Origin of the sequence: Geobacter sp. SVR, assembly GCF_016865365.1 — a bacterium.
GTDB lineage: Bacteria > Desulfobacterota > Desulfuromonadia > Geobacterales > Pseudopelobacteraceae > Pelotalea.
Genome location: NZ_AP024469.1, coordinates 1251709 through 1309379 on the forward strand (window position 1 = coordinate 1251709; position 57671 = coordinate 1309379).

At 60.6% G+C, this 57671-nt stretch carries 44 protein-coding genes (2 of these 44 only partly in view); 17 read left to right on the plus strand and 27 right to left on the minus strand.

Annotation, left to right across the window (positions count from 1 at the left end):
* The 6 genes from GSVR_RS05750 to GSVR_RS05775 form a co-directional block, all read right to left on the minus strand.
* On the minus strand, positions 1 to 374 hold the 5' portion of the coding sequence (locus tag GSVR_RS05750; protein WP_173201346.1) for an ABC transporter substrate-binding protein. The gene continues 817 nt to the left of window position 1, outside the view; only the first 374 of its 1191 coding nucleotides appear in the window; its start codon is at positions 372 to 374; its stop codon lies beyond the left edge, outside the window.
* Between the two features lie 36 nt (positions 375 to 410).
* The gene (locus GSVR_RS05755; protein WP_173201348.1) at positions 411 to 695 is read right to left on the minus strand and encodes a hypothetical protein; all 285 of its coding nucleotides are present in this window, start codon (positions 693 to 695) and stop codon (positions 411 to 413) included.
* A 76-nt stretch (positions 696 to 771) separates the two neighbouring features.
* A complete protein-coding gene (locus GSVR_RS05760; RefSeq protein ID WP_173201350.1) occupies positions 772 to 2181 on the minus strand; it encodes a hypothetical protein in 1410 nt (469 codons plus the stop codon).
* Between the two features lie 53 nt (positions 2182 to 2234).
* Entirely contained in the window at positions 2235 to 2975 is a 741-nt protein-coding gene (locus GSVR_RS05765) for an amino acid ABC transporter ATP-binding protein (RefSeq protein WP_305040944.1), read from the minus strand.
* Positions 2965 to 3753 (minus strand): amino acid ABC transporter permease, encoded by a 789-nt coding sequence (locus GSVR_RS05770; RefSeq protein WP_173201352.1) that lies wholly within the window; start codon positions 3751 to 3753, stop codon positions 2965 to 2967. The genes GSVR_RS05765 and GSVR_RS05770 overlap by 11 nt, the downstream gene beginning before the upstream one ends.
* A gap of 199 nt (positions 3754 to 3952) precedes the next feature.
* A complete protein-coding gene (locus GSVR_RS05775) occupies positions 3953 to 4696 on the minus strand; it encodes a basic amino acid ABC transporter substrate-binding protein (protein WP_173201354.1) in 744 nt (247 codons plus the stop codon).
* A gap of 197 nt (positions 4697 to 4893) precedes the next feature.
* Between GSVR_RS05775 and GSVR_RS05780 the strand changes: the two genes are divergently transcribed.
* The 6 genes from GSVR_RS05780 to GSVR_RS05805 all read left to right on the plus strand — a co-directional run bounded on the left by GSVR_RS05780 (position 4894) and on the right by GSVR_RS05805 (position 12022).
* Entirely contained in the window at positions 4894 to 5814 is a 921-nt protein-coding gene (locus GSVR_RS05780) for a DMT family transporter (protein ID WP_173201356.1), read from the plus strand.
* A gap of 106 nt (positions 5815 to 5920) precedes the next feature.
* Positions 5921 to 7426 carry a VCBS repeat-containing protein gene (locus GSVR_RS05785; protein WP_173201358.1) on the plus strand — a complete coding sequence of 502 codons (1506 nt, stop codon included), beginning with the start codon at positions 5921 to 5923 and terminating at the stop codon, positions 7424 to 7426.
* A gap of 115 nt (positions 7427 to 7541) precedes the next feature.
* Entirely contained in the window at positions 7542 to 8342 is an 801-nt protein-coding gene (locus GSVR_RS05790; protein WP_203978807.1) for an amino acid ABC transporter substrate-binding protein, read from the plus strand.
* Between the two features lie 15 nt (positions 8343 to 8357).
* Complete coding sequence (locus GSVR_RS05795; protein ID WP_173201362.1) at positions 8358 to 9368, plus strand: amino acid ABC transporter permease; 1011 nt, start codon at positions 8358 to 8360, stop codon at positions 9366 to 9368.
* Positions 9355 to 10131, plus strand: coding sequence for an amino acid ABC transporter ATP-binding protein (locus tag GSVR_RS05800; protein WP_173201364.1), 777 nt, complete (start codon positions 9355 to 9357; stop codon positions 10129 to 10131). The genes GSVR_RS05795 and GSVR_RS05800 overlap by 14 nt, the downstream gene beginning before the upstream one ends.
* 262 nt (positions 10132 to 10393) lie before the next feature.
* A complete protein-coding gene (locus GSVR_RS05805; RefSeq protein WP_239077467.1) occupies positions 10394 to 12022 on the plus strand; it encodes a methyl-accepting chemotaxis protein in 1629 nt (542 codons plus the stop codon).
* A 201-nt stretch (positions 12023 to 12223) separates the two neighbouring features.
* Here the strand turns inward: GSVR_RS05805 and ltaE are convergent, their stop codons facing one another.
* Genes ltaE through GSVR_RS05820 form a run of 3 tightly spaced genes read right to left on the minus strand, consistent with a single transcriptional unit; the run spans position 12224 to position 15403 of the window.
* On the minus strand, positions 12224 to 13240 hold the full coding sequence (ltaE, locus tag GSVR_RS05810) for a low-specificity L-threonine aldolase (RefSeq protein WP_173201366.1): 1017 nt from the start codon (positions 13238 to 13240) through the stop codon (positions 12224 to 12226).
* Positions 13241 to 13295: 55 nt separating this feature from the next.
* On the minus strand, positions 13296 to 13904 hold the full coding sequence (locus tag GSVR_RS05815; protein WP_173201368.1) for a MarC family protein: 609 nt from the start codon (positions 13902 to 13904) through the stop codon (positions 13296 to 13298).
* 50 nt (positions 13905 to 13954) lie between these two features.
* A complete protein-coding gene (locus tag GSVR_RS05820) occupies positions 13955 to 15403 on the minus strand; it encodes a PLP-dependent aminotransferase family protein (RefSeq protein ID WP_173201370.1) in 1449 nt (482 codons plus the stop codon).
* Positions 15404 to 15579: 176 nt separating this feature from the next.
* On the opposite strand from GSVR_RS05820, the gene GSVR_RS05825 reads away from it, so the two are divergent.
* From GSVR_RS05825 to GSVR_RS05845, 5 genes are all read left to right on the plus strand, one after another.
* Positions 15580 to 15840, plus strand: coding sequence for a DUF2917 domain-containing protein (locus GSVR_RS05825; RefSeq protein ID WP_173201372.1), 261 nt, complete (start codon positions 15580 to 15582; stop codon positions 15838 to 15840).
* A gap of 146 nt (positions 15841 to 15986) precedes the next feature.
* The gene (locus GSVR_RS05830) at positions 15987 to 16787 is read left to right on the plus strand and encodes an acetoacetate decarboxylase family protein (RefSeq protein WP_173201374.1); all 801 of its coding nucleotides are present in this window, start codon (positions 15987 to 15989) and stop codon (positions 16785 to 16787) included.
* A 34-nt stretch (positions 16788 to 16821) separates the two neighbouring features.
* Positions 16822 to 17457 carry a LysE/ArgO family amino acid transporter gene (locus tag GSVR_RS05835; RefSeq protein ID WP_173201376.1) on the plus strand — a complete coding sequence of 212 codons (636 nt, stop codon included), beginning with the start codon at positions 16822 to 16824 and terminating at the stop codon, positions 17455 to 17457.
* Between the two features lie 26 nt (positions 17458 to 17483).
* On the plus strand, positions 17484 to 18059 hold the full coding sequence (locus GSVR_RS05840; RefSeq protein ID WP_173201378.1) for a hydrolase: 576 nt from the start codon (positions 17484 to 17486) through the stop codon (positions 18057 to 18059).
* Positions 18060 to 18064: 5 nt separating this feature from the next.
* Positions 18065 to 18949 (plus strand): DMT family transporter, encoded by an 885-nt coding sequence (locus GSVR_RS05845; RefSeq protein ID WP_173201380.1) that lies wholly within the window; start codon positions 18065 to 18067, stop codon positions 18947 to 18949.
* A 229-nt stretch (positions 18950 to 19178) separates the two neighbouring features.
* Here the strand turns inward: GSVR_RS05845 and GSVR_RS05850 are convergent, their stop codons facing one another.
* Both GSVR_RS05850 and GSVR_RS05855 read right to left on the minus strand, forming a co-directional pair.
* The gene (locus GSVR_RS05850) at positions 19179 to 19973 is read right to left on the minus strand and encodes an ABC transporter ATP-binding protein (protein ID WP_173201382.1); all 795 of its coding nucleotides are present in this window, start codon (positions 19971 to 19973) and stop codon (positions 19179 to 19181) included.
* Entirely contained in the window at positions 19970 to 20878 is a 909-nt protein-coding gene (locus GSVR_RS05855; protein WP_173201384.1) for an ABC transporter permease, read from the minus strand. Before GSVR_RS05855 ends, GSVR_RS05850 begins: the two co-directional genes overlap by 4 nt.
* Before the next feature lie 247 nt (positions 20879 to 21125).
* Between GSVR_RS05855 and GSVR_RS05860 the strand changes: the two genes are divergently transcribed.
* On the plus strand, positions 21126 to 21452 hold the full coding sequence (locus GSVR_RS05860) for a hypothetical protein (RefSeq protein WP_173201386.1): 327 nt from the start codon (positions 21126 to 21128) through the stop codon (positions 21450 to 21452).
* A 42-nt stretch (positions 21453 to 21494) separates the two neighbouring features.
* Here GSVR_RS05860 and GSVR_RS05865 read toward each other — a convergent pair whose 3' ends face one another.
* From GSVR_RS05865 to GSVR_RS05905, 9 genes are all read right to left on the minus strand, one after another.
* Positions 21495 to 23618, minus strand: a complete 2124-nt coding sequence (locus tag GSVR_RS05865; protein WP_173201388.1) for an efflux RND transporter periplasmic adaptor subunit — start codon at positions 23616 to 23618, stop codon at positions 21495 to 21497.
* A complete protein-coding gene (locus GSVR_RS05870; RefSeq protein ID WP_173201390.1) occupies positions 23612 to 24943 on the minus strand; it encodes an efflux RND transporter periplasmic adaptor subunit in 1332 nt (443 codons plus the stop codon). Before GSVR_RS05870 ends, GSVR_RS05865 begins: the two co-directional genes overlap by 7 nt.
* A complete protein-coding gene (locus tag GSVR_RS05875; RefSeq protein WP_203978809.1) occupies positions 24940 to 25731 on the minus strand; it encodes an efflux RND transporter periplasmic adaptor subunit in 792 nt (263 codons plus the stop codon). The genes GSVR_RS05870 and GSVR_RS05875 overlap by 4 nt, the downstream gene beginning before the upstream one ends.
* Positions 25732 to 25840: 109 nt before the next feature.
* The gene (locus GSVR_RS05880) at positions 25841 to 28048 is read right to left on the minus strand and encodes a TolC family protein (RefSeq protein WP_203978811.1); all 2208 of its coding nucleotides are present in this window, start codon (positions 28046 to 28048) and stop codon (positions 25841 to 25843) included.
* 178 nt (positions 28049 to 28226) lie between these two features.
* Positions 28227 to 39638, minus strand: coding sequence for an Ig-like domain-containing protein (locus GSVR_RS05885; protein WP_203978813.1), 11412 nt, complete (start codon positions 39636 to 39638; stop codon positions 28227 to 28229).
* A 424-nt stretch (positions 39639 to 40062) separates the two neighbouring features.
* Positions 40063 to 40779, minus strand: coding sequence for a response regulator transcription factor (locus GSVR_RS05890; RefSeq protein WP_173202223.1), 717 nt, complete (start codon positions 40777 to 40779; stop codon positions 40063 to 40065).
* A gap of 81 nt (positions 40780 to 40860) precedes the next feature.
* A complete protein-coding gene (locus GSVR_RS05895) occupies positions 40861 to 42822 on the minus strand; it encodes a CHASE2 domain-containing protein (protein ID WP_173202224.1) in 1962 nt (653 codons plus the stop codon).
* 9 nt (positions 42823 to 42831) lie between these two features.
* Entirely contained in the window at positions 42832 to 44502 is a 1671-nt protein-coding gene (locus tag GSVR_RS05900) for a FecR domain-containing protein (protein ID WP_173202225.1), read from the minus strand.
* Between the two features lie 590 nt (positions 44503 to 45092).
* Positions 45093 to 46058, minus strand: a complete 966-nt coding sequence (locus tag GSVR_RS05905; RefSeq protein WP_370552075.1) for an ABC transporter substrate-binding protein — start codon at positions 46056 to 46058, stop codon at positions 45093 to 45095.
* 488 nt (positions 46059 to 46546) lie between these two features.
* Here GSVR_RS05905 and GSVR_RS05910 point away from each other — a divergent pair, with 488 nt between their 5' ends.
* The 5 genes from GSVR_RS05910 (at position 46547) to GSVR_RS05930 (ending at position 50584) form a co-directional block, all read left to right on the plus strand.
* A complete protein-coding gene (locus tag GSVR_RS05910; RefSeq protein WP_173202227.1) occupies positions 46547 to 47050 on the plus strand; it encodes a glycine zipper domain-containing protein in 504 nt (167 codons plus the stop codon).
* 189 nt (positions 47051 to 47239) lie between these two features.
* Positions 47240 to 47659 carry a hypothetical protein gene (locus GSVR_RS05915; protein ID WP_173202228.1) on the plus strand — a complete coding sequence of 140 codons (420 nt, stop codon included), beginning with the start codon at positions 47240 to 47242 and terminating at the stop codon, positions 47657 to 47659.
* Between the two features lie 33 nt (positions 47660 to 47692).
* Positions 47693 to 48256, plus strand: a complete 564-nt coding sequence (locus tag GSVR_RS05920) for a YSC84-related protein (RefSeq protein ID WP_173202229.1) — start codon at positions 47693 to 47695, stop codon at positions 48254 to 48256.
* A gap of 113 nt (positions 48257 to 48369) precedes the next feature.
* Positions 48370 to 49524 (plus strand): DUF3300 domain-containing protein, encoded by a 1155-nt coding sequence (locus GSVR_RS05925; protein WP_173202230.1) that lies wholly within the window; start codon positions 48370 to 48372, stop codon positions 49522 to 49524.
* 73 nt (positions 49525 to 49597) lie between these two features.
* Positions 49598 to 50584 (plus strand): DUF2950 domain-containing protein, encoded by a 987-nt coding sequence (locus tag GSVR_RS05930; protein WP_173202231.1) that lies wholly within the window; start codon positions 49598 to 49600, stop codon positions 50582 to 50584.
* Positions 50585 to 50788: 204 nt separating this feature from the next.
* On the opposite strand, the gene GSVR_RS05935 is transcribed toward GSVR_RS05930, so the two are convergent.
* From GSVR_RS05935 to GSVR_RS05965, 7 genes are all read right to left on the minus strand, one after another.
* Entirely contained in the window at positions 50789 to 52129 is a 1341-nt protein-coding gene (locus GSVR_RS05935) for a TAXI family TRAP transporter solute-binding subunit (protein ID WP_173202232.1), read from the minus strand.
* 71 nt (positions 52130 to 52200) lie between these two features.
* Entirely contained in the window at positions 52201 to 53166 is a 966-nt protein-coding gene (locus GSVR_RS05940; RefSeq protein ID WP_370552076.1) for an HAD family hydrolase, read from the minus strand.
* 120 nt (positions 53167 to 53286) lie between these two features.
* Positions 53287 to 54933 carry an arylsulfatase gene (locus tag GSVR_RS05945; protein ID WP_203978816.1) on the minus strand — a complete coding sequence of 549 codons (1647 nt, stop codon included), beginning with the start codon at positions 54931 to 54933 and terminating at the stop codon, positions 53287 to 53289.
* A 180-nt stretch (positions 54934 to 55113) separates the two neighbouring features.
* Entirely contained in the window at positions 55114 to 55380 is a 267-nt protein-coding gene (locus GSVR_RS05950) for a hypothetical protein (RefSeq protein WP_173202233.1), read from the minus strand.
* A 43-nt stretch (positions 55381 to 55423) separates the two neighbouring features.
* Positions 55424 to 55840 carry a hypothetical protein gene (locus tag GSVR_RS05955; protein ID WP_173202234.1) on the minus strand — a complete coding sequence of 139 codons (417 nt, stop codon included), beginning with the start codon at positions 55838 to 55840 and terminating at the stop codon, positions 55424 to 55426.
* 29 nt (positions 55841 to 55869) lie between these two features.
* Positions 55870 to 56616: a trigger factor gene (locus GSVR_RS05960; RefSeq protein ID WP_173202235.1), complete on the minus strand. Its 747-nt coding sequence runs from the start codon at positions 56614 to 56616 to the stop codon at positions 55870 to 55872.
* A 17-nt stretch (positions 56617 to 56633) separates the two neighbouring features.
* Positions 56634 to 57671: the 3' portion of an anaerobic sulfatase maturase gene (locus GSVR_RS05965; RefSeq protein ID WP_173202236.1), read on the minus strand. Its footprint extends 282 nt past the window's final position; only the last 1038 of its 1320 coding nucleotides appear in the window; its start codon lies beyond the right edge, outside the window; it ends in the stop codon at positions 56634 to 56636.

A 57671-nucleotide genomic window follows, 5' to 3' on the forward strand; every position in this document is an offset into this window, starting at 1 on the left:
ACTTTGGTGATGCCGGTGGTCGGATCGCCGACAATGGCGATTACGTTGTCGCGGCTGATCAGCTTCTGGGTTACCGAGGCGCCTTCCTGCTTGTCGCCGCGGTCATCGGCTTCGACGATCTCGATTTTCTTGCCGAGCACGCCGCCGGCTGCGTTCAGCTCTTCGGCAGCCATTTTCATCCCTTCCAGGGTGGGCTTGCCGAACATGGCCACGTCGCCGGTGAGAGCGCCGAGGAATCCGATTTTGATGGTGTCGCCGGCAGCAGCCTTGGGAGCTTCGGCCGGTTTGCTTTCTTCCTGCTTCTTGCACCCAGCGGTCACCGACAGGGACAATGCACCAGCCAGCAACAGAGCAGCGGTCTTCTTGAAGTTCATTGTAGCCTCCTGTTCAAATGGAATAACAGATGGAATTTACCTATTGCCCGCCTTTTCAAGATCATCCAGGGTTTTATGGGCGTCGTTCAGCTTCTGTTCCAGTTTCTTCAGCTCATCAGGAGAATAAACCCTGGTGCCTTTTCTGATCTCAGCATCGATCCTCTTGATCTTCTGCTGAATGGTGTCGACTTCGTTCAGGCACCCTTTGGCAGCAAGCAGACATTCGTCCTTCGCGTTTTTCGTTGTGGCGTCCTGGGCAAGGGCCATGGTGGCAGCGGACAATGCACAGGCGGTCAGTACGGCGGTCAGAACTCTTCTCATGTTTGCCTCTCCTTTCACTTTCCAGGTTAGGAGTCTTGAACAACGGGGGCGGTGTTGCCCCCGTCGTCCTCTCTAACTAGAAAGTATACTTGAAGATGAGCTTGAAGTCATAAGGATTGTCGGGCGTACCGTTGAGAGCGACATCTTTGTAGTAGTCGCCGAGGAAGACATAGGCAGCGCGGACGCTGGTGGTCAGGTTCTCGAGCAGCACGTAGTTGGCTTCGGCGTTGATCTCGGTGCCGAGGTAGTTGCTACTATTTTTGCTGCCGGTTTTCAGATTGTTCGGCTTATTGGCATTTTCTTTGGCAACAGCGGCAAAGCCAGCGTTAAAAGCGGTGCTCAGCTTGGAGTTGATGGGCAGGTCGTAACCGATATAGCCGCCGATCTGACCCTGGGCGTTATTGCCGGCAGTGGCGATGATCGAGTTGTCGGTGGTGTAGGCGTTCTTGTCGCGGCCCAGGATGGCCATCTCGTTGTCGTAGTAACCGTGTTCGGCGGTACCGACATTGTTGAATACGGAGTAGAAGGCGTTGCTGTGGCCGCTGGTGGTGTTGTTGTCACCCGAGACATAGAGGAACTCACTGCGGGCGGTACCGGGGCCGACCTTGTACTTGGCGCCGGCATTGAGTGCCCAGGCGGTGGTGGAACGCTTGTCAACCGTACCAGCCTGCAGGACGCCAAAGCCGTTCAGGGTCAACGGACCGCTGGTGTATTCAGCATTCAGGCCGAAGGTGGACAACTTGACATCCTGGCGGGAAATAGCGTTGACAAGATTGCTGTCAGTAGTATCCGAGTTGTTCCTGAAGAAGTAGTAGGCAGCACCGACTTTCAGGTCCTTGCTGACTTCATATTTCGCATCGAGAACGAACAGGTCATTGGTCAGATGACCCAGCACCCTGTCCTGAGAGACGCCGGTGTCGTTGAAACGGAAGTAGCCGATGGTGGGGGTGAGGTTGCCGTAGCGGGTGGTGGAGATCAGGGCGCCGGCCATGTCGGCGTCAAACAGCACGCCTTTGAACGAGTCGTTGTAGGGCTGCATGCCCAGTTTCATATTGACGTTCTTGAACGGGTTGGCATCCAGGTAGATATTTTTGGTCTCGATGTTGATGGTATCGGCCCCGACGGCGCCGCCCTGATTGCGGCCAGTGGCATAGGAGCTGTTACCCCAGTAGGTATAGTCCAGCTCGAAAGCAGTGACCAGCTTCAGGTCAGCGTTGGCCTTGGCAGTATACTGCAGACGGGCGCGCTGCTCGATGAAGTTGGCCGAGTAGACTTTTTTGGGCTTGCCGTCGGGCATGTACTGTGTGTCACCGCCGTATTTTGCGCCATCGGTGAAACTGGTGGTGCTGGTGCCGTTGAAGTTCGAGTTGATGTACCGTGCGCTGAACAGGCCGTGGAACTCATTCTCCAGAGCCAGGGCCGGTGTGGTTGCGGCAGCGGTCACTCCAAGCGTGACGAGCGCGGCCAAAATATTGCCTTTCTTCATTGTTGCTTCCTCCTTGTGGTGGTATTGCATATCTCCCAAAGGGAGAATCAAAATCACAATATCTGGCTCAGGAACAACTTGGCCCGTTCATGGGTGGGGCAGGTGAAGAAATGTTCCGGCGTCCCTTCCTCCACGATCCGCCCGTGATCCATGAAGATCACCCGATCGGCGACTTCACGGGCAAAGCCCATCTCGTGGGTGACGACCACCATGGTCATGCCTTCGCGGGCCAGTGTCTTCATTACATCCAGCACCTCGCCGATCATTTCGGGATCCAGGGCAGAGGTGGGTTCGTCGAACAGGATCGCCTTGGGATTCATGGCCAGCGAGCGGGCAATGGCCACACGCTGCTGTTGCCCCCCGGAAAGCTTGGCCGGATATGCAGCAGCCTTTTCGGCGATGTTGACCTTGCGCAGCAGCTCCATGGCGATCTCTTCCGCTTCTTTCCTGTTTCTCTTGCGGACCACGATCTGGGCCAGGGTCAGGTTTTCCAGTACGGTTTTGTGCGGGAAGAGATTGAAGCTTTGAAAGACCATTCCCACTTCTTCCCGCACTTTGCTGATGTCCACGTTCGGATCGCTCAGATCCATGCCGTGCACGACGATCTTACCGCGGTCGATGGTTTCCAGGCGGTTGATGGAGCGCAGGATGGTACTCTTGCCGGAGCCGCTGGGCCCGATGATAACGACCTTTTCGCCATCCTGTACGTTGAAGGAAACGTCGTTCAGAGCCTGAAAGGCGCCATAGAACTTGGAGACCCCGCTGACTTCGATCATAGGGCGGTTATCTGCCATCACTCAAACGCTCCTCCATGATACCGATCAACTTGGAAAAGAACAGGGTCAGCACCAGGTAGATCAAAGCGATAACAGTATAGGTCTCGAAGTAGCTGAAGCTTTCCGAGGCGAATTCGCGGCCCCGGCGCAGCAGGTCGGCCACGGCGATGATCGACACCAGCGACGAGTCCTTGAGCAGCGCGATGAATTCATTGCCGATGGGGGGCAGCACCACCTTGAAGGCCTGGGGGAGAATGACCTGGCGCATGGCTTGTCCGCGGCTCATGCCAAGGGAGAGAGCGGCTTCCATCTGGCCCTTGGGAATTGACTGGATGCCAGCGCGGAAAATTTCTCCCATGTAGGCGCCATAACAGACCGCCATGGCGATGATGGCGCTGAAGATATCGGGGATCTTCACGAAACGCCCGAGTGCGTAGTAGATATAAAAGATCTGGACCAGCAGCGGAATGCCGCGGATGACCTCCACATACAGGGAGGCGGTGCCGTTGATGAAGCGGTTGGTGGAGATCCTGCCCAATCCGGTCACCAGGCCGATCACAATGGCCAGCAGAATGGCACCCACCGTGACCTTGAAGGTTACCAGAATGCCATCAGGTACAAATTTGAATATCGCCAGGTAGGGGTCGGGTTTGGTCAGGGCAAGGTAAAAACTGGTGAGGATAGCACCACAGAAGGCGATACGCCAAGCGGTGAAAAGACCGGCGTCGCTTTTGTGGGGGATGGCTGCGCCATCGCCGACATCTATCGGCTTATGTTGAGGGGTCTCTTGTGCCATAAACGGACTATCTTGAGTGGGGCTCAATTCCCCTGGTTTGAATGTGGTTGTGTGGTCAGCACCGCTGATGCCTGCGCCTGTACGAAAGGTGCCGCGTTTTTATAAAGCACCGCCCGGTACACGAGCGTGCTGCACAGGCAGCGACGCTGGTGCCCAGGCTTCAGGGTGCTTCGGCATTAAGAAGGTACGGAAACGGGTTCTACTTTACCCATTTGTTGTGAATCTGAACGTCCAGTTTCTTTTTCTTCACTGCGGCGATACCTTTGTTCAGGAGGGCGACCAAGTCTTTGTTGCCCTTCTTTACCACGATGCCATAAGCTTCTTTGGTGAAGGACTTGCCTACGATCTTGAATTTTTCCTTGTATTCGCTCTTCTGCAGTGCGAAATGGGCGGCAACAGGCTCATCACACACGACGCCGGAGATGCGGCCGGCAGCCATGTCTTCAAAGGCCAGACCAATTTCATCGTAGGTCTTCAGCTCGACTCCGGCGACCTTCTTGACTTCCATGGCGCCGGTAGTTCCGATCTGAGCGCCGATTTTCTTGCCTTTCAGGTCGGCGATCGTTTTGGAGGTTTTATCGGTCTTGGGAACAACCAGGATCTGGCCGATGCTGGTGTAGGCATCGGTGAAGTCGTACTTGGCCTTGCGCTCATCGGTGATGGTCACGGAAGAGATGATGGCGTCGTACTGCCCGGCGTCGACGCCGGCAAAGATGCCGTCCCATGCGGTATTCTTGAATTCGACCGTAATGCCGGCCTCCTTGGCAACCGCATTCATGAAGTCGATGTCGTACCCCACGATCTTCTTGTTGGCATCTACCATCTCCATCGGCGGCCAGGTGGCGTCGGTGGCTACTTTGATCGTTTTGGGGGCTGCGAGTGCGGGGAGGGTCATGGTGGCAACCATGGCGGCGATAGCCGCTGCAATACGAAGAATTCTCATGGACATCTCCTTTTCTGAGATTGAGTATACAAATGGTTAGACCGACTTGAACTTTTATGAAATAACTACCATGGTTGTCAACTAAAAATTATTAAGTTTAAAATAATGTTTGTCTTGACCAAAGATTTTGCTTGCGCTCCGGTCACCGCTTCGTCTATGTGAAATCCTCCCTCACTACTTGCAAAGAGAATTGTTCGATGACCTTCAACCGATTCAAGGCTGCCGTGCTGCTGCTGACCACCACTTTTTTCTGGGGTGTGACCTTTACCATCGTCAAGCAGGCGATTGAAAGCGTCGATGTATTCGTATTTTTGGCCCAACGTTTCATGTTGGCCTTCATGTTCATCCTGCCGGTCTGTTTCTTCAAAGGGGGACGCCTGGACGGTGCCACCATTCGGCAGGGCTGCATCATGGGGATCTTCCTGTTCGGTGCCTATGCTTTCCAGACCGTGGCGCTGCTCTATACCAGCGCCTCCAACACCGGCTTTTTGACCGGGCTCAATGTCGTGATGGTGCCGGTAATCGCCTCGTTCACGCTGCGTCACCGCATTCCCGGCACGATCAAACTGGCCGTAGTACTTTCGGTGTGCGGCCTGTTCCTGCTATGCGGCAATGGCTCCTGGCGCTTCAACGGCGGCGATATTCTGGCCGCCATCTGTGCCGTATGCGTCTCCCTGCACCTGATCTATACCGGCGAATTCACCCGCACCAGCGACTACTTCTGGCTGACCGCAGTGCAGCTCGGCATGGTGGCGCTCCTGAGCGTCGCGGTCGCATTGGGTCGCGGCAAACAGGTCTTTGTCTGGTATCCCCATCTGCTGACGACGCTTCTGGTCTGTTCCCTGATAGCCACGGTATTCGCCTTCCTGGTGCAGACATCGATGCAGCGCTTCATAAGCCACACCAATACGGCTCTGATTTTCTGCACCGAGCCGGTTTTTGCCGCAGCATATGCCTGGCTGGCCATCGATGAGCGGCTGGGCCTGTTTGGACTGCTGGGGGCACTTCTGATAATGGTCGGTATGCTGCTTTCCATACTCCCTGCCGCCCGGGAAACAGCGGCCGCGGAGGAGCCTCTGGACGTTGCCGAACTCGAGGAATACCGGATCGGCGAGTGACCCGGCCGGAACTCCCACTTCCCGTTTGCGTTTTGAAAAATATCGTATAGGATGATCGCGTTTTTGCTGCGGTCCGTACAGGCCGGCAGCCATTGGAGGAGGGATCATGAAAACATGTCTGATTGCGGCCCTATTCGTTGTGTCGGTTCTTATACCCGGTATGGCATGCAGTGCGCCGGTTGCACTTCATGCGGTGGAATTCGCTACCGACCAGGCCGCGCCGGGAGCGCCCCGGGGCGCGTCATTGCGGGATTTGCTGGTTTCCCGGCTCAACCGGGACATGGTGCATGTCGTGGAGAACCAGCAGCAGGCCAGCATGATCATGAGCGGCAGCTACAGTTCATTCGGCAGGATGTTCAGTTGGGACGTCATGCTCACCAACAGGAAAACCGGTACCGTGACAGCCGTTTTCGAGCAGGGGGAGGGGAGCGACGATATCATTCCGGCCGCTGGCAGGCTGGCGCGCAAGATCGACAAGGAGATCGCCCTGATCTCTACGGCGCCGTCTCCGGTTCCCGCCGCCCCTGTTTCGAATGCCGGCGCGGTGATGCCGGCCCCGGTCACACCGCAGACCGTACCGGTGAGCGTCATCGCTGCGAAACCGGCTCCGGAAAGCTACATCATCAAGGCTCCTGACACAGGCGATATCGATGGAAACACCCGCACCATCGAAGGGGTTTTCCGCAGCATGGCCCTGGGACGGAAACTCCCCTCCGGCGAACGGGAACTGTTCGTCGCCGGAGAACGCGTTATTCGTTTCTACCATCTGGGCACTGAACTCAAGCTGATCGCCGAGGAGACCGTTCCGGTGTCGGCCGGCATCCTCTCCATCGATTCCGCCGACCTGGATCGTGACGGGGTCACGGAACTGTATGCGACCGTTATCGACCGCGATACGGTCAGTTCGCGGGTGTACCGGGTGGAGGGGCAGTCGTTGAAGCTGGTGGAAGGCAATCTGCCCTGGTTTTTCCGGGGGACCGGCAGCGATGTGTCCGACCGGACCATTTACACTCAGGAGGTGGGAGTGCGCGGGGAACTCGCTGCCGAAGTGAAGGAACTCGTGCTCAAAGGACAGCGCTTCGAGACGCGCAGCAGCGTAATGCTGCCCCGGAACGGGACGGTTTTCAATTTTCAGCGCATCAGCGGCCCCAAAGGGGGAAATTTCCTCATTGCCCTGGATGACAGCGGCTATCTGGTGGTGACCGACGCGAACGGGGAAGAGATCTGGAAAAGCGCAGACAAGTTCGGCGGGTCTGAAACGCACTTCAAGGACAGAAAGTATTCGGCTCCCCGGGCAAGCCGGGACCTCGACCGCTGGGTTTTTCTGGAGCAGCGTTTGACGCTTCTGCCTGACGGTACGTTGATGGTGCCGCGCAATGACGGGACCCTGAGCATCGGCAACAACCGCAATTTCAACCGGCATGCCATGTTCGCCTTCCGCTGGAACGGAGCCGTGCTGCGCGAGGTATGGCATACCGCCGAAACCCCTGGATACTTGGCCGATTATGCCTACGACGCCTCCTCAAAAGAGCTTGTTGCACTGGAGGTGGTCAAGAAAGAGGGACTCTTCAGTAAAGGGAGAACGGTGGTCACCACCAACAGGATCGAGTAGCGCGGCGGCAGGTTGCCTCGAACGTTTGCGTTCGATACATGCAGGTTGACGGGAAAGCTTCAATTTGCTAGAAACAAATCTTTTTTGTGCAAATAAAAATCTGGAGGAGATGAGTATGATTCGAAAGTCGCTTCTGCTGGTCGCTGCAGCCGGTCTCGCACTGTGCCTTTCCGTTGCCGGAGCCTTTGCCGCAGACGGTTCCTGGGACAAGGTCAAGAAGGATGGCAAACTGGTCATCGGCCTCGATGACGCTTTTCCCCCGATGGGTTACCGCCAGGCTGACGGCAAGCTGGTCGGCTTCGACGTGGATGCTGCCGAAGAGGTGGGCAAGCGACTGGGCATCAAGATCGAGTGGCAGCCGACCGCCTGGGACGGTGTGATCCACTCCCTGAACGCCAAGAAGTTCGACTGCATCTGGAATGGCATGACCATCACCGACGAGCGCGCCAAGCAGGTGGCCTTCACCAAGCCGTACATCATGGACGGCCAGATCGCCATCGTCAACTTCAAGGAAAAGCGCTTCAAGGGGCTTAACGACCTGAAGAACTACAAGGCCGGCACCCAGAAGGGTTCCTCGGGTGTCGAGGCGGTCAAGAAATTGGCCACCGCTCCGAGCGAGCTGAAAGAGTACGAAGACTATCCCAAAGCACTGCTTGACCTGGAAGCCGGCCGCATCGACGTTGTGGTTGTGGACAATGTAACCGGCCGCGACATGATCGCCAAGCGCCCCGGCAAATTCAAGATCCTGCCCGGCATGATCAGCAAGGAGCCCTTCGGCATCGCCTTCCGCAAGGATGACGCCGACCTGCGCGGCAAGGTACAGCAGACCCTGGACAAGATGGTCAAGGATGGCACCATGGCCAAGATCTCCCGCAAGTGGTTCGCTGAAGATATCACCAACCCCAAGAAATTCTAGTTAGTGAAGGTTTCGATGAAATATCTGTTCAGCAGGGCCGCACTGGCCCTGCTTTTTTTATGGATGCTGACCGGCGCTTGTTTCGGTGCGGTCGATTACGACCGGCTCTTCCGCCAGTCCAGCGACATGATGGCCCAAGGTGACCTGGAAGGTGCCCTGAGTCTGCTGGCACAGGTGCCTTCCCCGTCGCCCGGTGAAGATGCCAGCGCCTTCGTTTCCAGCCGCATGCAGGCCGCCCGGATACACGCCTCCCAGAACGAAAACGAGAAGGCTCTGGCCGCCTGCCGGGAAGTGCTGAAGCTGTTCCCCGACAACAGCGAGGCCCGCAATTTCAACGCAGCCCTGGAAAAACAGCTCAAGCCCCGTTGGCACACCGTCCTGTCCGATGTCATGCGCTTTCTGCCCGCCCTGCTCAAGGGGGCCGGCATGACTCTGCTGCTGGTGCTCTGCACCATGCTGGTTTCGCCGCTGGGTGGGCTGTTGATCGCCCTGGGGCGCATCAGCACCATTCGGCCCCTCTCTGTCCTCTGCTGGTTCGTGATCTGGTTCTTCCGCGGCACGCCGCTGCTGCTGCAGTTGTTCTTCATCTACTATGGCCTGCCGGCCTTCGGCATCACGCTGGCGCCGCTGACGGCGGCGGTTATCGGACTGGGACTCAACTACTCCGCCTATCTGGGCGAGATCATCCGCGGCGCGATCCAGAGCATCGACCACGGCCAGATGGAAGCGGCCAAGGCCATCGGCATGAGTTACCGCCAGGCCATGCGGCGGGTCATCATCCCCCAGACCTACAAGCGGCTGATGCCCCCCATCGGTAACGAATTCATCGCCCTGATCAAGGACACCGCACTGGTTTCGACCATTGCCATGGTGGAGCTGATGCGCTCGGCGGACCAATTGTTCAATACCTACTTCAACATTACGGCCCTGGCCCTGGCAGCGGTGATCTACCTGCTGTTGACCAGTGTCTTTACCTTTGTTTTTGAAAAGATCGAATACAGGGCTGGCATCTATGAACACCGCTAGAGATCCGCTGATCAGGCTGCAGGGAATCACCAAACGCTTCAAGAGCCTGACCGCCGTCAACAACGTTGACCTGGAGGTCTATCCCGGGGAAAAACTGGTCATCATCGGTCCCTCCGGATCGGGCAAGTCAACCCTGCTGCGCTCCATCAACCTGCTGGAGGAAATCGACGAGGGTAGCATCCGCTTCGAAGGGCGCGAGGTCGGTTATGTTTCCCGCCACGGCCGCCGGCACCTGGACCGTCCCCAGGCGATCTGCGCCCTGCGGGCCGAGATCGGGATGGTCTTCCAGCACTTCCACCTCTTTCCCCACATGACCGTTTTGGGCAATGTCATGGAAGGACCGCTGACCGTGCAGAAAAAAACGGCCGATGAGGCCCGGCAGACGGCAGAGGCCATGCTGGTCAAGGTTGGCTTGTCGGACAAGCGCGACGTTTTTCCCGCCACCCTGTCAGGCGGCCAGAAACAGCGCGTCGCCATTGCCCGCGCACTGGCCATGCGTCCCAAAATGATGCTGTTCGACGAGCCGACCTCGGCTCTGGACCCGGAACTGGTGGGGGAGGTATTCGACACCATCCACGCCCTGGCGGACGAGGGCATGACCATGATCATCGTAACCCATCACATGGGGTTTGCCCGCGAACTGGCCGACCGGGTGATTTTCATGGAATCCGGCAGATTTCTGGCCCAGGGCTCGCCTCAGGAGTTCTTCAGCGCCGGGCAGGACAGCGAGCGGATCAGGACTTTTCTCAATCGGCTGTTGTAGTGGCGACGAGTGATTGACCCATGGCATTCGGCCATGGAGCGGTTTCGAAACCGGAAGACATGCGAGATGTCTTCCGGTTTTTTTGTGTGCAGGAACCTGATAGCGTTTCTCATTATAGTACGCCCTCCGTACCGCTTGACTACCGGCGGCCGGTGCGCTACCGTGCTGCGACCGCAACAGACACACCACACATGGCAGAAGGCGGGACAACGGCGACTCGGCCAGACTGGACATGAAAACAGCGATGCAAAGGGGATGAAAAATGTTTAAAAGCAGGTCACTCGGCATGCGCCTCGGCATTGGGTTCGGCATGGTACTCGCTCTCTTGCTGGCAGCGAATCTGTATGCACTGAGCCGGATGAACAATCTGGCGGAGATAACCGCCACGCTGTACAACCATCCCTTCACTGTCAACGATCAGTTGGGAGTCGCCCAAAGCTGCATTCTGAAGATGCAGCGCAGCATGAAGGATGTCGCCTTGGCCAAGAATCCGGGCGAGGTGGAGAAAGCGGCGGGCTTGGCCGAGAAATACGAGGCCGACGCCCTCAAGGCATTGGACAAGGTCAAGGAGCGCTACCTCGGCGACAAAAAGATGGTGGAGCAGGTGGCAGTACTGCTGGCCGAATGGAAACCGGTCAGGAATGAGGTCATCTCTCTGATGCAGGCGGGGCGTTATGAACAGGCGGCAGAGGTCACCAAGGAAAAGGGAGCGGCCAAGGTCGGCGCCATCCAGGGGGCAATCGATGCCCTGAGCGACACGGTTTCGGCGCGGGCCGTCGCATTCATGGAAGATGCACGGACCGTTAAAAAACATACCCTGACGGTCATGTTATGCATCACGCTTCTCGCCCTCCTGGCAGGAAGCGCCTTTGCCTTCATCATTACCCGCGGTATCCTCGGCCAGGTTGGCGGCGAACCGGAACATATCGCGGAAATTGCCGAAAGAATCGCCGTTGGCGACCTGACGGTCCGTTTTCAGGATGGTGCCACGGCAGAAACCGGCGTGTATGCCTCCATGAGGAAGATGGTCGTGTATCTGCGGGACATCACCACCCAACTGGGCGACATATCGGCCGGCATTGCCGCGGCCTCCCAGCAGCTCCATTCGACCGCAGCCCAGATCGCCACCGGCGCCGAGGAGGTGGCGGCTCAGACCAATACCGTCGCCACTGCCAGCGAAGAGATGTCGGCCACCTCCAGCGACATAGCCCGCAATTGCACCATGGCTGCTGAGGCCTCTCAGAAGTCCACCGACGCTGCCACCGCCGGAGCCAGGGTGGTCCAGGAAACCATTTCCGGAATGGGGGTGATTGCCGACCGGGTACGCCAGACCTCCCGGACGGTTGAGGCGCTCGGTTCGCGCTCCGAGCAGATCGGCGCCATTGTCGGCACCATCGAGGATATCGCCGACCAGACCAACCTGCTCGCTCTGAATGCAGCCATCGAGGCTGCCCGTGCCGGCGAGCAGGGGCGTGGGTTCGCGGTGGTTGCCGACGAGGTCAGGGCTTTGGCCGAACGAACAACCAAGGCTACTCAGGAGATCGGCGAGATGATCAAGGCGATCCAGAGCGAGACCAGGGCCGCTGTCAGGGCAATGGATGAGGGGGTTCAGGAGGTGGAGAAAGGGGCTCTTTCGTCGCAGAAATCGGGCCAGGCCCTGGAGGAAATTCTCGATCGGATCAGCGAAGTCTCGCTGCAGGTGAGCCAGATTGCCACGGCGGCGGAGCAGCAGACCGCCACGACCGGGGAGGTGACCGGCAATATCCAGCAGGTCACCGAGGTGGTGCATCAGACTGCCCGCGGAGCCGATGAAACGGCCGGTGCGGCCGCTCAACTGGCGGATCAGGCCCAAAGCCTGCAGAACCTCGTCAGCCGCTTCAGACTGTCATAGGAAAAATTACGGCGCTCCTGCCGGTATACAGGAGCGCCATTTTTCACGGCAAGGCCGTCCGGTAGCAGCTTGTCGCACCGGAAGACATTTGCTCTTCCGGAAGGTTTCTGCCGGATCCTTGTCATGTACTTCCGGTTTCACTCCGATTGTCCAAGGTTTTTCGACTAGCCTCCCCGCGGTTTTGCAATGATACCCTTCCGGCTACTTGCCCGCGAAAAACTCGCCGAAGGCAGCGATCACGGTATCGATATCTCCGGACGTGATATCCAGATGGGTCACCAGCCGCAGATTTTCCTGCCCGAAGATCATTATCCCGCGCTGTTTCAAAAAGTCGCTCAGCTCCCCGCCGCGACCGCCTACCCCGACGAACACCATATTCGTCTGCACCGAGGCGGGGTCCACGGTGAGCCCCTTCAATTCTGCCAGCCCCAGGGCCAGTCTGCGCGCATTCTCGTGATCGTCGGCCAGCCGGTCCACATGGCCGGAAAGGGCCACGATCCCCGCTGCCGCCAGCAGTCCGGCCTGGCGCATGCCGCCGCCAAGCACCTTGCGCCAGCGGTGGGCCTTCTCGATCAGTACGCGGGTGCCGCACAGCAGCGAACCGACCGGTGCTCCCAGCCCTTTGGAGAGGCAGACGGAAACGGAATCGAAATGCCGGGAAATTTCCCGGACTGGCACACCCTGTTTGACCGCGGCATTGAAAATGCGGGCGCCGTCCAGATGGATGGCAAGGTTGCGCTCCAGGGCAAACGCGTGTGCCCGTGCCAGGTAGTCCAGCGGCAGCACCTTGCCTGCCACGGTATTTTCCAGGCAGAGCAGGCGCGTACGGGCAAAATGGTGATCGGCCGGTTTGATGGCACGGGCCACCCGTGCCAGGTCCAGTGTGCCGTCCTGTTCAAATTCGAGGGGTTGCGGCTGGATGCTGCCGAGAACGGCCGCTCCGCCCCCTTCATAGCGGTAGCAATGGGCATCCTGGCCGACGATGTACTCATCCCCCCGTTCGCAGTGGCTCATCAGGGCCAGAAGATTGGACTGGGTCCCGCTGGCCACGAACAGCGCCGCTTCCGTGCCGAGCAGTTCCGCTGCCATTGCCTCCAGCCGGTTCACCGTCGGGTCCTCTCCGTACACATCATCGCCAACCTCGGCCTCGGCCATGGCCATGCGCATGCTCCGGGTCGGCTGTGTTACCGTATCACTTCTGAGGTCGATCACTTTCATCCACATGTCCTTTTCGCTTTTGTCATTCGTTCCGGCATTGGCTCCGGAATCAGAGTCACTTGATCATCAGGAAGTTTTTTACCCCCGTAAAGACGATCTGGGCAGCCAGGGCCGCCACGAACAGTCCGGTCAGTTTGCTGAGGATGGTGATGCCTTTCTTGCCGATCAGGTGCTCGATGGAAGCGGCCGAAAACAGCAGCACGCCCACGCAGACCACTGCCGTGGCCAAGGCGGCGCAGCCGACAAAGATCTGCCAGGTTTGCTGAATCTCGGCCCCCATGACCAGCAGTGCGCCGGTAGTACCCGGCCCGACGGTGACCGGGATGGCGAGCGGCACCACCGAGATTGCTTCACGACGCTCACTGGTGGGGGGGGAATCGTCGCCATGTACCATGTGCACGGCAGAGAGGAAAAGCAGACAGCCGGCCCCGATCCTGAACGAGTCCAGGGTCACGCCGAACAGGGAGAACAGGGTGTTGCCGAAGAAATACAGGGTAAAGCAGGCCACCAGCACGGCAACGGTCACCCGCAGGGCCAGGGTGCGCCGCTCGCTGGAGGTATTGTGCTGCGTCATGGCCAGGAAGGCCGAGAGCACGAAAAAAGGAGTGAGCAGGAAAAAGAATTTGATCCAGATGTGGAAGAAAAAATCGCCGTAGATGTCCATGAGATCTGTGCCTTTGAATTATTAATCGTACAGGGGGAAGGTATGCCCCTTCACAACAGTCCTTGCGCCAACGTTCCCAGCGTCTTGATACCCTGCTCTATCCGCTCGTCCCACAGGGATGACGAAAGCCGGATATGATTGGGGTATTTGCCGGTCAGGGAAAAGAGCGGCCCCGGTGCGATGCTGATGCCATGGCCCAGCGCCCGGTGGTACAGCTTGATGGCATCGCACCCTTCCGGCATCTCGACCCACAGCATGAAGCCCCCCGACGGCCGCGTCATGCGCGTTCCAGCCGGGAAATAGCGCGCCACGGCATCGGCCATCCGGGAAATATTGCCGGCGTAGATGCGCCGGACCGTCCTCAGGTGGTGATCATAGCCGCCGGTGGCCAGAAATTCGGCCAGGGCCAGTTGCGGGGGAGACGAAGTGGCGAGGTTCATCATCATCTTGAGTCGTTCCATCTCCGGCTGAAAACGGCCGGCAACGGCCCAGCCCACTCGGTAGCCCGGAGCCAGGGTTTTTGAGATGGAGGTGCAGTAGATGACCAGCTCCCTGCGATCGAATGACTTGGCCGCCACCGGCCGCTCCTTGCCGAAGACCAGATCACCGTAGATGTCGTCCTCGATCAGGGGAATTTCATGGGTTGCCAGAAGCTCCACCAGTTCGCGTTTGCGCTCGGCCGGCATCAGGCTTCCCAGGGGGTTGCTGAAATTGGGGACGATCAGGCAGGCTTTGATCCGGTTCTGGCTTATGACGTAGCGCAGGGCCTCGATACTGATGCCCTCGCGGGGAGTGGCCGGCACCTCCAGCGCCTTCAATCCCAGTTCGGCGATCAGCTGCAGAAAATTGAAATAAAAGGGGGATTCCACCGCAATGGTGTCTCCGGGCTGGCAGGTGGCGCGCAGGGCCAGTAGCACCGCTTCCACGCATCCCGAGGTGACGAATATCTCGTCCGGCCGGGCGCTGATTCCCGCCATCAGAGAACGCTGGGCAATCTGGACCCGTAACCGCTCCGACCCGCGCGGGGGCTGGTACGATATGCTCTGGTCGGGAAACCGCCGCGATTCGCTCGCCAGCAGACGGTTCAGCTTGTCGACAGGCAGGTGCTGCGGGTGCGGAACCGCGCTTCCCAAGGGCAGCAGGTCCCGGTTCATCCTGCTCTTGATCACCTCCTGGCACAGGTCGCTGATGGTCGCGGTCACCGAGGCCGGTTCAATCGGGTGGCGGTGCGGCAGTTCCGGTTCGCTGATCTCCGGCGCCCGGGCACGCACATAGTACCCGGACTGGGGACGGGCCTCGATTAGGCGGCGATCCTCCAGCAGGGCGTAGGCCTGCATGACCGTGTTGATGCTGACCTCGAACCTGCGGCTCAACTGCCTGATGGAGGGCACCCGGTCGCCGACCCGGAAGGTGCCTTGCTCGATCAGTGCCGAAATCTCTACTGCCACCTGTTCATAGAGTGGCGCCATGCAGTCCGTATTGTCCGATACGTTGATCATGTCCGGAGGATACCCGACCGTACTCCTGTGGAACAAGGTACAGTTGTCTCTGTTTTTGATGGTTACAATTTGGAAATTGATAAACTGTTATGGTAACAAATCAAATAAGCTGTATCTGTTTTTCTGGCTTTACGCAAGTATAATTTAATCGAATCATAGAACAAGGAGGCTCCGTCATGGAATTTTGTCTCGGGTCGGGTGAATTGGTTCGTCTCGAAGGGGGGAAAGCGGGTCTGGTGCTGCGTTGTACGGCAGGCGCTGTGTGGCTGACAAAAGGGGACGGTATCGACTATCTGATCCCGGCCGGCCGGCGCATGTCGCTTGCCAGAGGGGAAAGCGCCCTGGTTGAAGCGCTCGAAGCTGCCGAACTCCGGTTGGGTGAGTCCGCATCGGCCGGAGACGCAGTGAAGCGTGTCATCGCCCTGGCTGCCTGCTGACCTGCGGCCGGTGTTTTTTCCTTCGGGAAGTGTACTCATCCGGAGTACATGCCCGCAGAGTTCGCATTAAAGCTTGCCGAATCCAGGGGAAACCACTACATAAGACAGTACTGCATTGAATTCGTCTGTACTGAGAGGTGGGCACAATGCTCAACGGTTACACCCTTCCGCTTACACCGCGCGGTACCTCCAGCCTTGCGCCCAGACCACCCTGGCACTATGTCGGAAACTGCCTGGCCGTTGAATATGAAGCTTCTCCGGAGGCGGTGCGGTCATTCCTGCCGGCGGGACTCGACTATCATTCGCCCCGCTGCGCCGTTTATTTCGTGGAGTGGCAGTATGCCAGCGAAGAGGGGGAGGAGTACCTGGACCCGGTCCGGAGCCAGTATCGTGAGACGATCTTCCTGATATCCGCCAGCTTCGAAGGGAGTGAATGCGCCTACTGCCCTTTCATCTGGGTCGACCAGGATGTTTCCCTGATGCGCGGACTGGCCCAGGGCTGGCCCAAGCAGATCGGTTCGACCTGGATTTCCCGCTCCTATGACCTGCCGTCCAAGGCGGCGCCCGTAACCGGCCCCGGCGGAAGATTCGGCGCCACCCTGGCGGTCAAGGATCGCCGTCTGGCGGAAGCGGTGGTCACACTGCGGGAAGAGACCACGCAGCTCCCTTCTCCAAACTTTGCCAAGGCCGTCAACACGCGCCATTTTCCCGAGTTGGCGGCAGGACTCCACGACCGGCCTGCGGTCCACGAGCTGGTGCAGCTCAAATCCCGCGACGTCCGCATCTCCCCGATCTGGAAGGGGGAGGCTGACCTGCGGATCTTCGATCATCCCTACCTGGAGCTTCCCGACCTGGCGCCGACCGTTGTCAATGGCGGATACCGCTTTTCGTGCGCATTGACGGTCGACGACCTGCTCTTCCTGCGCAACCTCAAGGATGAAGCGTGAAATATCCTGAGGAGTATGCAGGGGGTACCATCCGTTGAATCAGAGTGCTTTCAATCCCCTGTTCAGCGGTTTCGGGCTCGGTGCGAGCCTGATCATCGCCATCGGCAGTCAGAATGCTTTTGTGCTCAGGCAAGGGCTGAAGCGGGAATTCGTCTTTACCGTCTGCACCGTCTGCTTTCTCTGCGATGCCATCCTGATCGCCCTTGGCGCGGGTGGCTTCGGCGCGCTGGTAGCATCTTCCCCCCTGCTGCTGGATCTGGCCTGCTGGAGCGGGGCTGCTTTTCTGGTACTGTACGGCGTGCGCTCCTTCCATGCGGCGCTCAACCCCGGCGTGCTGGCGGCCGCAGACGACGGCTCTCCGCTGAATGCCCTGCTGAAAGTGGTTCTGACCACCCTGGCCCTGACCCTGCTGAACCCGCACGTATACCTGGATACGGTGCTGCTGCTCGGCAGCCTGGCTGCCCAATACCCTGGCCAGGCCCGGATGCTGTTCGCTGTCGGGGCCATGGCTGCTTCATTCGTCTGGTTTTTCGGACTGGGGTACGGCGCGCGGATCATCGAACCGCTCTTCCGCAGACCGGCGGCCTGGCGCATCCTCGACGTGCTGGTCGGCTGCACCATGTGGTTCATTGCCGGCAATCTGGTATGGTCCCGGTTCACAGCCGGGTAGTTTCACAGGCCTTTTAAGGAGGAACAATGAATAGAAAACCTGATCGCGCAGAAGCCTGGAACCTGCTGACAGAGTTCGTGCACAGCGACAATCTCCGGCGCCATGCCCTGGCAGTGGAGGCGGTCATGCGGCATCTGGCCCGGAAGCGGGCTGCGGATGAAGAGGAGTGGGGGGGGATCGGACTGGTCCATGACATCGATTACGAGCGCTACCCGGAGGAGCATTGCACCAAAGTCCGGGACATTCTCGGCCAACACGGCTGGCCGGAGGAGTACATTCGGGCCGTGGTTTCGCACGGCTGGGGCATCTGCAGCGAGGAGGAGCCGCTGACGGACCTGGAAAAGAGCCTCTACGCCGTCGACGAATTGACCGGGCTGGTGGCCGCCGCCGCGCTGGTTCGCCCGTCCCGGAGCGTTCTGGATCTGCCGGTGAAGAGCGTGCTCAAGAAATGGAAGGACAAGACCTTTGCCGCCGGGGCCGACCGTTCCGTCATAGAACGGGGGGCCGCGATGCTGGGCGTTTCGATCGAGGAACTGGTGGCCGATACCATCGAAGGGATGCAAGCCGAGGCTGAGGCTATCGGGCTCAAGGGAAATCTGTAGCAGACATGGGGAACGAAACAATCCAAAGAAACGATGCGCCTCTGCAGCGGGGGACCGCAGTGCTGTTCCTCTTTCTGGCGGCGCTCTGCTGGAGTCTGGGGGGCGTGCTGATCAAAGGGGTGGCGTGGCATCCCATGGCAATCGCCGGGGTGCGCAGTCTGATCGCTGCCGGAGTGATTCTGGTGGCCTTCGGCCGCCCTCGCTTTACCTGGTCCGCCCCCCAGATCGGCGGGGCGCTCGCCTATGCAGCCACCTCGATCCTGTTCGTGGCCTCCACCAAGCTGACCACCGCCGCCAACGCCATTCTGCTGCAGTACACCGCCCCGGCCTTTGCCGCCCTGTTCGGCATTCGCTACCTGGGCGAACGCCCGCGCCGCAGCGACTGGATCGCCATTGCCGCAGTCATGGCGGGCATGATGCTCTTCTTTCTCGACCGCCTGAGCCTGGCCGGGCTGTGGGGTAATCTGGCGGCGCTGACCAGCGGGGTCACCTTTGCCTGGATGGCTTTGTTTCTACGCAGGCAGAAGGATGCCTCGCCGGTGGAGTCGGTGCTGCTGGGCAATCTGTTGGCCGGCCTGGCCGGCATCCCCTTCATGTTCGGCGACGGTCCCGATGCCGCCGGCTGGCTGCGCCTGGCCGTGCTGGGGGTGGTGCAGCTCGGTCTGGCCTACACCTTTTTCACCCGTGCCATCCGTAGCGTCACGGCTCTGGAGGCGCTGCTTATCCCGACGGTGGAACCGGTTCTCAATCCGGTCTGGACCATGATTTTCATCGGGGAGGTGCCGGGGAGGCTGTCGCTGTGCGGCGGGGCGATCGTGATCGGGGCGGTGTTGGTGCGGGGCATTGTGCCCTTGCTGCGCAATCGGGGTCTGCTGCGGCGCGGAGGGTAGGGGGAGTTGCGAAAGAAGAAAGAGGGAATTACAAAGGTATGACTTCCTGAGTCCGTGATGCCTCCCTGCCTCCGCGTCTGAAAGGCCTCTGCCCTTGCATCGTGGCGGCATGGGGCATTTCGGCGGAGGCCGGCGGATACAACGGAGTGCTGCACCCGGGCGACGTTGGGGCCCCGGCTCTTTCAGTCGCTCCGGCAGTACGGCACCACGGACTCAGAATTTATTCAATTTATTCCGACAGCAGAGTCTTGTCGTCCTCGAAGCTCTTGTGACGGATCTCGTGGAACTTGTCCACCAGCTTTTCGACGGTCAATTCCTTTTTGGCCTGCCCCTCGATGTCGAAGATAATCTCCCCTTTGTCCATCATCAGCAGGCGATTGCCGAACTCGATGGCATGGCTCATGTTGTGGGTGATCATCATGGCGGTCAGGTTGAATTCCTTGATGAACTTGTTGGTCAGCTCCAGCACGATCTGGGCGTTCTTTGGATCGAGGGCGGCCGTATGTTCGTCCAGCAGGATCAGGGCCGGCTTGGAAAGCACCATCATCAGCAGTGTCAGGGCCTGGCGCTGCCCCCCCGAGAACATCACCAGGTTTTCCTTCATGCGGTGTTCCAGCCCCATATTGAGCTGAACCAGCTCCGACTTGAAGTACTCCCGCATCTTGTGGTTCAGGCTGCGCTTGAGCCACTTGAACCCCTTGCGGTAGGTGATCATCATGTTGTCTTCCACGCTCATGTTGGAAGCGGTGCCGAGCAGCGGGTTCTGGAAGATCCTGCCGATATAGGTGGCGCGCTTGTACTCCGGCTCGCGGGTCACGTTGCGCTCATTGGCAAAGATGGCCCCCTGGGTCGGAGAGAGCGAGCCGGCGATCAGGTTGAAGAGCGTGCTCTTGCCGGCGCCGTTGCTGCCGATGATCGTGATGAAGTCCCCTTCCTTGACCTTCAGGTTGATGTTGGAAAGGGCCTGGTTCTCGTTTACCGTGCCCTGATTGAAGATTATCGAGATGTTCTTGAGCTCTATCATTTGTCCACCCTCGCCCTGAGGGCGGCCTTCTTCAGTTTCCCGGACTGGGTCATGACCAGCAGCACGATGATCAGGATGCCCTTGATCAGATTCAGGTCATTGGGGGTCATCTTGACCACGTAACCGTAATACCGTCCCAGGTACAGCACCGCATGGAACAGGATCGATCCCATCAGCGCGCAGAAGGTCAGGACACCGATACGATTGCTCTTCATGATCAAAAACTCGCCGATCATGACCGAGGCCAGGCCGGAAATGATGATGCCCTGACCCAAGCCCACATCTGCAAACCCGAGATACTGGGCCGCAAAGGCGCCCGATACGGCCACCAGGCCGTTGGACAGCCCCACGCCGATGGTTTTCAGGGTTTTCGGGTTGACCCCCTGGGAGATCACCATCTGTTCGTTGTTGCCCATGGCTCCCATGGTCATGCCGAGATCGGTGCGGAAGAACATGTCGATCAGCACCTTGACCACGATTGCCACCAGCACGAAGAACAGCAGCAGGATGTACTCGTCCGGGATCAGCCCGGAGAAGCGGTCCGATACCTTGGTCAGGATGGTTTCCTGGTTGAGGACCGGCACATTGGCGCGGTTACCCAGGATCCTGATATTGACGGAATAGAGCATGGTCATGGTCAGGATGCCGGCCAGCAGGTTTGGTACCTTCAGGTGATTGTGGATCAGGGCTGTCACTACACCGGCCATCACCCCGCCGATAAAGGCGATCAGGAGCGCCAGCCAGAGGTTCATCCCCATCAGGATGCACTGTACCATCAGGGCTGCCCCCAGAGGGAACGAGCCATCCACCGTCAGGTCCGGGAAATCGAGGACCCTGAAGGTCATGAATACCCCCAGGACCATGATGCCGTAAATCAGGCCTTCTACCAAAATTCCTTCGATCATATCCCGCTACCTGCCATCACGGAAACCGGCATACCCTGTCCGCGTATTTTCACTGTCTGTCTCCTCCGCACTGATTGTATGGCCTCGGCGCCAGCGCCCCGACGCAACGGAAGAAATTACCATTGGGGGCAAACCGGTGTCAACGTGATTTGGTCTTACCAGGCAGTAAAAAGATGCGCAAGAGGGCATGTTGACCTATCATATATCTATGGCGAGACGAAATCCCGGAGAGGAGAGGAGATCAACCATGAAACGCCTGACGTTCACTGCGGCAATCCTGACGGTATCTCTCGCTGCATTGCTGAAACCGGGAGGTGTCGGTGGGGAGATGTGGGTGGGGCAGCAGGACTACCACCCGGACAGCAAGGACAGCTGCCTGATCGTAGCCATAAATTGCGTATCCTATGACGAGTCGCTGCAGGAAAGGATCAACCGGCTGAACACCGAGATCTCCAAGGGGAGGGATGTGTACGACGCCGATGAACTGGCCATACTCCGCCAGAAGCTGGATAAGACTTACCAGCGTCTGGACGAGAGCCGCCCCAGCAGCCTGTTCAATCCCGGGTATCCGTAACTCCTCCGGCCATCTCTCGCAGGGGCGGCCGGCCGGTCGCCCCTACATCCCCATTTCGCGCACCACGACCGCATGGGCGTTGCGCAGGAGTTCCACCAGGAAACTGCGCTTTTCCGCCTCGATATGAGCCACGCCCCTGAGTTTGAAGAGCGGCACGCCGGCCGGCATGCACCTGTCCATGCGGATGCGGAAGAGCGGCGCATCGGGAATCTGTTCCCCATGGGCATCCTGGCGCGCCGGCAGTTTTCCCCCGTAGGTGGAGGCCAGGAAGGGCTCGTCGATGACCGGGATATTGACCCGGTCGATTTCCGCCACGCGGCAGTCGAAGGTGCCGAATTCCGTGGCATCGGGGATAAAGTGCGCGGATGCGCCGACGCCGATCCGATCCAGGTCCCGTTCCCCCACGTAGGCGTCGACCCGGTTGCTGCCGGTGTCGGCCAGGACATAGAATGGTTCCTTCCGGGGCACCCAGAGCCCGGGCGTCAGTTCGTCGTTGCGGTCGACAATGACGCCATCGAACGGTGCGCGCACACTGAGCCGCCCCAGTTCTTCCTTCAGCCCGGAAAGCTCCGTGGTCCCCTCTTCGAGACGCCGGCGAGGAACATTGCCCTGGCTGAGCAAACGCTCGTCAAAGACCTGCTGGCTCACCTGCCAGCGGGAAACCGCCGCGGAGGTGAGTACCTGCCGCAGGCGCTGTTCCGTATCCGGAGACGAGAGCCGGAGCAGCACCTCGCCCGCCGTGACCCTGCCCCCTTTCCTGCCGGTTACCGACTCGTCCGTGACCAGTGACGGCACCTCGGAGGACACCTGCTGTTCGCGGACCGCCGAGAGCACGGCCGGGGCACTGAGACGGCCACGCCAGGGCATGATCAGGAGCGTGATGAAGACCAGGATCAGCGCCGCGCTCCTGAGGAGAGCCGTGTTCAGACGCAGATGTCCCCTGATGCGCCACCAGGCCCGGACCTCCCGGTAGAGCGGCAGCCAGATGAACCAGCCGATCTCCACCGCGAACAGGAAGATGCCCAGGGCCTTGAAGAAGTAGTGGTAGACCAGCAGGGCGATGCCGAGGAACACGGAGAAACGGTATATCCAAACCGTCAGGGCGAACAGCACCAGGAAACGCCGGCGGTGCGGGCTGGCCACCTCGGGAGGGGGATCAGCCAGACCGAAGAGCGCCTTGCGCAGCCACCAGCGGCCAAAGGTAAAGGAACGGGCATGCAGATTCGGTATGCCCAGGAAGTCGGACAGGATGAAATAACCGTCGAAGCGCATGAACGGGCTGGCATTCAGGGCTATGGTCATGATCCAGGTGGTGGTGGCCAGGATGAAGGCCGCACCCCGGGCCGGTCCGTCCGGCAGGATGATCCAGAACCAGGTGGCGGCCAGGGCCAGCAGCAGTTCGGCGGCCATGCCGGCAGTGCCGATGGCCAGGCGCTGGCGGCGGGAGGTCAGCTTCCAGGCCTCGTTGGTGTCGGTATAGAGCATGGGGGTCATGACCACCAGGGCGACCCCCATGGTGGGAATACGGCAGCCGTAGCGGTGGGCCGTGAAGGCATGGCCGAACTCGTGGGCCACCTTGGCCAGCGGGATGGCCAGCCCCATGGTCAGCAGTCCTTCCAGGCTCCGGTAGGCAGTGAATGAGTGCCGGAACAGGTCCCACTGGCGCGAGACGAGAAAGAGCGCCATCAAGGTGAACAGCAGCACGGCACCTCGGAATGGGGCGGAAAAGAGCCAGGCCACCCATGGTCCCAGTGCGTCCAGCAGGCGCTGGGGCCGCAGCAGGGGCACCCTGATGAAGAGGTAATTGTGTAAAAGCCACGAGCCCAGGCCGGGACGGGTGGCTGCCCTGGCCGCTGCGAGCCGGTCGCAGGCCCGTGCCGAGGCTGCATCCAGAAGGAAGTTCTGCTCCAGAAAGGCAATCACGCTCAGGACGTCGTTTTCCGACAGGGCCAGGGTCGTTTCCCGGTTGACCGCCTCCAGTACCGCATCCAGGCTGCCGAGACGCCAGCGGGACAGTATCTCGAAGGCGGGCCACCCCAGCAGGAAGAACTTGTTGGCCGCCGGATCGTGCAGGGTCCATGCCGGAGTGCCGTCGCCGGAGGGGGGAGCGGGAAAGATGCCCAATTCCTGGCGCAGGGGGGGCAAGGGCAGGGCAGCGGCTACCATCCGATACGCTGCCTGAGTGCCGTCAGGGGGCGGCGGAAGAGAAAATATCCCAGCGAGACCTCTTTGCCGAAGATCCTGGCCGTGCCGCTGAGGCCGATGCGCGGCGGCGCCACGGCGGGGCCGAAATCGGCTTTGATGCGGTAGGCCACCAGTCCAGCCGGCGTCACCTCGGGTTTATAGGCCGCGTACCGAACCGTTCCCTCCAGGGGGTGCTGCGGGTCGGTGGCCAGATAGAGCCGCACCGGGTTGCCCGGGCCGAGCTCGATGGCGTCGGCCACCGGCAGGCGGATCAGCATCTCAACCCGGCCGGGATCGGCGATGGTCAGGACCCGTTCGCCGACGGATACGTTCTTGCCCACCCAGTCGCTCTGCTCCCCGAATACGGCGATGCCGGAGCGGGGGGCGCGCACCTCGGTCCGGTCCAGCAATTGGCGGGACCAGGAGAGCTCCGTGGCCCTTTCCTCCATCCGGCCCCGGCGGGGAGTTACCTCAACCTTGCTCTTGTCATCCACCAGGGCCGACTGGGCTGCCTGACGGTATTCCTCTGCCGCTACCTGAAAGGCCTTGGCAGCCACCCCGTGTTTGGCTCTGAGGTTGGTCCGATCGAACTCGAACAGGAGCTGCCCTGCGCTGACCGGCTGGTTCGGTTTGACGTGAAAGCGGTCGATGACCGAGTCCAGCGGCGACCTGACCACGAACGGCTCCTTGGGAACCACCTCGGCCGGGGCCTGCACCGACATGCGGACCGGAATGAACAGGGCCCCCACCAGCAACAGGAACAGCGCTATCTTGAGCCGGGCCGACACGGCCATGGCACCGATGCGCCGCGCCATCCTCCTGCCCGTGGTCACGGCGGCGATGCCGTGGGCATACACGGCGCTCAACTCCGTCAGCAGGGCTACCTCGTTTTCGTGCCACTCCTCGTCGCGCACCAGCAGGAGCAGGCCGAGGATCTCGCCGGTCTTGCCCTTCAGGGGGGCGATGACCCCGTGGGATGGCAGCCATTCTTCCCAGGACCGGGACAGGGCCGGAGGCAGGTCCCGGGCATCGATGGGTCGCCAGCCGCCCTCTTTCCGCCACTGCCGGAAGCACTCTGCCAGCCACTGGATGTAAGGCGAACTCCGGTCCGGCTCGGGTATGCCCGACACGGCGAAGACCCCTTTGCCTTCCAGCCAGAGAGCCGCCTGGCGGTAGGCAATGAGCTGCTTGCTCTCGTTGACCGCAATGAAGCCGATCTCCTCGATGCCGGCCGCCTCCCTGACGCGGCGGGTGATCTGCAGCAGGATGCTCAGCCCCAAAAGTTGGCTGTCGCCGGTCTCGCTCATCGCTGCCCCTTGCTGAAGCCGGCCCAGCCGCTCATGCCGGGCAGCAGTTCAGCGTGGCTGCCGATGATCTCGGCGGTCAGCGGCACGGTCTGGCTCAAGGGATCGATGCGCGCCCCCAGACGAACGACACGGGCAGGATAAGAACGTCCCAACTCCTCGATGCGGACTGTGAAGCGACTGTCCGGCTTCAGCCAGGAAAGCCAGCGGGAGGGGACGATCAGGCGGACCTCCAGCCGGTTGGCCTCGATGATGTCCATCAGCGCTTTACCCGGCGTGACATACTGGTAGGCATCCACCTGCAGTTTGGCGATCCTGCCGTCATAGGGGGCCTTGAGGCTGCATTTCGAGACGTTCACCCGCATGGCCTCCTCTTCGGCTGCGGTTTCCTTTACCTTGGCCCGGGCCTGGTCCACCTCCAGGGAGCTGATCGAGTTGAGTTCCACCAACCGTTGGCTGACCTTGAGCGCCTGACGGGCAGCCTCGGCCAGGGCCTCGGCTTTGCTCAGCTGGGCATTCAGTAGGGAGCAGTCGAACTCCACCAAGGGCTGTCCCTGGCGAAACCTCTCGCCTTCACGCAGCGGAAGCCTGGAAATATTGGCGGCAATCTCGGATGAAAGCGTTGTCTGCTGGAAGGGGGTAAGCTGAACGCGGATTCTGCCGTCCAGCGCCATGTCCTGCGCCGCAGCAGCGGAGGTACACAGCAGAAAGGCCATCAGAGCTACAATCGGTAAAGGGATGATGCCGAAGTGGTCGAGCAACAGGGAGCGGAGGGCGGTGTGGCGTTTCATGTGGTTCCTTTGCAGCGTGATTCGTTTCGTAACTCCCGTAACTCCCCCTGCCTCTTTAGAGCCCAATAGGGCCTAAAGAGGCAGGGGGGTACCGTGAGCTATAAACAGTTTATTTCCCGCAGCTGAAGTTCGTCTCGATGCGGCGGTTTTTCTGCCTTCCTTCTGCAGTGTCGTTGTCCGCGATCGGTTTCTTCGCTCCGTATCCTTTGGCTACGATACGTTTCGGATCGATGCCAAAGGTGTTGATCAGGTACGAGCGGATAGTGTCAGCCCGGCGCTGCGACAGGATCTGGTTGTCGATATTTTTCATCCCAAGGGGCCTGTTGTCGGTGTGTCCGGATATCTCTCCGGTCGCTTCGGGAAACTCCTTCAGGAAGTCGGCCAGTTTTTTGAGTTCAGCGAAATGCTGCGGTTTGATGGTTGAGCGCGCATTATCGAATTCCAGCGCCAGGATCGTCTGTTTGCACAGCCGGGCGTCGGCGTTCCCGGGGGGGAGCGTCGCGACAGCCGGGACAACAGCCACGGCAGGGATAACTGTTACAGGGACAGCCGCCGCAACGGGGACCGTAACCGTGGCGCTTCGTGAAACCGGCCTGTTGTCCGGCCCCTGGCAGGTCAGAGTATATTTCGTGGTAGTGCCGGGTGCAACGGATATTTCTCCGCGGGGGTCGACCTTGCCGATTCCGGGCTCAATCTCACAGGCAGTGGCGTTGGATGAACTCCAGGAGAGGATCGTACCGTTGCCCTTGGTGATGCTCTCCAGTTCCAAGGTCGGCGCGGCTGCCGGCTGTTCAGGCTGAGAAGCCGGTTTGGCAGCGGTTGCGGAGACCGGAACACAGTAATCCACTGGCGGTTTCAGCCGGGCGGCTATGGCTTCGGCCAGCGGCTTGATCTCGTGGGACGTGACGGTTTCCGGGAGCGGGTCCTGCCCCAGGGTGGCCGTGATCTGGCCGCAGGCGTTCTGCAGCGAGGCATAGTTCTGGTAGCTGCGGAATTCCGCCATCAGGGCCGAGGTGGCCGAACGGATTTCGTTCAACTGGTTGGTCGAGCCGCTTTTGGCCTGGTTCACGGTCTGTTCGTAGATGCGGGCATCCACATCCTGCAACTGTTCGGAAAGCTCATACTGCCGTTTGCGGTTGAAAAAGTCCTGATAGGCCACGTGAACCTGGGTAAGGATGGCCATGCTCAAGGCCAGGCGCTGGGCCTGGGCGATTTCGGTCTGGCTCTTGGCGATCTTGATCTGGGTCGGTCCGCTGAGCAGGTTGAGCAGGTTCCAGGTAACACGCGCTCCCCCCTCAACCCATTTCTGGTTCACCAAAAAACTGTTGCTGTCGTAATGCCCCCCCACGGTCATCTCCATGCCGGGCAGCATCCGGGCGATCGCCTTGTAGGTTTCGTTCCGGCTGATCCGTTCGTTGTAGTCGGCCTCGATCAGCTCCGGGCGCAGCAGCAGGGCCTGGTCCTCAAGTTTCTCGATCTTTTCGGTCACATCCAGCATTTCAAGCTTTGACGGGCTCACCAGAATCAGTGTCTGACCCGGAGGCAGGTTGATCAGCGAGGCCAGGCGCGGCTTGGCCTGGGCCAGCTCATCCCGGAACGCTTCCAGTTGCTTCAGGATCTCGAGCAGCGACTTGCGGTAGGTCAGCGTTTCCATGGGTGGTCGGAGCTTCTCCGATTCGATGCTGGAAGCGTCTTCCAAGGCCTTGCGGACCTGCTTCAACAGCGGCTCGCAGCGCCCCTCCAGCTGCTGCGCCCCCAGGGCCAGCCAGTAGGCCTGTCGGATCTGCTGCATGATGCTGTGGATCACCTTGCGGCGGCGCTCATTCATGATATGGGCGCGGTCGGCCTGCTGCTTGGCCTGAAAATAGGTCACGCCGAAATCGAGGATGTTCCAGGTCAGAGTCAGGTCGCCAAGGTAATGTCCCTTGTCCTGTGATGTCGAGTTGGTAAAGTTGGGCACTCCGGTGTCTACGTTGACACTGGACGAGGCGTTGAAGGAATCGCGCTCCGTATAGCCGGCCGCCGCCACCAGGCGGGGCAGCATGTCGTAGGTCACCAGATCCGTCTGGCGCAGGGCCAGGGCCTCTTCCATCAGCTTGAGGCGGTGATCCAGGTTGTACTTGATTGCTCTTGCCATGGCCTCTTCCATGGTGATCGCCGTGGTCAGCGGTTCCTGATCCTTGTACATGGATTCCCGGTCCGAAGCGATGCGCTTCAGGATATCCTCCTTGACCATCGGATCGGTGGTGACGGCGCACCCTGCCGTCAGCACGCAGAGAATCGCCGCCAGCGTCGTCTTTTGCAGTTGTCTCTTCATCTGGTCCGCTCCTTGTTGCATAAAATATGAATAACATGTTTTCAAAACAGCAGATCTTGTAACGGCTTTTGGTTCCTCAGTCCCTCTCTCCATCTCTCCCCCAGAGGGGAGGAGCGTTTCTCACCTTAGGCCAAGGACAGGTGGGGTTACCGGACCTTACTCAACGTTCGGTCACTCCCTACTGTCGGACAGTTTTTCCCGCCTTGTGCAGGGCGGCCAGGAAGACCGGCTCCCTATCCTTTCCGGCAGCGGATGCCATCTGCTCCGCCAGGGAGGGACGTCCCTTGAGGGTGCGGGCCGCATATTTCTGAGGCTTCAGCAGATCCAGGGCATCCGAGCGGGGCGAAGCGGAGGTATCCCGGGAATCGCGGGCCGGTTTTTGGTCCTTTTGTGCCGGCTTTTTATCGGCGGAATCGGTGTCAACGGTTTCGGGCTTGCCGGATTTCGATTCGGTGATATGGAACAGGAATTGGGCTTCGGCAACATTGCCGTTCTGGTCGCGGGCCGTGATCCTGATGTCCATGGCCCCGCCGCTGCCAACAGGGGGCTTGGCGGTGAAGCGGCCGCTTTCCGCATCAAAGGTCATCCAGTTGGGCAGGGGCGAGCCGTCCGACAGGGTTGCGGCCAGAGCCACCTTGGCGTTCATGTCGGAATGCCTGAAGATCCCCTGGGGCAGATTGAAGGAGGAAACCTCCTCCACCAGGCTTTCCTGGGAAGAAGGAGTCTTCACCAGGTACAGTCCGGCCGGGGCGCCAAGGGTATCTTCTCCGCCCAGGATCACCAGACCGTTCCTGCTCGTTGCCATCGATGTCAACTCGGGCGCGGGGCCGACCGAGGTCCGGACTCCCAGTGCCGGCTCCAGGGAGTTTACGGGTGACGGATGGCCGGATGTGCTTACCAGGCTGTCCGGGGAAACGGTCACCTGTACCGGCGGCAGACTGATCACGGGAGTCACGGGGGTGGCTGTATTTCCCTGGCCGGAGGTGCGGGGATCTTCCGTCACCGGCGGCCGCTGGGTCACCAGGATGCCGGTGCTTGTAGCAACGGTCGCATGTCCGTCGTTGGTGGACATGATGAACGAGTCGTTGCCGGAGAAGGAGTAATCAGGAGTATAGGTAAGGGCGGTGCTGCCTCCGATCAGGGCGTTGATCTCCGCCAGGCTTCCGCTGAGCGTCACCCGGTTGCTGCCGTTGCCGGTGACGGTCAGGTTGGGAGAGCCGGGATCGGTGACCAGCAGAACGCCATGCTCCACGGACAGAGTGACGGTCATTACCGGTGAATCCACGTCATCCACATGCAGCCCGCCGAAGCGGACCGGAACCTGGAGTGCCGACACGATCGAGCCGGTGTTCAGCGTGACGACCGGGCTGTCGTTCGCCCCCTGGATGGTGACGGTCAGGACAGCGCTGTCGGTCAGGCCGTTTGCATCGCGCATGGTGTAGGTGAAGGTGTCGGTGAGGGCTTCTCCCGTATTCAGCGCCTGTACTGCCGCGTTACTGTTGTTTACCACATAGCTGTAGCTGCCGTCGGCATTCAGGGTCAGTACCCCGTAAAGGCCGCTGGTGGCTCCTCCGACCTGGCCTGTTCCCGTTCCGGTTGCCGAGACCACGGTTTTTGTGCCGCCGGGATCGGCAGTGGCGTCGTTGGTCAGCACGTTTCCGACTGCATCGGCCCCAGGCGTGGCGTTGTTGACGCCCCCGGCTTCAATGGCCGTGGCCGTGTCGTTGCTGGCCACCGGCGGTTTGAGGTATGTCTTGATGCCGGTGGCGGTGGTGCTGTTGCCGGCCGCATCGGTGGTGGTGACACTGGTGTTTATGGTCAGATCGCTGTCAGAGGCGAGCTTGCTGCCCGGGACGTCAACGCTGAAGGTCTTGTCGTTCTGGACCAGGGCGGTGTACGTGGTGCCGTCAATGACCAGGGTAACGGTGTCGCCGGGATTCACCTCACCTGAGACCCTGCCGGTCAGGGTCACGGTCCCGCCGGCTTCACCGGGGTCCAGAACATTGTCGGGAGTGACTTTGTCAAGGATGATGGCGATTACCGGAGCAGTGGTGTCGACGGTAATGGTCCGACCGGCCTGGGGTGCGGCATTGCCGGCAGCATCCGAGACATCGGCGGTGACGGTGTAGCCCCGCCCGTCAAGCAGGGCTGCCACATCGATAGCCGGGGCATTCAGGGTCCAGGTGTTGTTGCTCACGGTAGCAGTGTAATCGTGGCCGTTCAGGTGCACGGTCACGGTCCGGCCGTTCTCGGCACCGGTGGTGGTGCCGCTGATGGCTACCTGTCCGCCGTGCTCCGCGGCATTGATCACGTCATCCCCGGCAATGGTGTTGATGGTGATGGTCGGGGCAGTGGTATCGACGGTAATGGTCCGGCCGGCCTGGGGTGCGGCATTGCCGGCGGCATCCGAGACATCGGCGGTGACGGTGTAGCCCTGTCCGTTAACCAGGGCAGCCACATCGATAGCCGGGGCATTCAGGGTCCAGGTGTTGTTGTTCACGGTAGCAGTGTAGTCGCGGCCGTTCAGGTGCACGGTCACGGTCCGGCCGTTCTCGGCACCGGTAGTGGTGCCGTTGATGGCTACCTGTCCGCCGTGCTCCGCGGCATTGATCACGTCATCCCCGGCAATGGTATTGATGGTGATGGTCGGGGCAGTGGTATCGACGGTAATGGTCCGGCCGGCCTGGGGTGCGGCATTGCCGGCGGCATCCGAGACATCGGCGGTGACGGTGTAGCCCTGTCCGTTAACCAGGGCAGCCACATCGATAGCCGGGGCATTCAGGGTCCAGGTGTTGTTGTTCACGGTAGCAGTGTAGTCGCGGCCGTTCAGGTGCACGGTCACGGTCCGGCCGTTCTCGGCACCGGTAGTGGTGCCGTTGATGGCTACTTGCCCGCCGTGTTCCGCGGCATTGATCACATCGTCCCCGGCAATGGTGCTGATGGTAATGCTGGGTTGCGTGGCATCGATGACAATGTCCTGGCTGTCCTGGGCCACATTGCCGGCCACGTCGTAGGCTTTGGCGACCACGGTGTAGGTGCCGTCGGGCAGGGTGATGTCCTGGACATCCAGGCTCCAGGTGTCGCCGCTGGTGGTCAGGTGCCCGTCGCCCACGGTGTAGGTGTGACCCTTGAAGTCCACGGTCAGGATGTTGGTGTCGTTGTGGTTGAAGGTGCCGTTGATGACCAGGGTGCGGTCGTTGGTGATGAAGTCGCTGGCAGAGGCCCCGGTATCGCTGGTGATGGAGACAACGTTGACGTCGGTTGTGCCGCTGCCGGTGGTCGGCGCCACGGTGTCGATGACGATATCCTGGCTGTCCTGGGCCACATTGCCGGCCACGTCATAGGCTTTGGCAATGACGGTGTAGGTGCCGTCAGTCAGTGAAATCTCCTGGACATCCAGACTCCAGCTATCGCCGTTGGTGGTGAGGTGACCGTCGCCCACGGTGTAGGTGTGACCCTTGAAGTCCACGGTCAGGACGTTGGTGTCGTTATGGTCGAAGGTGCCGTTGATGACCAGGGTGCGGTCGCTGGTGATGAAGTCGCTGGCCGAAGCCCCGGTATCGCTGGTGATGGAGACCACGTTGGCGTCGGTTGCGCCGCTGCCGGTGGTCGGGGCCACGGTGTCGATGACGATGTCCTGACTGTCCTGGGCCACGTTGTCGGCCACGTCATAGGCTTTGGCAACCACGGTGTAGGTGCCGTCAGGCAGGGTGACGTCCTGGACATCGAGACTCCAGCTATCACCGCTGGTGGTGAGGTGTCCGTCGCCCACGGTGTAAGTGTGACCTTTGAAGTCCACGGTCAGGACGTTGGTATCGTTATGGTTGAAGGTGCCGTTGATGACCAGGGTGCGGTCGCTGGTGATGAAGTCGCTGGCCGAAGACCCGGTATCGCTGGTGATGGAGACCACGTTGACGTCGGTTGCGCCGCTGCCGGTGGTCGGCGCCACGGTGTCGATGACGATATCCTGGCTGTCCTGGGCCAGATTGCCGGCCACGTCATAGGCTTTGGCAATGACGGTGTAGGTACCGTCAGTCAGTGAAATATCCTGGACATCCAGACTCCAGCTATCGCCGTTGGTGGTGAGGTGTCCGTCGCCCACGGTGTAGGTGTGACCTTTGAAGTCCACGGTCAGGACGTTGGTATCGTTATGGTTGAAGGTGCCGTTGATGACCAGGGTGCGGTCGCTGGTGATGAAGTCGCTGGCCGAAGACCCGGTATCGCTGGTGATGGAGACCACGTTGACGTCGGTTGCGCCGCTGCCGGTGGTCGGGGCCACGGTGTCGATGATAATGTCCTGGCTGTCCTGGGCCACATTGCCGGCCACGTCGTAGGCTTTGGCGACCGCAGTGTAGGTGCCGTCAGTCAGTGAGATGTCCTGGACATCCAGGCTCCAGCTATCGCCGTTGGTGGTGAGGTGGCCGTCGCCCACGGTGTAGGTATGGCCCTTGAAGTCCACGGTCAGGATGTTGGTGTCGTTGTGGTTGAAGGTGCCGCTGATGACCAGGGTGCGGTCGCTGGTGATGAAGTCGCTGGCAGAGGCCCCGGTATCGCTGGTGATCGATACGACATTGACGTCGGTTGCACCGCTGCCGGTGGTCGGAGCCACGGTGTCGATGACAATGTCCTGGCTGTCCTGGGCCAGATTGCCGGCCACGTCGTAGGCTTTGGCGATCACAGTGTAGGTGCCGTCAGTCAGTGAGATGTCCTGGACATCCAGGCTCCAGCTATCGCCGCTGGTGGTGAGGTGGCCGTCGCCCACGATGTAGGTATGGCCCTTGAAGTCCACGGTCAGGATGTTGGTGTCGTTGTGGTTGAAGGTGCCGCTGATGACCAGGGTGCGGTCGCTGGTGATGAAGTCGCTGGCAGAGGCCCCGGTATCGCTGGTGATCGATACGACATTGACGTCGGTTGCACCGCTGCCGGTGGTCGGAGCCACGGTGTCGATGACGATATCCTGGCTGTCCTGGGCCAGATTGCCGGCCACGTCGTAGGCTTTGGCGATCACAGTGTAGGTGCCGTCAGTCAGGGTGATGTCCTGGACATCCAGGCTCCAGCTATCGCCGCTGGTGGTGAGGTGGCCGTCGCCCACGGTGTAGGTATGACCCTTGAAGTCCACGGTCAGGACGTTGGTGTCGTTGTGATTGAAGGTGCCGCTGATGACCAGGGTGCGGTCGTTGGTGATGAAGTCGCTGGCCGAAGCCCCGGTATCGCTGGTGATCGCTACGACATTGACGTCGGTTGCGCCGCTGCCGGTGGTAGGCGCTACAGTGTCGATGACGATGTCCTGACTGTGCTGGGCCAGATTGCCGGCCACGTCATAGGCTTTGGCAACCACGGTGTAGGTGCCGTCAGGCAGTGAAATATCCTGGACATCGAGGCTCCAGGTGTCGCCGCTGGTGGTCAGGTGACCGTCGCCCACGGTATAGGTATGGCCCTGGAAGTCCACGGTCAGGACGTTGGTGTCGTTGTGATTGAAGGTGCCGCTGATGACCAGGGTGCGGTCGTTGGTGATGAAGTCGCTGGCCGAGGCCCCGGTATCGCTGGTGATGGAGGCAACGCTGATCTCAGGCGGTGTGGTATCAACCGCGATGGCGTAGGTGTTGGAAACCGTCCCATGCCCGGCAATGCTCTCTACCTGGGCCGTATAGCTGTAGGTCGTGCCATCGACGAGGCCCGTGTCAGCGTAGGTCCAGGTGGTGCCGTTGACCGTCGCCTCCCCGACCTTGACGCCGTCGCGGTAGACGGCCAGCACCTCACCGCTGTGCAGAACGGCGCTAAGAGTACCGGACAGGTCAGGGGCGGTGTCGTTAGTGCTGCCACCGTTGGCGACAGCACCGGTCTGCGGGGCCACATCGTCGGTTGCGCTGGTGATGACCACGGTCTGGGTCGGGACGTCGCTGGTGTTGTTAGTGACGGTTTGGTTCACCAGGTTGGCCGCGTTATTGCCCGCCACATCCTGGATCTTGTTCGTACCTGCCGTGTAGGAAACCTTGACGGTGTCGGCGTGGATCACTGCTGCGGCAAGGGTGATCGTGACGGTGTTGTGTGCGGCATCGACGACAACGCCGGTGACGCCGACGCCACTGCCGCCCTTGGTCACCGTGAAGTCGGTTGTGGCCGGGGTGGTGCCGGCAAATCCGCTGCCGCCGTTTTCGGTGTAGGTCAGCACCAGGGTCGTGCCGTCAATGGTGGCCGTGGAGAACACCGGGGCCGTGGTATCGATCAGCACCGGCAGCTCCGGAGAAGTATCGGAGACATTGCCCGCTGCGTCAGTGACCGTGGAGGTGAAGCTCTTCGTGCCAGGGGTGAGCAGGCTGGTGGTGATATCCACGTAGTTATTCGTGATGTCGGTACCGGTCAGGGTGGCGCTGCCCACTTGGGTACCGTTTTCGTACAGTTTGACAACATCTCCGGCTACCGGCGCGGCAGCACCCGTGCCGTTGAGCGTGACGCGGATGGTCGGGGTGGTATCGTTGGTCGTATCGTCGGTCTGACTGACGCCGCTGTCCGAGGCATCGGTCAGATCAAGCGCCGGTGCTGCCGGTTTCGTGGTATCGATGATCAGTTCGTTGCTGGTGGTGTCGTCCCTGAAATTGCCGGCAGGATCGTGGGCCGTGGCAATAACGGGATAGGTGCCGTCGGCCAGGGCGTTCGGGATGGTCAGGCTCCAGTTGGGACCGATACGGGTAAGGCTGCCGTCACCTTCTGTGTAGGTGACCCCGTTCACGGTCACGGTCAGGTATTCGTTGGTTGCAAGATTGGCGGTGCCGGTGATGGTGGGGGTGGTGTCCGTGGTAGCTTGCGAAACGACCGTGGGCGCAGCGGGCGCCGTCAGGTCGATGATCAGCTCGTTGTTGGTCAGGTCGGTGCTGGAACCCGAAATATTGGTGACTGTGGCGGTGACCGGATAGATCCTCTCGGTCAGGGCCTGGTTGTCCGGAATGGTCAGGCTCCAGGTGTAGGTAGCGGGATTGTAGGTCAGGTTGCCGTCGCCGTTTGTGTAGGTAACGTTGTTGACCTGGACGGTCAGCGTGTCTCCGGCGCCTACGGTTGCGGTGCCGGTGATGACCGGCGTGGTGTCGTTGGTATGGAGCGGATCGACTGTCGGGGTAAGCGGTCCGGCAGTGCCGGAGCCGCTGACCGCAATTGTGGCCACCGCCGGGGTAGCGGTGACGCCGGCCAGATCGGTGGCGGTGAAACTGAAGGTGCGGTCTCCGGTGGTTGCGTTGATGTCGGCGGAGTTGCGGTACTGTATGTCGCGGATGATCTTCTGCGCATCATCGGCGCTCAACGTGCCGCCGTTCTTGGTCAGGGTGAAGACGCCGTCGGCATAGGCGATATCGATATTGGCGACCGTTCCGATGGTGAGGCCCGCTTGAGCGCCGGAATTGCCATCGGCGCGGATTTCGGTCGCGCCGAAGATCAATTTCTCGCCGGCGCCATCCCTCAGGCCGCCGACCTGAAGCTTTATTTGCGTAATGACACCTCCCGCCTCGACCAGGGTCGCCGGGTCGCTATTATCGTCCAGGCTGACCACGGCACCATTGACGCTGGCCGTTGCGTGATTGCGGGTTGCCGCATCGCTTGGATCGAGGTCAATCACCGGGGCGGTAGTGTCGATGGTGAAGGATATCGAGTCGCCGCTGGCCAGGTTGACGTTATTGGCGGCTTTGATGCCCGACCCTGTCGGATCGATGCTCAGAACATAGTTGCCCTGTGGGCTGGTGACGCCGGAAAGATCGATGGTGTAGTTTGCTCCGCTGCCGTTCACGGTCAGCCCGGCCAGGCTAATTGCCACTCCGTCGCGGGTCAGGGTGAAGTCGGTGATATCCACACCGGTTACCGCTTTGTCAAAGGTGATTGTCACCGTGCCGACCGGAGTATGGCGGGGAGAGGCGATGGAAACGATGTCGACCGTAGGAGGGGTAGCGTCAGCCGCCTGGATGGTGATTTTATAGTCTTCGACCTCACCGTCCATCATCGGACCATAGGAACGGGTATCCTGCGAATTGGCGCCTGTGCCTGCTCCGTCGGTACCCGCTGTTGCCAGTCCCGAAGCGATGCGGAAACGGGCATAGGTATCGCCTGTCGCGATCATGCCCTGGATGTTGTTCCAGGTTAGGGTAACGGTGCCGTTGGTGGTTCCTGCCGGAATGGTGGCGCTGGCTGCTTCCCTGGTATCGAACTGGCCGTCTTTGTCGAAGTCGATCCAGCCGACCAGGGTGGTCGGACTGCTTCCCAGGTTGCTGACCTGGACATCGACACTATAGCTGGTCGTGCCCAGACGCAGGTCGCTGAACGATAGGATGCCGTCTTCATCGGCGCCGTCGGAGTCTGCCGCAGCTCCGGGAGTGGCATTGGACTCATTATCCGGCGCGCTGCCCAGCCAGGTCTTGTTGCCCAGCAGGTTGTGGCGGGCGCCGTTGTTGCTCAACTGGGTCTTGTAGCTGTCCGGCGCGTCGCCGAAATCAAGATTGATGGTGACGACGCGACCGCCGTCACCGGCAGTGGGAAGAGTATTCCCGGTCGGAATGGTGGTAACCGTTTTGGTGGGATTGGCCGGATTGGTAAGGTCGATACGGTATATGACCGCATTGGAACCTCCTGCCGTAACATACAGGAAGCCGGCACTGTCGAAGTACTGCCCCCACAGTGGACTTCCGGTTGGGCCGCCGCTGTAGGTAATGGACGTGTATGTTCCATCTGCCGGATTGATTTTGTATATGTTCGTACTGCTTGTAACAGCATAAATATAGCCGTCGCCCGGATGGAACGCCAAATCGGCCAGGGTCCCGCTGACTGTATTCAGCGGAGTAAGCCACGTCAAATAGGTGCTGGAGCGGGGATCGACGTCAAAGCGATATATCTTGCCGCTCGTGCTGATGTACATAATCCCGTCCGGACCTATGTCGGCGGCTTTCGGAGCTGCGCCTGATGCCGGTTGATTACCGGAGGCAGAGCTTCCCAGTGCGGGTTGAGATAAATACGTTACCGTATTGTCCGAATTGATGCGGACTATACGAGCTGCACCATTACTGTTGGTTGAATTGGCGCTGGCGTCGTCCCATGCATACAGATGACCGTCAATTGGATTGAATCCCATGGCATTCAAGGATTGGTTGAAGTCCGTGACCAGCGTGGTGGTAGTTCCCATGACCAGATTCACTCCGGTCAACTCCATCAGGCTGGAGTTGCCGGTAGTGTTGCCCACCAGATACGCCGATGCCGTTTCCCCCAAAGCAAAGGCCGGCCCCAGCACGCGCATGGTGCGGGTAGCGGAGGCCGAGTCCACCTGGCCGTCGTTGACCTTGAGGGTGATGGTGCGGCTCGCGTCGAGCCCGGCGCTGGTCTGGAAGCGCACCAGGGCCAGGGCGGTCTGGTAATCGGCTTTGGTGGCGTGACCGGTCAGGGTCAGGACCCCGGTGCCGGAGTCGTAGGCGGCGGTGATGCCGTCGGGCAGAGTGCCGGCAATGCTGAGCACGTCATTGGAGTTCCGGTTGGTAGTGATGGATACGGTGGCCTGTTCCAGATGGGTGTCATCAACATCGGTCAGAGTCGGTGTGCCGGAGAACACCGCTACCGCAGGGTCCCCTTTGCTGTACCAGGTATTGCCGGAGACATTGCCGATAACCGGTGCCACGTTGCTGCCACTGGTGTTGTTGGTGACCGGCACATTGGTCTGGGTAGCGGCGTCGTTGCCGGCCTTATCCTGGATGGCGTTGACGTCATTACCGGCCGTGGGATCGGTATAGCTGACCGTTACGGTCTGGCCCGAGCCGATGGCGCTGTTCAGGGTCAGCATGACCGTATTGTTGGTGGCATTCACCGCAACGCTGTTGACCGCGATGTCCGTCCCATTGGCTTTGACGGTGAAAGCGCCGGGGACTGCGGTGTTGATGGCGTCCAGCGAGGTGGATTCGGTATAGGTCAGGGTCACGATGATATCGCTGGCGCTGGCGCTGCTGATGGTCGGTGCGGTGCGGTCTATCACCAGAGCCACTGGCGCAGATGTGGCGCTGTTGCCGGCATTGTCCCCGGCCGTAGCGGTCAGGCTGTAGGTCCCCTCGCCCAGGGTGGTTCCGGTGTAGTCCAGGGTCCAGTTACCGCTGCCGTCGGCGGTGGTGCTGCCGATGGACTGGCCTCCCAGGAACACCTGTACCGTGTTGCCGGCATCGGTGGTACCGGTAAACTTCAGGTTTTGCGTGCTGGTTACGAAATCGCTGCCGGAAACGCCGGTATCTCCCTGGCCGTTGGCGGCATTCTTAAGTCCGGTGATGGCCGGTGCGGTGATGGAGCGGTCGACGGTGTAAGTCTGGTCGGTGGCGGTATTGCCCCCGGCTTGGTTGGCATAGACCAGCGGCGTGTCGCCGGCAACGCTCTTTATGTTATTCCCGCTGTAGAGATCCAGATTCAGGGAGCCTGAGCCGCTGAGACCTCCCACGATTACGTCGTATTGAGTGCCGTTGCTGCCGGTGACCGGAGTAACGAGCTGTATGGTGGCGCCGCTGACCGAGCCGGGAGCTATGGTGAAGTCGGTGCCGTCGACGTTCTTGACCGCTTCGGTGAAGGTGACCCGAAAGGTGACCGAGTCGGCGTTGGTGGTATCATAGGTGGGGGTCTGGCGCAGAATGCTGGTTATGGTCGGACCGTCCATCAAGGCGCCATATCCGGCCATGGCCGCCCTGGTCAGCGGCGATCTCGCCTCAATGGTTCCTGTGGCCGTTTCCAGTACCCAGTTTCCCCCTTTGGCCGTTGCTCCGGTCGGATCGGTGGAGGCGGCCACGTCCGCGCCGGTGGCCTCGGCCAGTTTGCCGATGAACCCCAGCCCCTGGCTGCCGGCGGCCACGTCGCAGCCGTACAGCAGGATGTCGGCATCCGCCGTAAGTGATGCCGACCAGGCACTGATCTCGGCTGAACGCCCGCTGATGGTGCCGGCGTCCAGATTGGTGGTGCCGATCAGGATCGAGCCGGAAGCGCCGTGGGAGAAGATGTGTACGGACGAGATGCTCGTGTGCGACTGGAGGTAGCCGCTGATCTGGGTGACCCCGTCCTGATTGGGATCAAGAAACACGATCTCGACTCCGGGCCGGACCCCGGCCGCCAGGGACGGGACATCGGGCACCCTGGGATCGATGAACAGCACGCTATGCGCCTGCTCGTCCCGGTCCTGGGCGCTTCTGTCGCCATGGACGCGGTTGTGCCCCAGGGCCTTCAGGATATCGGACGAAAAATTGTCCCTGCCGTCATGTTGCTCCCGGCCGCTGTGGTCGCCGGACCGCTCGTGGTGCCGGGCCTGTTCCGCGTTTTTGTCGGGCACGGCTGCATCATGGCTTCCGTCCGCCACTGCCGCCGCGGTGGCGGCCCCGGCGGCATCGAACACGAAACGGGGCTCGAGCGCCATCATCAGGGAGGAGAATGGCGCGGCAGCACTGGCTGGATTATCCATCCTGCTCATTCCGGACCGGTCTGCCGCCGGCAGCGGCCGGCCGGTTCCTGCCGGCGCTCTTCCTTTGCCTTTCACTAATTCGGCGGCAACAACCCAGGCTTCCTTGGCTGCGTTCCAGATAAGACGATAGGCTCGGTTCATAACGGACTCCTTGAACACTCTGGTGTACGGCAATGAACGGGGATCGGTCGTGACGACGAACACCCGGAACAATTTGCTGCTGAGCATTTTCCAATTTTATGAGTATCAAGACTGAAACGCGGCAAGAGTGCAACTTACAGTTTCTGACAAAATCTTACAAAACCTCACGTTTTGCTCGAGTACACACGCCAACATTCTGAAACAACAAATGTTATCGGCTCTTGTTGGTCCTGTTTAGGGGCGCATATTGTGGATTAAAATACGTTCCTTTTCAATCTCAAACGCAATGGCCACTGGCCCGCAGGTAGCAATATTGCTAAGTTTCTGTTTCAACGGATTATGCGGGCAGGCAGGTTGTAAAATAAAGGCAGGGTGTATGCGGTTCAACCCACGAGTTGCGACCAAATGTGATGAAATGTGACAGTCAGACCATGTTCAGGCTGACGGAGACGCAGTGTCCCACAGCGTGGGCGGTTTTGATGGGTTGGGGAACGTCGGTCGCTGCCATGATCTTGGCCCGCAGGCGCCGCACCAGGGAATCCAGGGAGCGGTTGGTATATTCGTCATGGCGGTTGTAGAGCTTCATGAGCAGAATTTCACGGGTCACCGGCATGCCGGGTGTTGCCGCCAGGAGTTCGAGGAACTGCAACTCCTTACTGGTCAGCGCAATGACCGTTTCATCCGGCGCGATAAGGCTCCAGGCGCTCCGGGAGAGGGACCAGGCATCCTGGGGCGGGGCAGGGGAGGAGAGAGCAGGCAGCTGGGGATCGTTGGTCCGGCGCAGGGCCAGACTGGCAATGGCCGCTGCCAGTTCCCTGCTGTCGACCGGTTTGGACAGGTAGAGGTCGGCTCCGGCGCCGTAGCCCTTGATGCGGTCGTCCAGGGCGTTGCGGGCCGTGAGGATGATCACCCTGGCGGTGGTGTTGTTCCGCACGTATTCCACGAGAACGTATCCGGACTGGTCGGGCAGACCGATATCGGCCACCACGACGTTCCAGCTTCCGGCAGTCACGGCGACGTAGAACTCCGCCGCGCTGGCGACGCCTACGGCCTCGATGCCCACGATTCCCAGATATTCGACCATACTTTCCCTGAGGTCGTTGTTGTCTTCCACAATGAGAACTCTGATTGCCGAATCCATGCGGATCTTTTCCCCCTGGTGCCCATTTCATAGTAGGATTGCAACGATTTCCATAACGTCCCGCCGGGAAGTCAGGCGGGGTTACGACAGCGGTATTCTAACTGTTGCGCAGGTGCCGGTCGGGGCGCTGCTCGACAAAATAACCGTCCCTCCCAGCTGTTCGACGATCTTGCGCACCAGATACAGGCCGAGCCCTGCTCCCTGAGTGTTCGCGCTGTCCCTGCCACGGTAGTACTTTTCGAACACCCGCTCCAGGTCCGCCGGCGCTATGACCGCTCCGCTGTTATGAACGGAAACCACGGCCGTTGCCCCTGATATTCCCAGCACCACCCGGACCGGCGTGCTTCCGGGGGAGTACTTGATGGCGTTGTCGATCAGGTTCAGCAGGGCGGTCTTGAGCAGCGCACCATCGGCCTGCACCCGGCAGCCGCCCCCGCCATTCTCCAGCTCCAATTGCAGACAGCGCTCGGTCCAGAGTCCCCGCGCCTCATCCAGCAGGCCCTGCAGAAAATCCATCAGCCCGATCTCTTCGCGCTTCATGGCAGCAGTGGTTTCCTCCATGCGCTCGCGCCCCAGGGAGGTGTCCATCACCTCCACCAGCCGACTGATGGCCCGCTTCATCTTGGCGTAGTAGGCCGAGAAGCGCTCGCCCGGGTCGTTGTCCCGCATTTCCAGAATGTCCAGGTTGGCCCGGATGATGGCCAGCGGCGTCCGGTATTCATGGGACAGCATCTCCACGAAGCGGATCTGGTTGTCCAGGGCCTCGCGCTCGTTCTTCAGGGCGATCTCCAGCTGACGGTGCAGTCTGAGCAGCCGCGAGGTCATGCGCGCCTGGCGCCGGATCTTTTCGTTGACCCCTCCCAGAGAGATGAAACCGAAGATCCCGCGGGGTCTCCCCTGATCGTCGCTCTCACCGGCATTCCGGCCGAGCAGCGAGGTCATGATCTCGTATTCCCGGTCGAGCCGGCATACGGCGCGGTCAAGACGGTAGAGGTACACCATGGCGAAGACCATGGTGAACGACACCAGGAAGGCCGCCGGAGGCAGCCAGCGATTACTGAACGTCAGCAGGAGGAATGCGCCCGCCAGCACCAGGAACTGGCTCGCGCACCAGGCCAGCAGCGTATTTCTCTCGCTCAGCCTCAGGAACACGAGGGCCAGTCCGAGGGACGACGCGATCAGGGCACCTGTCCAGCACCAGCCGGGCAGATCTGATATCATGCTGTTTTCCATCAGGTTGTTCAGGATGGCGGCATGCACCTCGACCCCGGACATCCTGGTGCGGGACTGGCTGAAGGGGGTCGAGATCCCGTCGACGACTCCCGGCACCGTCACCCCCACCAGCACGATCTTGTCCCGGAAGTATGAGGGGGGCACGCCCCCCCTGACCACATCGGCCAGGGATACCTGGTTGAAGCTGCCGGGAGGGCCGTAGAAATTGATTTTGCAGAAATCCCGCTGCTGGATCGGGGCACCGCTCACGGTATCCTGAGGTAGAGTTCTGCGGAACTGCCTGCGGAAAACCGTTTCGTTGATCACCGAGGTTAGGGAGGGTAGCAGCCTGCCGTTGCAGTAGATGCTGTGAAACATCCCCCTGGTCACATGGTCGGTCCCCGGCTCCACATGGATGTGGCCGGTCCGCAGCGGCGACAGTCCTGCCAGCGGTTCCAGGATAGTGGATGCGCCTTCCAGATACTCCGCCAGGATGACCCTGCCGTGTTTCCGAATGGCCTCGCCCAGCAGGATGTCGTCCTTGTCCGGCTCCATCAGCAGCAGGTCGAAGCCCACTACCGCGGCTTGGTCGAGCCGTTCCAGCATTTCGGCATAGTATCTTCTCGGCAGCGGCCAGCGACCCAGTGCGTCCAGCGAGGCTGCGTCAATGGCAACGATGACGATGCGCTGGGACACGCTCCGCTCGCCCCTGAGGCGCAGGAACGTATCGTAGAGATAGGTATCGACGCCGGAAAGCGCCCCCAGGAATTCGAGACATGGCACAACCGCGATCAGGACAGCCAGCAGTATGAAGAAGCGGAGTTTCCTCATGCCGGTATATTAGAGCAACAGCAACAACAGCGCCGCCCCTGCCGCGCCAATGCCCCCCAGCGCCTCGTACCAGTAATGTTTCCGTTCCTCGACCGTAAAGCTGCCCACTTGTGAGAAGCCGCCGGGGTTCCGCCCGGCATCCATGCCGGAAACCCGTACATAGTAGGTGCCCGGCTCCAGGGGGGTTACCAGCATCAGCCGGGGCTGCACAAGTACCCGGTCCATGAAGACCACCCTGAAATCCCTGTCGCGGGAAATCTGCAGGTGATAACCGGCGGTCCCGTTGATCGGCTCCCATTCCAGGTAGAAATGATCGTCGCCATCTTGCGGTTTTTTCACCGACGGCGGCATGAGCCGGACAATCGAGAACGGGTGGACGGTTGACCAGTCTCCGGCATAACCATCCTGCGCCAGCGACCTCACCCGCAGATAGTGGGTCCCGGCCTGGAGCTGTTTCAGATGATACGCGGTTTCCCTGGTGGTGCCGGAGTCGAATGCCACGGTGGAAAAGTCGGGGTCGCCGGAGATCTGCGCCTGGTAGGAGGCTGCCCCCAGGACTGTGTGCCACTGGACCCTGATCGGCATTTCAGGCAGCGCGGCGCCGTTTTCGGGGGCAACGACGGTCGGCGGCACCGGTTTTTTCCGCACCCTTGTCTGCCGCGGCTGCGACAGAGGCCCCTCAAGTCCCTCCCCGCCGATACTGCTGGCAATAACGTAATAGGTTCCGTCGGCCAGCCCTTCAAAACGGAGCGGTTCTTCCGGCCGTATGGTCGCGGTCCGGGCCGTATCCTTTCCTTCCGGGTCCCGCGCCAGTACGATCCGGTAGGAGGCTGCATTTTCCACCCTTGCAAAACGGATTTCGCCGGTCCGGTCATCGTACAGCGGGGCAAGGTTTTCCGGCTCCGGAGGGGGCAGCAGCCTGACCGGCGCCGAGGGGGGCTCGTTCTTCCTGACAATGGAGCCTTCTCCTTCGCGCAGCAGCACGGTCGTTCCGCTCGACGAGACGTCAATACTGTGCTCAAGGGTCTCAGCCCTGGTGGTCAACGTCTCGTCCACCGCCACACGGTACTCCGTGCCCCTGGCAGCCGCCAGTGCGGAAGGGGTTTCCACTTCGAAGCGGGAATCGCGGCCCGTGGCCGCCTTGATCCGGGAAATGACCTTGCCCGATTCCAGGTAGAGTTCCCGCAGCAGATGCAGCGCGCCTTTACCTGCTTTCCTGACGAACAGCTCGGAGTTCTCCCGCAACAGGAACGAGGTACCGTCCTCAAAGGTGACCTCGACCGTACTTGCGGCGCCGGTCCTGAGCGAGCTGCCGGCCTGGACCACATCCCCCGCTTTCAGCTCTTCCCAGGCGGCATCCGTTGAAGATTTACGGGCGACCGCTCCTGTAAGCAGCGTTACCTTCCCTTTGAGCGGCACCCCCTTCAGCATCCCGACCGGGAGATTGATGCTCTGGCCGGGAGCGATGCGGTCGGGATCGGCCAGGCGGTTGATCGTGGCCACCTGCCGCCATTCCCCCGGATGCTCCAGGTATTTCCGGCAGATCCCGATCAGGGTTTCCTGGCGGGCAACGCGAATCACCACCGTGCGGTCGTTGCCGGCGGCTGCGGACAGTACCGGAATCACCAGGCTGGACAACAGGCATATCAGGCTGATCATGCGGTGAAGCGTTACTCTCATGGGGTGAGGCACCTCCTGGTTGTGCGGCCGGTTCCCCCTTTTTCCGGCCTCATCCGGCAGGATGAGGGGAGGCATGCCAGCGATGGCAGGGAAGACCGTCAGGCTCTTGATAGCCCGATTGATGCCTGTCCGTCAACCAAAACAGCGGTCTGCGCAGTACCGGACAGAGAAGGAATCCCTGTTCGCCGGTTGTTCCCGCCGCCGCTGAAACTGAAGGTCAGACAGGAGGAAAATGCAGTGAAACGCTACGATTACCGGATGGTTACGGACCGGCTGCGGTAGTATCGGGCGCAAGCCGGGAACAGTTCAACCGATAAATTGCGACTAAATGTGACGAAATGTGACAGGGGTAAGATGAGGACAGTCTGAGGGGAGGGATTCGGAATAAACCTAAAATTCGGCACTTTTGCCACAGAGACACGAAGACACAGAGAAATTCCAAGGCATAGAACACGGAAAAGGCGGTACAAACGGATCAAGACGGATAATTGTCAGTCTGATCCTGGCGTTTCCGCCGTTTCCACTTTTTCCGTGTGCCATGCCTTTCCGGTGTTCCTCCGCGTCTCTGTGTCTCTGTGGCAAATGCTTTTTTATTTCTTGGTCAGCTTGCCGTTCTCGACCACTTTGTTGGCACCCTTGACAAGATCCTTCGGGATGGTCAGGCCCAGCTTCTTGGCCACATCCAGGTTGACCAGCAGATCGATGTCCGATGTCTTGGTCATGAAGCGGGTGGGAATCTGCTCGGGCTTCTTGCCTTTGAGGATTTCGCCGATCAGCACGCCGGTTACGCGGCCCATCTTGTAGTAATCAAAGCCCCAGGCGGCCAGAACCGGGTAGTTTTCAGCGGAGCTCGGATCAGCCGACATGATCGGCACCTTGTTCTTCATGGCCACGTCGGCAACGGCGCTCATGGCCGATACCACCGTGTTGTCGGTGCTGATGTACAGCGCATCCACCCTGCGGATGATGGCCTGGGTGGCCTGCTTCACTTCGGAGGACTTGGAAACAGTCGTCTCTACGAACTCGATCCCCAGTTCCTTGCAGGCCTGTTTGACAACGCCCGCCAGCACCACGGCGTTTTCCTCGGAGCTGGTGTAGATGTGGCCGAGGCGCTTGATCTTCTTGATCTTGAGCAGGAGCTCGATCTGCTGCTTGACCGGGGTCATGTCGGAAACGCCGGTAACCCATTTCCCGCCACCTTTGAGCGACTTGACCAGGCCAGCCTTGACCGGGTCGGTTACGGCGGAGAAAACGACCGGGGTCTCTTTGAGGGTATTTACCAGGGACTGGGCAGTAGGGGTGGCGATGCCGACAGCCAGAGTGACCTTTTCGGACTGGAACTTGTTGGCGATGGAGGCGGCGGTGCCGATATCGCCGTTGGCGTTCTGCAGGTCGTACTCGGCATGTACCCGGGAAGCGGCCAGCTCGTCCTGAATACCTTTTTCAACGGCATCCAGAGCGGGGTGCGACACGATCTTCGATATCCCGATCAGCACCTTTTTGGGGGGATCCGCCGCAAACACCGAGGAAAACGACACAAGGGAAACCGCGAGCAGGGCACATACCACACTGATTTTTTTTCTCACCCGACACCTCCTGATCATTGAATGTAAGGACACGTCCTTGTTAAAGCCGAATGGGCAAATATGAAACATTTAAACGGGTTTGCAACCATATCATTACGGGCAAATTCCCGTCAATGCGAATGTGGCTGCTCCCGCCGGTCAGGCTCTTTCCTCTTCCGGGACGGCATTTCAGCCGGGAGACGGCATTTCGACCCGGCTTCACCAGTGCCACAACAAAATTCAGTACCGTACCCCGCCCATATTCACCACTTATGCCGATACGGCCCGATTCTCGCCGTTGGCATGGATCTCGTAAGTTCTTTTTATGGGATACCTTTGCCGTAAAAGGGCCAGCCTCTCTCCTGGCGGGAAATTCCTTTGCTTTCTTCTCCGGTTTTGTATCCCAGGTGCTCATGCGTTACCCATTTATGGGCAATCCAACAGGCAGTTTCAATCCATCGGTTCGAAAGGAGCATGCAATGAACACGGGAAAGAAAAAATTGCGGGCAAAAGCGGCCATTATTTACGGTATTGCCGCGGCAATGGCTGCAGCCGTGGTTGCCTCCGGCCCGGCCGGCGCGCAGGAGTCTTTTGTCTACCCCAACAAGGGGCAGAGCAACGAGCAGATGGAGCAGGACAAGTACTCGTGCATGCAGTGGGCCAAGCAGCAGACCGGGGTCGATCCCACCCAGATGGCGCAGGCACCGGCGCCTCCTCCCCAGCAGACAGGAGGGGTCGTGAAAGGGGGCGCAGGGGGCGCGGCTCTGGGAGCCATTGGGGGGGCTATCGGCGGTAATGCCGGCAAGGGGGCTGCCATCGGTGCAGCCACCGGGGGGATCGTCGGCGGAGTACGCCAAAGGCGGGGCAACAAAGAACAGGAACAGTATGCCCAGCAGCAGGCGGCCGACAGCAGCAAACGGCGCAGCGATTACGACCGCGCGTGGGGCGCCTGCCTGGAGGGCAAGGGTTATACGGTCAAGTGACGCTTTTGGGGAACCGGCACCCCCTGCTTGCCGGGATGCGGCTCTGTTGCCCGGTTATACGACATGGAGCGCTTTGGGAGGAGCCAGACAAGAGACTGCGCGGTTCAGGCCATGTGGGGCGGCTTGGCCGACCTGCGGATCAACGTTTTGAGGCGTTTGTGACGGTGAAAACTCACGAGGGAGGTTACCATGGCACGGATTTCTGCTGTATTGCTTGCAATTGTGGTCCTTTTCGGAGCGGTCGAGGTCATGGCTGCGGAGAAGGACAAGGATAAGGATAAGGACAGGAATGTCTTTGTATGCGCCCTGTCCCGGACGGTTGAGTGCGTATCCGACGAGGGATGCGTCGAGACGACCGTACAGGAAATGGTCCTTCCGCGTTTTGTCCGGATCGACCTCAACGCCAAGTCCATCACTTCGCTCGACAAAGAGGTGGACCGTACCACCAGGATCAGTTCGGTCGAGCGTCTGAACGGGCTGATCGTACTGCACGGGACCGAACAGCGCGGGTGGAGTGTGGCGATCGGTGAAAACTCCGGCAATGTCACCCTGACTGCTTCCGGAGATGGAGACGGCTTTGTCGTCTTCGGGTCCTGCATCAATCCCTGAAGCGGGTAGATCGTGTCAGAACAGGGGAAAACCATGAAAAAACAGGTGATAGAACGGCTGGGCCTGCTGAGCCTGGCGCTCGTGTTCATGCTCTTGGCATCTCCGCTGCCGGCTCCTGCCGCCGACAAGGCCGACATCAACCGTGATGCGGATGCTGCCTTGCAGAAGCTGTACGACGGCAACTCTCTGGCCAGGGGCCTGGCGGACAAGGCACAGGGAGTCCTGATCTTTCCCAGCATCGTCAAAGGGGGATTCTTCATCGGCGGACAGTACGGCGACGGCGTCCTCCGTCAAAAGAGCACGGTGACGGGATATTATCGCAGTGTCGCTTTCTCCTACGGGCTCCAGGCCGGTGTCCAATCCTTCGGGTACGTGCTGTTGTTCATGAACGAGGCCGCTCTGGACTACCTCAAAAAATCGGATGGCTGGGAGATCGGGGTTGGCCCGAGTGTCGTCGTGGTTGACGCGGGGGTTGCCAAGACCCTGACCACCACGACCGCCAAGGATGACATCTATGCCTTCATTTTCGACCAGAAGGGGCTGATGGCAGGCATCGGCCTGCAGGGAACCAAGATCACGAAGATCGAGCCGAAATAGCTCGTCCGGTTTTCGGCCGGAGCCGACTCCCATGACGCTGGCAATCTGCCATGGAGATCGTCGGCTGACGTTCCGGCCGTTCCCCCGATTCCTCACGTCAGAGAGGAGCCTGTATGAAGCTAAAATCGTTATGGATGCGGGCAGTGAGCCTTTTTATCGCCCTCCTGCTGGCCGTGCCTCTCCCGGTGACGGCTCAGCAGGACCAGCAGCCTCAACAGGGGCAGGCCCCCCAGAAGAAGCTGTCGAAGGAGGAGCTGTCGCAGCTTCTGGCGCCCATCGCCCTGTACCCGGACGAACTGGTTGCGCAGATACTGATGGCCTCGACCTATCCTCTGGAGGTGGTGGAGGCGGACCGATGGGCGCAGAAGAACAAGAACCTCAAAGGGGATGACCTGACCAAGGCGCTCGAAAAGGAGGACTGGGACCCGAGCGTCAAGTCGATGGTGAACTTTCCTTCGGTCCTTTCGAGCATGAGCCAGAAGCTCGATGTAACCTCCAAGATCGGTGACGCCTTTCTCGAACAGCAGAAGGACGTGATGGACACCATCCAGGATTTGCGCAAGAAAGCCCAATCCGCGGGCAACCTGAAGACGAACAAGCAACAGCAGGTGGTTGTGGAGCAGAACACCATCGTCATCAAGCCGGCCGATCCCCAGGTTGTGTACGTTCCCAGCTACAACCCCACAGTGGTGTATGGCACCTGGGCCTACCCCGCCTATCCCCCGTATTACTATTATCCCCCGCCTCCCGCTTATTATCCGGGACTTACCTTTGCAGCCGGCGTCACGATAGGGCTTGCCTGGGGCTATGCCTGGGGCAGCTGCAACTGGCACGGCGGCAGCGTGAACTACAACGTCAACAGGAACGTCAACATCAACAACAACATCAACCGGACCCGCTATCAGAACCGGCAGGGGACATGGCAGCACGACGCGGCGCATCGCCGGGGAGTGGCTTATCGTGACGGCGCCACTGCCAGACGGTATGGCCAGTCCCCGGCCCAGTCCGCGGCAAACCGGCGCGAGGCACGGGGCTACGGGGGGACGCGTGCAGGCGGAGCGGGAGCGGGTACGCGCCCTGCAGCAGGAACCACGGCCCGTGCCGGTGGCACATCCGGAGCCGCACGGGAGAGCGCTTTCAGCGGCGGGGCCGGCAGCGGCAGACAGGAACGGATGGCCAGCGACCGGGGACATGCCAGCCGCCAGAGCGCCGGGATGTCTCGCGGAGGAGGCGGCGGTTTCCGGGGAGGTGGCGGTCGCCGGAGGTAGCCGCGCAGACAGGTGATGCAACCGGAAGACGTTCAACCTGAACCCGCATGCTGAGACGAACGGAGGATACGACATGATGATTGCGACTCCCCGGAAAAGACCGGCCCTGCTGCTCCTGCTGCCGGCGCTGCTTGTCGCCCTGGCGGGTGTGCCCGCCTGGGGGGAATTGTCCGCCAAAGCCAGGTCGTTCCGCTCACCGGAGGATGCGGTGAACAGCCTGGTCGGCGCGGTAAGAGAGGCCAACATCAAGCGGCTTGTCGCCATACTCGGCCCCGGTTCCCGGCAGATCGTGACCTCGGGGGACCCGGTGGCCGACAAGGCCGGACGGGAACGGTTCGTCAGGCTCTACGACGAAAAACACCTGGTCGAAGGGGCCGATGCCGGTACGGCTACCCTTTCCATCGGCAATGAAGATTATCCCTTCCCGATTCCGCTGGTCAGGGAGGATAACGGTACCTGGCAATTCGACACCAGAGCGGGTAAGGAGGAGATCCTGAGCCGCAGGATCGGCCGGAACGAGCTGGAAGTGATGGACGTTCTGCGCGCCTACACCGAGGCACAGCACGAATACGCCTCTCTGGGGCCGGAGGGGCGCGGTGCCGGAGCGTTCGCCCAGAAGCTCCGCAGCGCACCGGGAAAAAAGGATGGCCTTTACTGGGAAACAAAGGATGGGGAGCAGGAGAGCCCCTTCGGGCCACTGGCTGCCAAGGCGGCCCGGGAAGGCTATTCGACCTCCGGAAGCGCGAAACCTGCACCGTTTCACGGCTATCTGTTCAAGATTCTGAAGGGGCAGGGGGAAGCGGCGGAGGGAGGGGCATTCGATTATGTGGTCAACGGCAAAATGGTGCTCGGCTTTGCCATGGTCGCCTACCCGGCGCAATACGGCTCGTCCGGGATCATGACCTTCATCGTGAACCAGAACGGCACCGTCTACGAGAAGGACCTGGGTAAAAACACGGCCAGGACTGCGGCAGCCATGAAACTCTACAACCCTGATAAGAGCTGGAAGAAGGTCGATAATTCCGATTCTGGATCGGAAAAGACCGGGAAGGATGATTAAAAGCATTCACCACGGAGGACACAGAGGAAAGACAGAGGAAACAAGACGAATCGATTTTGTTTACCCAAAATTATTCAGATTTTGATTGTGACTCTCCTCCGCGTCCTCTGTGGTGAGAAAAAGATTTTCTAAAAGCAATGAATCTATCCCGGAACAGAACCTGAACATCCTGCTGGATTCCCTTGCGCAGTTCCAATGCATCCCTCACGAGGTGACTGCCCCGGCTGCCCGTCGCTTGAGCCGTTCGTGGATCAGGGCGATGTGCATCCGCCAGGTATGCAGCATGCTTGAATAGTGCAGCGGCACCCTGATACGGCTCGCCCTGTTCTCCAGTACATTCAGCCGTGCAACCAGATCATCGACGTTCTGCCCCGCCTCACGGGTTTCCAGCTCATGTTCGAGCGACCATAATTCGTTGTAGAGTCTGAAGATGCGTCTGCGCAGCTGATAGACGTACACAGCCGGTATGAATCTCAGCAGGGGATAGATCAGACCGACCACCGGGATGATCAGGATCAGCAGCCGGTCGACCAGCGCGGCCAGCCAGAAGGGGAGGTGGCGTTGGAGAAAAGGGCGGCCCGATTTATAGAACTGGCGCGCCGCTTCGCTCAGGGGGAGGTCGATGGCCTCCTGCGCCGGGAACTGTCCTGCTTTCTGGAAAATGCCCGGACCGGAATGGATCTGGGCGGCAGCATCGAGCAGCAGGTACTGGATGGCGGGGTGCAGGTCCCTGCGCACTACCAGGCTGGACTTGGGTGCAATCAGCACCACGTCAGCCGGCGGGCGGTTCCCGGCCAGGTCTCCCACCCCTTCGGGCAGTGTCAGCTTGTTCAGAAACGGGTACAGGGCCACATAGGCATCCGTGCGGGGAAAACTGGCCAGCTCGATATGTCCGTCGGCCAGCAGCCGCCGTACGATGGGAGAGTCCCAGGATGTCACCATGAGAGCCGCATCGATCTCATTGAGGAGCAGCTTTTCTCCGGCAACATGAGGAGGCAGCGGGAGAAATTCGGCAAAATCCGGGGTGATCCCGTTCCGGCGGAGCAGTTCGAGCGCCAGCGCCCGGGTGCCGCTCCCTTCGGGGCCGATCGATATCCTCCTCCCCCGCAGGGCCTGCAACACCTTGCCGCGGAAGACACCGCGGTAAAAGAACCACAAGGGTTCGTAGGAGACCGTGCCGAGTGATGCCAGTCCGGGCGATTCCTTTTCGCTGGTGATGCCCCCCTGCAGGAAACCGAACTCGACCATTGATTCGGGATCGCGCAGCCGCGACAGATTCTCCAGGGACCCGGCCGTGGGCACGAGCCGGAGATCGATGCCCTGGCGCGCGAGCACTTCACGGTAGCGCCTGCCGAATTCCTGAGCCGCTCCACCTTCGGGGCCGGTGACCATCACCACCGTGCGGGAGGGCAGGGGGCGCAAGGAGACGATGGCCGTCCACAGTACGGCAACGGCCAGCGTTATTGCTGCGATCAGCGCCACCGCAAGCAGGGTATGATGAGCTTTCGGATCACCGGGCATCATGGTCAGCTTCCCGATATGCATGAGAGATTCGGGTGAAAATATCGTTTCGCGGTTTTTCAACATCCTGCTACATCACTCGCCCTGTCGGTCGTTCAGTGCCCCTCGAACGGAAACACCCGCCGCCAGTCTCCCTTCATGCTCACCACGGCCCAGCCCCGGGCATTGGCTTCGTCCAGGGCCCGGTCCAGGCGGCCGATTTTTGACTGGCGGTCATAGGCCCATTCGCGCTTGGCATCGTCGTGGTGAACCAGCATCATCAATCGCGGACCGCTGCCGGCGGCGGTCCACTGCAGCATCTGCAGGTCGCCGTCCGAGTTGCCGAAGGCGGCGATGGGCCGCCGGCCGATGAATTTCTGGATGCCGGCCGGCTTCCCCTCCTTGTCGTCCACGAAATCCACCTCCGGGAGTTTCACCAGCACCGGCTTATCCCCGCGCATCTCGAATTTCAGTTTGCCCGAACTGCCCACGACCTGTTCGGGGGGGATGCCGTAGATCCGCTCCGTCCACGGGCGCATGAACTCCACGCCGCCGCCGGAGACGATGAAAGTCTTGAAGCCGTTGGCGCGCAGGAAAGCCAGCAATTCGACCATCGGCTGGTAGATCATTTCGGTGTAGGGTCTGCCGGTCTTGGGATGCTTCGCCGTGGCGAGCCACTCCTTGACCACCCGTTCGAATTCCTCGGTCGTCATGCCGAAGTGGGTGGCTGCCACGATGTCGAGCAAGGCATGTTCGCCGCCGGCCAGCGCGGTCGTCATGTCACCCTTGATAAGCGATGCGAAAGGTTCCTTATCTCTCCACTCGGGGTGCTGCGGCGCCAGTGCCCGCACACGGTCCATGGCAAAGAGCACCTGGAAGTACAGCGGCTGCTCGGCCCAGAGAGTGCCGTCGTTGTCGAAGACGGCGATGCGTTCGGCCGGCGGCACGAAATCGGGTCCCCCTTCCTTGGTTATGCGGCCGACAAAGGCCATGATCGCCTTTTTCGCGGCAGTGTCGTTCCAGGAGGGGAGGGGGGCGGACTGGGCGAAAACATTGACGGCCAGGAATACCAGCACCCACAGTACGAGAACGGCCGCTTTGATGGGCCGAAGGTACCTGAAGCCTGCTGCCTTCACGGAAAACTCCTTTCCAATGCTGCGGCCGGGTAATACGGCCGCGGCATCGAGATCTCAAACAGCCTCCTACTGTCCGGCGCTTCCCTTCGTCTTCTGCAGGACTTCATCCAGATTGAAGGAGGCTGCCTTCTGCCGCTGCGGGTACTCCTTGAATGTCGCCAGGAACGTGCCTACGTAGTCCTGCGCCGGCACCAGCAGGTAGACATGGTCGAGCAGCCAGTCGTAGTAGGTGTTCGAGGTGATGTCGGCCCGCTCGTACGGGTCGGTGCGCAGATTGAAGATCTTCGGCACGCGCAGGTTGACGAAGGGTTCGGCCCAGATGCGGAGGGTTCCCTGAACGCGCTGCTCCAGGAAGACGAGTTTCCAGTTGTCGTAGCGCAGTGCCGTCATCTGCTGGTCGTCGTTGATGTAGATGAACGACTTCCTCGGGCTCGTTTCCGTTTGGCCGGTCAGGTACGGCACCAGGTTGTAACCGTCCAGGTGGACCTTGTAGGTCATGGAGCCGGCCTTGTGGCCCTTGAGCAGCTTGTCCGCCACCTGCGGATCGCCGGCTGCGGCCAGCAGGGTCGGCAGCCAGTCGTGGCTGGCGACGATCTCGTTGGAAACCTGTCCCGGTTTGATATGTCCCGGCCAGCGCACCATGGCCGGCACGCGGTAGGCCCCTTCCCAGTTTGTGTTCTTCTCGTTGCGGAACGGCGTCATGGCCGCATCGGGCCAGGTGTTCATATGGGGGCCGTTGTCGGTGGTGTACACCACGATAGTGTCGTTGGCGATGCCCAGGTCGTCCAGGGCCTTGAGCACCGTGCCGACATTCCTGTCGTGGTCGATCATGGTGTCGTGGTAGGGACTCTGCCAGCGTCCGGACTGGCCGATGCTCTCCGGCTTGGTGTGGGTGCGCAGGTGCATGTGAGTGGTATTGATCCACACGAAGAACGGCTTGCCGGACCTGGTCTGCCGCTGGATGAAATCCACGGCCCGGTTGGTGATGTCGTCGTCGACCGTTTCCATGCGCTTTCTGGTCAGAGGTCCGGTGTCCTTGCACACCTGTTTGCCGACTTTTCCGAAGCGCGGGTCCACTGTCGTGTCGTCCCTGTCCGAGGCCGTACAGTCCATGACGCCGCGCGGACCATACTTCCCTCGGAAGGAGGGATCTTTCGGGTAATCGGGCAGCTCCGGTTCCTCCTCCGCGTTCAGATGGTAGAGGTTGCCATAGAATTCGTCGAAGCCGTGCACGGTGGGCAGGAACTCGTTGCGATCCCCCAGGTGGTTCTTCCCGAACTGCCCGGTTGCGTAGCCGAGCGGCTTGAGCAGTTCTGCTATGGTCGGGTCTTCCTTCTGCAGGCCGAGCGTCGCGCCCGGCAGCCCCACCTTGGTGAGGCCGGTGCGCAGTCCGGACTGGCCGGTGATGAACGAGGCCCGTCCGGCGGTGCAGCTCTGCTCGGCGTAATAGTCGGTGAACATCATCCCTTCATGGGCGATCCGGTCGATATTGGGGGTCTTGTAGCCCATTACTCCCATGGAGTAGGCGCTGACGTTCGACTGGCCGATGTCGTCGCCGAAGATGACGACGATGTTGGGTTGTTTGACCTGTTTCGGGGCATCGGCCGCCTGCGCCGTTGCGGCCGTGCCAGTGATGACCGCTGCCGCCAGCACGCCTCCCACCGACGCCCACATTCCGGCTCTGCTGCTTGCCGCCCAGGGTGATCGATCCATATCCGGTTCTCCTTTCAACGAATTGTTTTTTCAGTCCGTATTGTTCCGGCCCATACATACCACTTCAGCGTGCCGCACGATCGTGCAGCGTAGCGGTACTGCCGCCTGAAAGCCGCTTGCTTCTCCTTCCATTTCCGCCGCTGCCGGATCGAAACCGGCACCGGATCAGTCCAAGCTCGATCATTTTTTCGGAACACCCGGTGCGGAAGAGGTAATTCCCTTCTCATACTCCTCCTTGGGAATCTCGCGTATCTCGGAATTCTGGAGCGTTATGGTTGATCCGCTTTTTTCATCCGTGAATTTGACCGAACCGGCCTTGGTCTCTTCGATGTCGGTGGTGTAGTAGGCCCTGCCACCGGCCGGTTCCCGTACCTGGTAGTAGGTGGTGCAGCCGGCCGAGAGAAGGGCCGCTCCTGCCAGTGCTGCCGCATAGTGTAACGATTTCATGGTGTTCCTCCTTGCACTTGGACGACTCGCTGTTTATCCCTCGTCATTTTCGTCGGAACTGGACCTCGAAGGTCTGCCCCAGCGCTGCCTGATAGTAATAACCTGCCAGCTTTTCCTTTTCGGGAAGGTAGACCAGCATGTAGGTAGAACCGGGGTAATGGGCGTCGTGAAGTTCGACCACGACCATGATCCTGCCCTGCTCCCGCCGCCACACGGCCCTGCCGACCCTGATCGGCCGCGGATTGAAATACGAGGCCGCCAGCGTGCCCCCTTTTCGTGCGCTACCCAGTTCCAGCATGTACATGCCGTCCGAGCGGTACCATTTTCCCGCGATCCGAGTTTCGGCATCGGAAGATTTGAGCAGGTTTTTGGCGGGAGCCGGGGCCGGTACGAAAAGGACGAGCGCTGCCAGTACCAGCATGATTCCACTCCACAGGGACCGTTTCGTCCTTTCCCGCATGATCGGCTCCTCTCTTTTTCGTGTTCAGGCTACTGCTGCCGCTCCAGCAGGTAGTCCAGCGTGCTCTCGGCCAGCAGCATGTCCCGCAGCCGCGTCGTGCCGCTTCCCTGTTCCAGTTCCCGCCGCAGTGCCTCTGCGGAGGTGCCGAACTCCTGCGCCCGTGCCGCAATGCGGCCGTTCAGCTCCTCCTCGCTCACCTCGATCCCTTCCTGCCGGGCGATCCGCTTCAGGATCAGCATGAGCCTCACCCGGTCTACTGTGGCGTTCCATCCGGCACTCCCCGGGGTTGTATCGTCCCTCTCCGGGTCCAGTTCAGCCCGCACCAGGTCGTCCGGCACCGTGAAGGGCACCAGCTCCAGAAGCCGGTACGAGATGGCATCGCGCGGGTCCGGTACGCCGTCCCCGATAAGAAGTGCATCAAGATCCGGCAGCGCAATCTCCGGCATGGGACGGAAGCGGAGGGTGAAACGGACCGGCTGCCCGATCGCGCATTCCAGGTCCGAGACCTCGGCCGGCCCCAGGGGATCAGCGCCCGCCTCCCGCATGGCCTTCCTGCCCAGGCGGCTGCCGCAGCGCCGGGCGAGCTCAGCAATGATCTGCCGGCGGAAGCGCATCGCTATGACCTGGCGGGGAGCCCTGGCCGAGCGGAAGCCCACCACGGAAGCCCTGCCAAAGACATCCAGGATGTCCTCGTAATCGGCAGCGATCTCCTGCCACCCGGCAGTGATCCGCAGCCCGCGATACCCCTCTGTGTCATCGATCGGTTCCCAGTTCATGTTCGTCTCTCCGGATGTCAGTGTTCCGCGGCAGCGGCCCGCGGCTCCTTGACGACGCTCCCTCCCAGGCTGCGAACGATCTTTCCGATGAAGGGATCGATGTGCGAAAAATACCGTTTCCAGCCGCTGCAGAGGTAGTTCAGCCCCGGATCGCCCCCCGGGGTTTTGATGAAGCGGTTCTTGGGGCACTCGCCGAAGCAGGCGAACAGGTATTCGCACTGCCGGCAATAGGGGGTGAGGGTCCCCTCCTTGGCCATGCCGAACCGCTCCTGGCGACCGGAATAGGCCATCTCTTCCAGCGGCTTCTCCAGGATGCTGCCGAGGCGGTACTCGGGATAGACGTAATGGTCACAGGCATACACCGAACCGTCGCGCTCCAGTGCCAGCCCCTTGCCGCACAGGGGACCCTGGATGCAGAGCGGCGAGACATGCCCCTTCCAGGTTTCCACCGCCGCTTCGAACAGGTTCACGTAGACCGATCCCAGATCCCTGCGATACCATTCGTCGAAGACACGGACCAGAAACTCCCCCCACTCGTCGGGATCGACGCTCCACTCCTCGACCGCCGAGCCGGGGCTGCCGGGGCGTGCTCCGGCGCTGCCGAGCACCGGCATGAAGCGCGGGTCCCAGCGCTGGGGCGCCACCTGCCGGAAGCTGGCCGGCTCCACAACCGGTATGAACTGCATGCGCTGCGAGCCAAGTTCGTCCCGCAGGAAGCGGTAAACCTCCAGGGGATGCCGGCCGGTCAGGCGGTTGACGCAGGTCAGGGTGGCGACGTTGACCCCGTGCTTTCTGAGCAGCCGGGCGGCCCGGAAGACCCGGTCGAAGCTTCCCTGCCCGCCTGTGTCCCGGCGATAGGCATCGTGCAGGTGTTTCGGACCGTCCATGGACAGTCCCACCAGGAAGTTCTCCTTACGCAGGAATTCGCACCAGGCATCGTCGAGGAGCACGCCGTTGGTCTGGAGGTCGTTTTCGCAGCGGACATGGGCAGGGCAGTACTTCTTCTCCAGGGCCACCACCGTGCGGAAGAAGTCCAGGCCGAGCAGAGTCGGTTC

Excerpts from the sequence above, each read along its gene's own strand:
- GSVR_RS05865 (WP_173201388.1), bottom strand. The coding sequence starts at position 23,618 with ATGGTAGCCGCTGCCCTGCCCTTGCCCCCCCTGCGCCAGGAATTGGGC.
- GSVR_RS05760 (WP_173201350.1), bottom strand. The coding sequence starts at position 2,181 with ATGAAGAAAGGCAATATTTTGGCCGCGCTCGTCACGCTTGGAGTGACC.
- GSVR_RS05820 (WP_173201370.1), bottom strand. The coding sequence starts at position 15,403 with ATGATCAACGTATCGGACAATACGGACTGCATGGCGCCACTCTATGAA.
- GSVR_RS05805 (WP_239077467.1), top strand. The coding sequence starts at position 10,394 with ATGTTTAAAAGCAGGTCACTCGGCATGCGCCTCGGCATTGGGTTCGGC.
- GSVR_RS05910 (WP_173202227.1), top strand. The coding sequence starts at position 46,547 with ATGAACACGGGAAAGAAAAAATTGCGGGCAAAAGCGGCCATTATTTAC.
- GSVR_RS05950 (WP_173202233.1), bottom strand. The coding sequence starts at position 55,380 with ATGAAATCGTTACACTATGCGGCAGCACTGGCAGGAGCGGCCCTTCTC.
- GSVR_RS05870 (WP_173201390.1), bottom strand. The coding sequence starts at position 24,943 with ATGAGCGAGACCGGCGACAGCCAACTTTTGGGGCTGAGCATCCTGCTG.
- GSVR_RS05780 (WP_173201356.1), top strand. The coding sequence starts at position 4,894 with ATGACCTTCAACCGATTCAAGGCTGCCGTGCTGCTGCTGACCACCACT.
- GSVR_RS05830 (WP_173201374.1), top strand. The coding sequence starts at position 15,987 with ATGCTCAACGGTTACACCCTTCCGCTTACACCGCGCGGTACCTCCAGC.
- GSVR_RS05875 (WP_203978809.1), bottom strand. The coding sequence starts at position 25,731 with ATGAAACGCCACACCGCCCTCCGCTCCCTGTTGCTCGACCACTTCGGC.
- GSVR_RS05850 (WP_173201382.1), bottom strand. The coding sequence starts at position 19,973 with ATGATAGAGCTCAAGAACATCTCGATAATCTTCAATCAGGGCACGGTA.
- GSVR_RS05785 (WP_173201358.1), top strand. The coding sequence starts at position 5,921 with ATGAAAACATGTCTGATTGCGGCCCTATTCGTTGTGTCGGTTCTTATA.
- GSVR_RS05860 (WP_173201386.1), top strand. The coding sequence starts at position 21,126 with ATGAAACGCCTGACGTTCACTGCGGCAATCCTGACGGTATCTCTCGCT.
- GSVR_RS05765 (WP_305040944.1), bottom strand. The coding sequence starts at position 2,975 with ATGGCAGATAACCGCCCTATGATCGAAGTCAGCGGGGTCTCCAAGTTC.
- GSVR_RS05755 (WP_173201348.1), bottom strand. The coding sequence starts at position 695 with ATGAGAAGAGTTCTGACCGCCGTACTGACCGCCTGTGCATTGTCCGCT.
- GSVR_RS05880 (WP_203978811.1), bottom strand. The coding sequence starts at position 28,048 with ATGAAGAGACAACTGCAAAAGACGACGCTGGCGGCGATTCTCTGCGTG.
- GSVR_RS05845 (WP_173201380.1), top strand. The coding sequence starts at position 18,065 with ATGGGGAACGAAACAATCCAAAGAAACGATGCGCCTCTGCAGCGGGGG.
- GSVR_RS05795 (WP_173201362.1), top strand. The coding sequence starts at position 8,358 with ATGAAATATCTGTTCAGCAGGGCCGCACTGGCCCTGCTTTTTTTATGG.
- GSVR_RS05885 (WP_203978813.1), bottom strand. The coding sequence starts at position 39,638 with ATGAACCGAGCCTATCGTCTTATCTGGAACGCAGCCAAGGAAGCCTGG.
- GSVR_RS05790 (WP_203978807.1), top strand. The coding sequence starts at position 7,542 with ATGATTCGAAAGTCGCTTCTGCTGGTCGCTGCAGCCGGTCTCGCACTG.
- GSVR_RS05915 (WP_173202228.1), top strand. The coding sequence starts at position 47,240 with ATGGCACGGATTTCTGCTGTATTGCTTGCAATTGTGGTCCTTTTCGGA.
- GSVR_RS05925 (WP_173202230.1), top strand. The coding sequence starts at position 48,370 with ATGAAGCTAAAATCGTTATGGATGCGGGCAGTGAGCCTTTTTATCGCC.
- GSVR_RS05960 (WP_173202235.1), bottom strand. The coding sequence starts at position 56,616 with ATGAACTGGGAACCGATCGATGACACAGAGGGGTATCGCGGGCTGCGG.
- GSVR_RS05900 (WP_173202225.1), bottom strand. The coding sequence starts at position 44,502 with ATGAGAGTAACGCTTCACCGCATGATCAGCCTGATATGCCTGTTGTCC.
- GSVR_RS05840 (WP_173201378.1), top strand. The coding sequence starts at position 17,484 with ATGAATAGAAAACCTGATCGCGCAGAAGCCTGGAACCTGCTGACAGAG.
- GSVR_RS05930 (WP_173202231.1), top strand. The coding sequence starts at position 49,598 with ATGATGATTGCGACTCCCCGGAAAAGACCGGCCCTGCTGCTCCTGCTG.
- GSVR_RS05895 (WP_173202224.1), bottom strand. The coding sequence starts at position 42,822 with ATGAGGAAACTCCGCTTCTTCATACTGCTGGCTGTCCTGATCGCGGTT.
- GSVR_RS05855 (WP_173201384.1), bottom strand. The coding sequence starts at position 20,878 with ATGATCGAAGGAATTTTGGTAGAAGGCCTGATTTACGGCATCATGGTC.
- GSVR_RS05825 (WP_173201372.1), top strand. The coding sequence starts at position 15,580 with ATGGAATTTTGTCTCGGGTCGGGTGAATTGGTTCGTCTCGAAGGGGGG.
- GSVR_RS05920 (WP_173202229.1), top strand. The coding sequence starts at position 47,693 with ATGAAAAAACAGGTGATAGAACGGCTGGGCCTGCTGAGCCTGGCGCTC.
- GSVR_RS05955 (WP_173202234.1), bottom strand. The coding sequence starts at position 55,840 with ATGCGGGAAAGGACGAAACGGTCCCTGTGGAGTGGAATCATGCTGGTA.
- GSVR_RS05800 (WP_173201364.1), top strand. The coding sequence starts at position 9,355 with ATGAACACCGCTAGAGATCCGCTGATCAGGCTGCAGGGAATCACCAAA.
- ltaE (WP_173201366.1), bottom strand. The coding sequence starts at position 13,240 with ATGAAAGTGATCGACCTCAGAAGTGATACGGTAACACAGCCGACCCGG.
- GSVR_RS05890 (WP_173202223.1), bottom strand. The coding sequence starts at position 40,779 with ATGGATTCGGCAATCAGAGTTCTCATTGTGGAAGACAACAACGACCTC.
- GSVR_RS05770 (WP_173201352.1), bottom strand. The coding sequence starts at position 3,753 with ATGGCACAAGAGACCCCTCAACATAAGCCGATAGATGTCGGCGATGGC.
- GSVR_RS05935 (WP_173202232.1), bottom strand. The coding sequence starts at position 52,129 with ATGCATATCGGGAAGCTGACCATGATGCCCGGTGATCCGAAAGCTCAT.
- GSVR_RS05945 (WP_203978816.1), bottom strand. The coding sequence starts at position 54,933 with ATGGATCGATCACCCTGGGCGGCAAGCAGCAGAGCCGGAATGTGGGCG.
- GSVR_RS05815 (WP_173201368.1), bottom strand. The coding sequence starts at position 13,904 with ATGGACATCTACGGCGATTTTTTCTTCCACATCTGGATCAAATTCTTT.
- GSVR_RS05775 (WP_173201354.1), bottom strand. The coding sequence starts at position 4,696 with ATGAGAATTCTTCGTATTGCAGCGGCTATCGCCGCCATGGTTGCCACC.